This is a genomic window from Paenibacillus sp. LjRoot56 (assembly GCF_964253335.1).
Classification (GTDB): Bacteria; Bacillota; Bacilli; order Paenibacillales; family NBRC-103111; genus Paenibacillus_E; species Paenibacillus_E allorhizoplanae.
On sequence record NZ_CAXURV020000001.1, the window covers coordinates 1 to 57,671 of the forward strand.

The window sequence follows — 57,671 nt, forward strand, 5'->3', positions numbered from 1 at the left end:
AGCCAGGATCAAACTCTCCATAATAGAAAAGCTGAAATGCTCATTTGAAGCTAGCGAGATTTTGCAATCTCTTTTATAGTCGATTACTCGACTGTGCTTACTCACTCGTTGTTCAGTTTTCAAAGATCAATCACTCTTGTCCAACCCGCTCTCTCTCGAAAGCCGGAAGACCAATATACCACACTGAGTTTTTATTTGCAACTCTTAATTTCGAGTTGTTTTTCATTGTGTTTCTTATGTTTCTCGTGTTGTCCTCAGCGGCAACTTTTATAAGATACCACAGACCGCATATACTTTGCAAGTCCTAATTACAAAAAAATTAGAGGCACCAATTGGCGCCTCTAAACGAAAAAATTACTCGCCTTGGCGTTCTCGCATCAATGGGAATAATAAGACATCACGGATCGATGGCGCATTCGTCAATAGCATAACCAAACGGTCAATACCTATACCTAAGCCCCCCGTTGGCGGCATACCATACTCAAGTGCACGGATGAAATCTTCATCCATTTCATGCGCTTCATCGTTGCCCAGATCTTTTTCGCGCAACTGCGCCTCAAAACGTTCTCTTTGATCGATTGGATCATTAAGCTCTGTAAAAGCATTCGCATGCTCACGAGCCACGATAAAGAGCTCAAAGCGATCCGTAAAGCGCGGATCCTCGGGGTTCTTTTTGGCAAGCGGAGAAATCTCTAATGGATGCCCATAGATGAACGTAGGCTGAATCAAAGTTTCTTCAACAAACGTCTCGAAGAACTGGTTCACAATGTGACCAAATGTCATATGCGGCTCCACAGAAACCTTGTGCTCTTTGGCCAAACCATGCGCTTGCTCGTTAGTCATATGAACACTAAAGTCTACACCCGTGACTTCTTTGATCGCATCGACCATGGAGACACGTCTCCAACCTACAGCTAAATCTACCTCATGGTCACCATAAGGAATCGTCGTCTGGCCAAGCACCTCTTGCGCGATATGAGCAACAAGCTCTTCTGTCAGCTTCATGATATCCTTGTAGTCGGCATAAGCCTCGTACAATTCAATCATCGTGAACTCTGGATTATGACGCGTAGAAATCCCCTCATTGCGGTATACGCGACCGATTTCGTACACTTTCTCCAGTCCGCCAACAATAAGACGCTTCAAATGAAGCTCGATGGCAATACGCATATGAAGCTGCATATCCAACGCGTTGTGATGTGTGTTAAATGGACGTGCAGAAGCTCCACCCGCAATGGAATGCAATGTAGGTGTCTCCACTTCCAAATAGCCCAAAGAATCTAAATAACGGCGCATGGATTGAATGATTTTGGAACGAAGAATAAACGTCTTCTGTACATCTTGGTTCATAATCAGATCCACATAACGTTGACGATAGCGCAGTTCAACATCACTTAGGCCATGGAATTTATCCGGCAATGGAAGCAACGATTTCGTTAGTACCTCAAGCGATTTCACTTTAATAGAGGTTTCGCCTGTTTTCGTTTTGAAAACAATACCTTCTACCCCTACCATATCCCCTAGATCAAGAATATCAAAAGCTTTATAAATATTCGCTTCCAACGCATCTTCACGCACGTAGATTTGAATTTTCCCTGTGATGTCTTGCAGATGGGCGAAGCTAGCTTTACCCATACTTCTCTTCTGCATAATACGCCCTGCAATACGAACTTCAACGTTCGCTTCATCTAAATCTTCTTTGCTCATCTCTTGATAAGCCGAAAGAATATCCCCTGCTGCATGCGTTCTCACAAACTTGCCGCCGAATGGATCGACACCAAGACCGCGAAGCTCGTCCAATTTGTTGCGCCTAATAACGAGCAATTCATTTAATTCTAGTTCCTGACTCATGCTTTCATCTCCTACGAATTAGTTTAGGGCTGTGAACGGAAAAAAGCTTCCTGACGGAAGCTTTCCAAAAGGCTTGCGGCTGCACGCTACTTTTTAATATCAATAATTTGATACTGAATGACGCCAGCAGGTACTACAACATCAACGTTGGTGCCCTTTTGCTTGCCTAGAATAGCTCTACCCACAGGGCTTTCATTGGAAATCTTATTCTGCAACGGATCGGACTCAGCCGAACCTACAATGTTGTATTCTACCAAGTCACCATATTCCAAGTCTTTCAGCGTAACAATCGATCCAACACTAACCGTGTTAATATCGACATCATCGTTATTAATAATCCGCGCATTGCGCAGCATTTTTTCTAAAGTAATGATTCTTCCTTCAATAAAGGCTTGCTCATTCTTCGCATCTTCGTACTCGGAGTTCTCACTAATATCGCCATAACCGATGGCAACCTTAATTCTTTCCGCAACCTCACGGCGTTTCACGGATTTCAGATGCTCAAGCTCATCCTCTAATTTCCGTAGCCCTACTGGTGTAAGAATGACCTCTTTTTCAGCCATTGCCAACTGATCTCCCGTCATGTGAAAGATTTTCATATCGTTGAATCGATGCTTCCTGCTAGGAGTTAGGTCTTTATAGAGCTGATTCAAGTAGTATGAATTCACGTTTCATAATAAGTTGCTTACTCGTTAGTCTTTCAATATATGCAGGAACACATTAATATTGACTGATTATATTGCAACGGTTTCAAAATGTCAATGTCAACCATCCCTGCTTCTTTTTAATGCACCACAGCTGATTCTTCCGCAGTCTCTGAGACGGAACTTGTTGCAAGATGTTCAACATATGCGTCCAATGTACGAACCATTTCATCCCGCTTTTCTGTCTCCATTATGATATCTTTCACACGGGCTGCTCCTGTCATACCTTTAAGGTACCAAGCCATGTGTTTGCGCATTTCCTTCACGGCAACATGCTCACCCTTGAGGGCAATTAAACGATCCATATGCAAAATCGCGATGCGGATTTTCTCTTCTGCCGACGGTTCTGGCGGTAACTCACCATTGGCCAGGTATTGCACTGTACGGTACAACATCCATGGGTTACCTAGCGCACCACGTCCAATCATTACACCGTCTACACCCGTTTGATCCAGCATGCGTTTGGCATCCTCTGGTGTGACGACATCACCGTTACCGATAACCGGAATCGAAAGAGCTTGCTTCACCTCTCGGATGATATCCCAATCAGCTTTGCCCGTATACAGCTGCTCACGCGTACGCCCATGAACACTAACGGCGCTGCCGCCGCCTCTTTCGACAGCTTTCGCATTTTCGACAGCATATATATGTTCCGAATCCCAACCAATACGCATCTTCACTGTAACAGGTTTACTTACCGCAGCAACAACTGTTGCGATCATGGCTTCGATCTTATCTGGTTGGAGCAACCATCTAGCGCCCGCATCACATTTCGTGATTTTGGGAACAGGGCACCCCATGTTGATATCAATAATATCGGCATTCGTATGTTGATCAACAATTCTAGCCGCTTGAACCAAAGTCTCCGTGTCGCCCCCAAAAATCTGAAGACTCAATGGCTTTTCACGATCATCTACATATAACATCTCCAGCGAGCGTGCATTACCGTGTACGATCGCTTTATCACTAACCATCTCCGCACAGACTAAGCCTGTACCAAACTCTTTGGCGATTAATCGAAACGCTGGATTACAAACGCCCGCCATTGGGGCTAATACAACTTTATTGGGAGCTTCGACATTTCCTATTTTCAGCACCGAAGATTCCACTCCTCTCATTTCACAACTACTGCGACTAATTCCTCGGGTTCTATGTTAAGAACTTGCGAGATATTATGAATCATTTTATTGTCTGGCTTGCGAGTTCCACGTTCAATCGCCCCTAAAATGGCAATCGATACGCCTAATAAATCAGCCAATTCACTCTGCGTATAGCCTTTTAACTTACGAAAAGCGCGAATGCGCTGTGCTATTGAGCTTTTTTCCATAGGATGACGCCTTCCTTTCCTTCCAGTTTCTCCAAGTGTGCAGAGATAGATTCAAATAGAGCGTCCTGCCGCGCGTAGAGAACCTCAGAGAGGGGCACTAATACAAAAGCCCGCTCATGCATCCGCGGATGCGGAATGATCAAGTCGGGGGTCGTAAGCTGATGGTCACCATACAGGAGCAAATCCAAGTCAATTGTTCGGGGTCCCCAACGTAAGTCACGTGTCCGACCCAAACGGTTCTCAATGGCTAGTAAGGTAACCAATAACGCTTCAGGCGATAAGTCCGTATGAATTTGAATAACCATATTTAGAAAAGCAGATTGATCCACATAGCCCACAGGCTCGGTTTCATAGATGCTGGACTGCCCCGTCACCGTTATCCCCGATTCCTCATTCAGCGCTGCGATAGCACCCTGCAAATAATGTTCACGCTTATCAATATTGGAGCCTAATGCGACGTAAGCAATCGTCCGTTCTCGATCTTCGGCTGTCATTCCAATGCCCGCTTTCGGTTAATCTCTATGGTAACACCGTCAAAAATAACGGCGAAGGGCGGATGCGGCTTAATCACGCGAACCGTCACTTCATTGATACTAGTATAAGTATGCAGGAGCTCGGATGCAATATTTTCTGCTAATGCCTCGATTAATTTGTACGTACGCCCTTCCACAATCTCTTTGATTAGGAAAAAAGCTTCGCCATAATGAACCGTTTCCGTCAGGTCATCAGTCTTTCCAGCTTTATCTAGAGGGAGTATCAGCTCTACATCGACGTAGAATCGTTGGCCCAACGTATTCTCTTCAGGGAACACCCCGTGATTGCCGAAAAATTGCATGCGGGTAAGGATGATTTTGTCCATAAGGGAGGCCTCCAGGGTTGAAATAACGATATATAACTTAAAGTTTGCTGCGCAACATGGCATCCGTCATAACAGCTAACCGTTTGATGGCTTGAATATCGTGAACTCTAACGATTCCACACCCTTGCGCAATCCCCAGTACAACTGTTGCTGCGGTTCCTTCGAGGCGCTCCTCGGGAGGTAGCCCAAGGGTGAGTCCGATGACGCTTTTGCGCGAGGTGCCTAAAAGAACTGGATATCCAAGGTCTACGATCGGGCGTAGGTTGTTCATTAGATAGAGATTTTGCTCGTAGGATTTCGCAAATCCTATGCCGGGATCAAGAATGATGTGCTCTGGCTTAATACCGGCTTGAAGAGCTTGATCGGTATAGCTACATAGATCCCCGATCACTTCTGGAAGAAATTCGACATATTCTGAGCTTATCCGATTATGGGTGATGATAAATGGACAATCATATTGCGCCACCACATCTGCCATGTCGGCATCCGCTTGACCGCCCCATACATCATTGATGATGTGGGCTCCCGCTTCTAAAGCTTGTCTAGCTACTTCTGCTTTGTAGGTGTCAATTGAAATAGGGATGTTAATTTCACGGCGAATCGCTTCAACAACAGGGATTACACGCTGCAGTTCCTCGTCAGGTGTAACAATCGCTGCACCCGGCCGTGTAGATTCTCCGCCAATATCGATGATGTCTGCGCCTTCCGCAACCATTTGATGGGCTTTGCGAACCGCATCTTCAACTTGCCGGTAGCTGCCGCCATCTGAAAAAGAATCTGGTGTTACGTTTAATATGCCCATAATGATCGTTCGATCACCAATGGGCAATTCGTGTCCTCTACAGGATAACACATTCATTTAAGGATTCACTTCCTGTTCGTTACTGTGAGATTGCGTAGCGTTGGATGAGTTGACGAGTTATAGGACCCGGAGATCCAGTGTCTACCGTGTAGACTTGTCCACTTGGCGTGTACAATGTGGTGACAGGAACGATTTCTTGGATCGAATTTACAAGAAACACTTCTTCTGCGTCTACGAGATCTTCCCAGCGGTACAAACCGTCCTGTGTAGGAAGTTGAAGCTGCTGTGCAAGATCTATCACATGCGCTCTTGTGATGCCCGGCAAGATGCCCGTATCAAGCGACGGGGTGTAGAGGGTGTTATTTTTGGCGAAAAAGAGATTGCTGACGATCCCTTCTGCCACATAGCCATCTTCCGAAAGCATCAGCCCTTCCGCCCCAGTAGCCCATGCGTATTGCCCAAGCTCTCTTCGAGCCAAAATATTGTTCATATAATGAAAGGACTTAAACCGATACATCCCTTCCGGTGTATTGCGAGGCAGCTTGAGTAGTTGCAGCGCTTTACCATGAAGGTAGGTTCTTTCATCCCTTGGAGGTAAAGGCTTGATGTAGATGATTTCTGATGGCTTCGTATAGTCACCGATAGGAAGACCTAATGCCTCGACGCCAGCAGAGACAGTATAGCGGATATACGCTTCTTCGAGATGATTAGCTTGGAGCAATTCTTCGATGAGGCGTGTCAGGTTCTCTAGGTTAGGCTCGTAAACGATGCCAAGCTCCTGACACCCGTCCGTTAAACGACGAATATGTTCAATAAGCAGGAACGGTTTGCGGTTGTAGGTTCGAAACGTCTCGAACAAGCCGATCCCGTAAAGAAAACCGTGATCATATACGGAGACCACGGCTTGTGTTTCTTCGGTTAAGATACCATTGATGGAAATAATCATGCGTTAGACACCTGTTTTCGCTGTGCGACGAAGGAAGTTGCGCAGCATCTGATGCCCATGCTGGGTGATGATCGATTCTGGGTGGAACTGCACCCCTTCGATCGGATACTCTTTATGACGCAAAGCCATGATTTCGCCTTCAGCGGTTTGTGCGCTGATTTCTAGGCAATCTGGCAAGGTTTCTGTTTTGACAATTAAGGAATGATAGCGTGTTGCAATGAAAGGTGACGGAAGCCCTTCGAATAAGGTTTTCCCGTCGTGGAAAATCTCCGAGGTTTTACCATGCATCAAGCGCTCTGCGCGAATCACATCGCCACCAAAAGCTTGGCCAATAGATTGATGTCCTAGGCAAACGCCGAAAATCGGTATGATCCCTTTAAAATGGTCAATCAGTGATAAGCTAATTCCCGCTTCATTCGGCGTGCAAGGCCCTGGAGATATTAAGATGTGATCCGGCGCTAACGCCTCGACACCTGCCAAATCGATTTCGTCATTACGACGAACGATGACTTCCTCCCCGATCTCTCCCAAATACTGAACAAGGTTGTACGTAAACGAATCATAATTATCAATCACTAAAATCATTCTAAGCTCCCCTTTCGTCTCAGCCACTCAGGCCCTAAGCTCGGCTCATGCTCCGCTCACTATATTCGATTGCTTTCCACATCGCTTTGGCTTTGTTCAAGGATTCGATATATTCGCGCTCTGGTATGGAATCTATGACGATCCCCGCTCCTGCTTGAATATGCCCCATCCCGTCAACCGCTACTAACGTACGTATAATAATATTAAATTCCATATTGCCGTTATAGTCAATCCATCCCATTGAACCCGTGTAAGGACCACGACGTACTGGCTCTAGTTCTTCAATGATTTCCATGCAGCGAATCTTCGGTGCGCCTGTAATCGTACCACCTGGGAAGGTTGCCGCTATGACGTCGTAGGCGTCCTTACCCTCGGCCAATTCGCTGACAACTTCGGAGACGATATGCATCACATGGGAATAGTATTCGATGACCATGAAGTCTTTCACATGGACGGAACCATATCGCGAGATACGGCCCATGTCGTTGCGCTCCAGGTCCACCAGCATGACGTGCTCGGCGCGCTCTTTGTCGTTGTGGATGAGCTCGCCAGCCAGGCGCAGATCATCCTGCGCGTCCTTGCCGCGCGGGCGCGTGCCAGCGATCGGACGCGTCCGCAGGACGCCGTCCTCGAGCTGCACGAGCAGCTCCGGCGAGCCGGAGACAAGGGCGAAGCCTGCGAAGCGCAGCAAGCCCATGTAGGGAGAAGGATTTACGATGCGCAGCGCCTCGTAAATCTCCTCCGGCGTCGTGCGCAGCTGCCGGCTCTGTCTGACCGACAAGTTGACTTGGAACACGTCACCTTGGGAGATGTAGGCTTGGATGCGCTCCACCGCAGCCATGAACTCAGCTTTGTCGAAGGCAGGCTGGATGCCTGCGATGCTTTCGACGTCGATGTGCAACTGCTCGTGCGCCATGACTGGTTGGTCGGCACCGCTCAGCGGTGTACCGGACCAGTTGCCGGCGCGGATTGCGTGCCAGCGAACGAGCATGGCTTCGGCGCGAGCGTGCACCTGCGCGTAGAGCTCGCTGAGGTCTGCAGTTGGGGAGCAGGGCATGTGCACAGCGATGTACAGGCTCTTCTCCGTGTGATCTAGCGTCCACACCTGGTCATACATAGCAAAGCTATAATCAGGGATTGGCAGATCATCCTGCGCTTGCTCTGGCAGCTTCTCAATGGTGCGAATCACATCATAGCTCCAATAGCCTACACAGCCGCCGACAAATTTGGGGGCGCCTTGGACTTTCGGACTACGGTAAGCGGACATCCACTTCTTAACGATGTCGAGCGGCTTCCCCTGCAGGTGTGTGATCGTCGAGGTCGAATGACCTTTGATTTCTGCTTTCAAACCTGTACCCCGCACAGTCGAAAAGGGATGCAGCCCAAAGTGCGTATAGCGTCCACCTTTCCCACTTTCAAGTACGAAGGAATCCGGTGAAGCTTCTTTCCATGCGTCTTCCCACGAGGCAATCCGATCATCGGCTAAGCCTAATTTGATTACATACGGCAGCATGTTGTAGCTAGAAGACCACTCCTGCCATTGTTCCACTGTAGTTAAGATCATACTTGTGCTCCTTAAAATCCGTTAATTCGTTGTCCATTAGTATACTCCAACCCTATACAGAAAAAAAGCCCCAGCTGTAATAGCTGAAGGCTTGATCTTTTTGACAATGCGATTTGATCTTATTGCTCTTCGAATTGGTACAAAGGCGTAGAAAGATAACGCTCACCGTTACTCGGAATTACAGCAACAACACGTTTGCCAGCGCCTAGCTCCTTAGCAACTTTCAATGCAGCGAAAATCGCGGCACCGGAGGAAATCCCGCCAAGAATACCTTCTTCTTTGGCAACACGGCGTGAAGTTTCGAACGCATCTTCGTTCTCAACGGCAATAATTTCATCGTATACATTCGTGTTCAAAATATCCGGAACAAAGCCTGCGCCGATACCTTGAATTTTATGAGGACCTGGTTTACCACCAGAAAGAACTGGGGAAGCCGCAGGTTCAATTGCGTATATTTTGATGTTCGGGAAGTTTTCTTTCAAAACGCCACCTGCACCTGTGATTGTACCACCTGTACCAATACCGGAAATGAAAGCATCCAGTTTCCCATCATGTGCGTTGATCGCTTCCACGATTTCAGGTCCTGTCGTTTCACGGTGAACCTTCACATTCGCTTGGTTCTTAAATTGTTGTGGAATGAAGTAGGAAGGGTTCTCTGCTTGAAGTTCTTCCGCACGTTTAATTGCGCCCTTCATGCCTTCTGCTCCTGGAGTTAGAACGAGCTGTGCACCGTAAGCGCGAAGCAGGTTACGTCTCTCCAATGACATTGTTTCTGGCATAACTAGGATAGCTTTGTATCCTTTAGCTGCTGCCACCAAGGCAATCCCGATTCCTGTGTTACCACTCGTCGGTTCTACAATTGTGTCACCTGGCTTCAATTTGCCTTCTTGCTCGGCAACTTCGATCATGGAGATGGCAATACGGTCTTTCACGCTAGCACCTGGATTTTGGTACTCTAGTTTCACATAAACCTCTGCACTGCCTTCTGGTACAACACGGTTCAAACGAACTAGTGGTGTATCTCCAATCAAATCCGTAATGCTCTGTACTAATCTTGCCATAAAATTTCCCCTCCAGATTAAGTTTAATGATTTCCGAGTTAATTAGTCGGTATTAATTATACTAATCTTAACAATGCACTTACAGGTTGTCAACCAATTTCTCACAATCCCTTATCGGAGTGTTGGATCCAACACACTCACCTTCCATTTACCCCGTAGTTGCGCGACAAACTCTTTCAATGGAGGTGCTTGTTGCAACGCGAGCTCCCTACGTACATTCTCCCGAATGAACACCAGATCCGGATTCTTTTTGTCCCGTCTACTCTTGAGTAATACGACGGCAAATCCTTGTAAAACAGGGATGGGCTTGCTAACTTCGCCAACCTTCAGCAATTTCGCTGCCTCTAAGATCGGAGCTTCCACAAAAGGATCATCCCCTTCAATCCATCCCAAATCACCACCAGTGTTATTGGTGGCATCATCAATGGATCGATCTCTGGCAAGAATCCCAAAACTCTCCCCTTTGGCTAGTTCCGCAATGACTTTCGTTGCTTGTTCCTTCGTGGATACAATGATCTGCTGAATGTTGTATTCTGTCTCTTGTTCAAACTCATCTGCATGGGACTTTATGTATGTATCAACCTGAGTATCAGAGATGTGAATGGATGCCGTTGCTAGCTTCTCAAGTAGCAACTTATTCGATACATCCTCTTGGATCTCCTGCTCAGACATCCCCAATTGACTTTGCATGGAGTCATAAAATTGCTGTTCACTTTCGTACCCTTGCTGCATCCTTTTCAGCTCACGATTGATTTCCGCACTCTCTACCTTAATCCCCGACTCATTTCCCTCTAGGCGAATTACTTCACGATCCAGCATTTGACTTAGCTGCTCTGGGCCATAATGGCGTGCGAGCGCCGATTCGAGCTCATCCATAGTAATTTCACGATTTCCAATTTTGGCGATAACTCGTGTATGCTTTTTCTCACCCTGCTGTTCTGGCTCCGGTGATTGTCTTGGTTCTGACTGGTTGATGGCATGACTGATCAGCAAGGATGCGAGCACGAGAATACATATCGCCATCGCGATGATGACTCCCCACAATCGCTTTACATTGCGCATCCTATTTCCCTCTTTTACTTCCATATTGCTGCTTGCACCTGTATTCATGAGCTAATTCAAGCAGATTACCATGCTTGCAGATCAATCATCCGTTGTAAATCTTCTCCTTCATACCGGTAAGCTTCATTACAGAAATGGCAAACAACTTCGGCAACTCCCTCTTCTTCCAGCATTTCTTGAAGTTCTTTTTTGCCTAGTGAAATCAAGGTAGACTCCACTTTCTCCCGACTGCATTTGCAGCGGAACATGACGTCCATCTCGTCAAGCTTACGGAAGGAGGGGAGTACGGTTTGTAAAATTTCTTCTAAATTCAATCCTCCGCCTAACATGTGCGTGAACGTCGGGATTTGGCCTAACATCGCTTCAATCTCATCAATTTCACTATTTGTTAAACCTGGAAGCAACTGAATCACGAATCCCCCTGAAGCAAGGATCGTATGGTCCGTATTCACCAAAACGCCAAGCGCGACAGCCGAAGGTGTTTGTTCCGATTTTGCAAAATAGTAGGTAAAATCTTCTGCCAATTCACCTGAAATTAAAGGAACACTTCCTTTATAAGGCTCTTTCATGCCTAGATCTTTCGTTATGTATAAAAAACCGTCTGTGCCCACGGCAGCAGCAACATCTAATTTACCGTTCTCTTTGAGCGGCGGATCTACCAAAGGATTATCTACGTATCCACGCACTTCACCCTTCGCATTCGCATCAACCACAATTTGCCCGATCGGGCCATCTCCTTTGACTTGCACAATGAGATGTTCCTCTCCCTTGAGCATTGCAGCTATAAGAAGCGCTGCCGCGGCTGTTCTTCCTAAGGCAGCTGTCGCTGTTGGTGTCGTTTGATGCCTTTGACTAAGCTCTTCCGTTAGGTGCGTCGTCTGAACAGCGAACGCGCGTACGCGCCCATCTAGCGCTGTTCCTCGAATTAAATAATCAGTCATGTCCATGTCCTTCCTTAAACAACCTAAACATTTTTCTCATAAATCATTTGTAAACCTTGTAAGGTCAGCAATGGGTTGACGACTTGAATCGTCCGTGACTCGCTGGAAATAAGCTCAGCCAATCCACCCGTCGCGATAACTGTAGGATTTACATTAAACTCTTGAATGACCCGTCCGACGATCCCATCCACTTGGCCAACATACCCATAAATAATTCCCGCTTGCATAGCCGCAACGGTATTTCGACCGACTACACTTTTCGGCTTAACCAGCTCAATGCGGGGCAACTTCGCGGCTTTCTGATACAACGCCTCGGTGGAGATCCCAATGCCTGGCGCAATGGCGCATCCCACTAGTTGCCCTGAGGAATCAATATAATCGTAAGTTGTAGCTGTGCCGAAATCGACGATAATACACGGAGCTCCATATAGCTCCAGCGCCGCCACCGCATTCACGATGCGATCTGCGCCAACTTCCTTCGGATTGTCTACACGGACATTCAATCCTGTTTTGATCCCTGGTCCTACGATAAACGGCGCCCTTTTCAAGTAGTGTAAGCAGAGGTTTTCCATCGCATTCATCAACGGGGGCACGACAGATGAAATAATGACTCCCTCTACTTGTGCAAAGGAAATACCCGAGTGTTGGAACAAACTGTGCAGCTGCATGCCATACTCATCTACGGTAGCTGACCGATTCGTGCTTACCCGCCAATGATGCAAGAGCGTACGTTCTTGGTAGAGGCCGAGCACAATGTTGGTATTCCCGACATCGATAACGAGAATCATAGTGCCGTCTCCTTCCGCTCATTCAGATCTAATGAAATATCGAGCGCTGCCACCGAGTACGTCAGTCGTCCAACAGAAATCACGTCTACACCCGTTTCTGCCATTGCTTTAATCGTTTGCGGGGTGACCGAACCTGATCCTTCTACTACAATATGCGGCGCTTTGCTTTTAATTATCGAAACCGCTTCTTTCATTTGAGCTGGAGCCATATTGTCCAACATGATGATATCCGCACCTGCTTGGAGCGCTTCATGAAGCTGCTCAAAATTCTCAACTTCCACCTCGATCTTCATCGTGTGCGGAATGTTCTGACGAGCTGCTTGAACCGCTTGGGTAATGCCACCAGAGCCTTTGATATGATTATCTTTGATCATAACCGCATCATAGAGACCGAAACGATGATTATAACCACCACCAACGCGCACTGCATATTTCTCAAGCAATCTGTGTCCAGGCGTTGTTTTGCGTGTGTCAACCAGTCTGGTAGGCAAGCCTTCTAAAGCAACCACAAATTCATGCGTCTTCGTGGCGATCCCCGACAATCGTTGCATCAAATTCAGACTTAATCGCTCGCCCAATAGGATACTCCGTGTATTGCCTTCCACTTCAGCTAGTATGGTCCCTTTATTAACAGACGATCCTTCGACCACTTTTGTTTCAAAACGAAGAGATGCATCGATCACTGCAAAAACCTCCTGTGCGATACGAAGCCCACAGACGATTCCATCTTCTTTGACGTGGATAATCCCTTTGGATACTTGTTCCAAAGGGATTGTTGTCAGAGTCGTGACATCGCCAGTGCCAATATCTTCTTCAAGCCAAAGGCGAATTTGCTTCCGAACGATTTCCATATTTATTTCTAACATACTAGATCCACTCCTCAATCCTATCTTCCCCGCGCTGGAAAACTATATGCTTCCTCCATACCAAGTCATCCCGATCCGGGAAATCTTCTCGATAGTGACCGCCGCGACTTTCCTCACGGGTTAATGCTGCTGTCGTTGTTAAAAGGGCTACGTTAAGCAAATTAGCAAACTCATACTCTTCGCGTTTGGTCATCAACGAATCAAATATCGACAATTGTCTCGCCAATTCCTCATAACCCTTCTGCAAGCCTTTGGCCGAACGTTTGAGACCTGCGTAACGGAGCATAACTTTCTGAAGCTTCAACTTTTTCTCTACAACGGCTTGATTCGGGATCTCCGTCCGAGGGGCTTCGGAAGCCGAACGGATCTGAATATCCCCTTGTAGGGCAGGTAGCTCTTGGATACGTTCAATAATTCGACGTCCGAAAACAATGGCTTCTGATAACGAGTTGCTCGCTAAACGGTTTGCACCATGTACACCTGTAGATGAAACTTCACCACATGCAAATAGGCGACGAACTTTGGTTTCTCCGTATAGATCCGTTTTTACGCCGCCCATCATATAATGCGCTGCTGGGGCAACTGGAATCCAATCCGTGCTCATATCAAGTCCATAATTCAAGCAATATTCATATATCGTTGGGAAGCGATGTTTAATTAATTCTTCGGATTCATGCGTAATGTCAATGTAGACAAAGGTTGACTTACAGTTTTCCATCTCGTCAACAATGGCACGTGCAACAACATCCCTTGGCGCTAACTCTAATTGTGGATGATAGCGCTCCATGAAGCGCTCTCCTTTGATGTTGCGCAAATAGGCGCCTTCTCCCCGCACCGCTTCGGAGATCAGAAACCGCGGTGCGCCTGGGTAGCATAGCGCTGTTGGGTGGAATTGAATGAATTCCACATCCTGAATTTGTGCGCCAGCGCGGTGGGCAATCGCAATCCCATCACCTGTAGCGATGTCCGGGTTCGTTGTGTAACGGAACAGCTGTCCCGCGCCACCGGAGCAAAGGATCGTGGCGTTGCCACGCACAAACACTCGCTGTCCGTTTGGTTTCTGTACGAGCGCGCCGTAACATTCGCCGTCTTGGGTAATCAGGTCAATCACAAAGTGGTCGTCCCAGATGTCAATATTCGGATCTTGCTTCGTACGCTCCGAAAGAGCTCTGACGATTTCCGCACCAGTCGCATCGCCATTGGAGTGCAAAATTCGACGCTGACTATGCGCTCCTTCCTTCGTCAAAGCAAATTCCCCGTTCTCTAGATCGAACTGGGTTCCCATTCGAATCAAATCTTGAACGCCTTCTGGCCCTTCATGCACAAGAACATCAACAGCTTCTGTTGAACAGAGTCCAGCGCCAGCAATCACAGTATCCTGACGATGATATTCCGGTGAATCTTCATCTGAGATTACGGCAGCAATCCCGCCTTGTGCATAGCGCGTGTTGCTATCCAGGAGAGATTTCTTCGTAATCATGAGCACTTTTTTAGTCTCGCTGGCACGAAGCGCCGCGAATAACCCTGCTATACCTGCACCAATAACAATTACATCCGTATGTATATGAGGGATAGAATCTAAATCAACATCTACGAGATATCTAGGAATCATGACGTTTCACCTGTTCTCCACCATTAATACCTCGAAAAGCAACGTCAGTTCGTCCACAATTCGCTTCGCTTATGGATCGATCTAGCCTTGCTTCACGAGGGCACCTATTCAAAACAAGAGAGTAGCGCATGCTACTTAACTTGTAACATGCGCTCCAAGGACAATCTTGCTTTATCAGCTACGTCTTCTGGTACATAAATCTCTGGTTGCATCGTCTCAAGACACTTCACGATTTTCTTCAAATTGTTCACTTTCATATTAGGGCAAACTAAGTATTTCGTTGCAAAATGAAATTTCTTATTAGGGCTATCTAGACGCAACTGATAACCGGTTCCATCTTCTGTCCCTACAATAAACTCTTGGCAGTCGGACTCTTTGCAGTATTTAATAATCGCCGTCGTGCTGCCTACGAAGTCCCCGAGCTTCACTACTTCTGGGCGACATTCAGGATGAACAACGAATTGCGCATTCGGATATTGCGCTCTCATTTCTTCTACATCTTTAACAGTCAGCATATCATGCGTATTGCAGTAGCCTTCCCAAATGATCACTTTTTTGCTTGTGAATTTTGATACATAGTCACCCAAATTTTTATCCGGTACCCAGATGATCTCATCTGAATCGACGGAATTGATGACATTGATCGCATTCGCAGAGGTACAACAAATATCGGTTTCGGACTTTACATCAGCCGAAGTATTAATATAAGCAACGACTTTGGCATTCGGATGTTGGCGTTTAAGGGCACGTAGACCTTCAACATTCACCATATCTGCCATTGGGCAACCAGCCCGTTCGTCTGGAATAATTACAGTTTTGTTAGGTGCAAGAATCTTCGCGCTTTCCCCCATGAAATGAACACCACAGAATACGATGACATCCGCATCGGTTTGTGCCGCCTTCTGAGCAAGCAAAAAGGAATCTCCTCGAAAATCCGCTACCTCTTGAACTTCGTCACGCTGATAATAATGAGCAAGAATAATGGCATTCCGTTCTTTCTTCAATTGCAGCAGTCGTTCTTTGAGCTCGCGGTTTTGTTCCGCTTTGCGCTCTAATGCTAAGGCTTCCATGGTGCTTCCTCCCCTATCTGGGACGTAAGAATCGTCTCAATCGTCTATCTAAAAGTAGTATGATCTAAAAGCAATAAAATTAGAGATTTACAACTAATTTACACATTCTCACATCGCCTGTCAATGCGCAAATACATTGAAAAAACTCGGAATTCCGCGCACACTGGACGTGTACAACGGATTTCCGAGTTCGCATTGCAACTTACTCTTCTGTTTGATCCGGCTTAATCTCTTTAACTTCTTTATCTTTGTCAAACTCCAGCTTATTGCTTTCGCTAGCTTGGCTTTGACCTTGAATAGTAACCTTTACATCTTCCTCATCGGTGCTAGCGTTAAGCTTGCCTTTTTCCAAGAGTTCGATGATTTCGTCTTTATCCAACGTTTCTTTCTCTAGCAATGTTTTGGCAACGAGGTGAATCTGATCCGCATGCTCTGTAAGAATCGTGCGTGCACGTTCGTAGCACGTACGAATAAAGCTTTGCATTTCCTGATCAATCTCGTAAGCAATCGCATCACTATAATTCTGCTCGTGTCCGATATCGCGGCCCAAGAATACTTGACCTTGGGAGCTGCCAAACTGCATCGGTCCAAGCTTATCGCTCATTCCGTATTCCATAATCATGCGACGAACGATTCCCGTTGCTTTCTGGAAGTCACTGTATGCCCCAGTGCCAATTTCTCCGATGAACAATTCTTCGGAAACACGACCACCCAGGAGTCCAGTAACTTTATCCAGCAGCTCGTTCTTCGTTTGCATCATGCGATCTTCGCCTTCTTTAGGCAGCATCATCACATATCCGCCAGCGCGTCCACGAGGTACGATCGTAACCTTGTGAACCATGTCCGCATTCTCCGCATGATAACCGATAATCGCATGGCCCGCTTCGTGGTACGCTACGATACGTTTCTCAGTTTCGGAGATAATACGACTTTTCTTCTGTGTACCGACGATAATACGGTCAAATGCTTCTTCAACTTCCGCCATCGAAATATCTTTACGATTACGACGAGCTGCAATCAAAGCTGCTTCATTCAGTAAGTTCTCAAGATCAGCACCCGTAAAACCAGTTGTATAACGTGAAAGTGAATCTAACTTCACATCTTTAGCAAGCGGTTTGTTACGCGCATGAACTTTCAATACCGCTTCACGGCCTTTGATATCCGGACGATCTACCGTGATTTGACGGTCGAAACGGCCTGGACGCAATAAGGCAGGGTCTAGAATATCAGGGCGGTTCGTTGCTGCTACGATGATAATACCTTCGTTCGCGCCAAATCCGTCCATTTCAACAAGCAATTGGTTGAGTGTTTGCTCACGCTCATCATGTCCGCCGCCTAAACCAGCGCCACGTTGACGACCAACCGCATCGATTTCATCGATAAAGATAATACAAGGTGAATTCTTCTTCGCATTCTCGAACAAGTCACGAACACGTGATGCACCGACACCGACGAACATCTCAACGAAGTCAGAACCGGAGATACTGAAGAAAGGAACGCCTGCTTCACCAGCAACCGCACGAGCAAGTAGCGTTTTACCTGTTCCCGGAGGACCATTCAATAGAACACCCTTAGGAATTCTAGCGCCAACTGCTGCGAATTTACGAGGATCCTTGAGGAACTCAACAACCTCGATTAATTCTTGCTTCTCTTCATCCGCACCTGCCACATCTTCAAATGTGACACGTTTCTTCTCCTCGTTATATAGGCGCGCACGGCTCTTGCCGAAGTTCATCACTTTACCGCCGCCGCCTTGCGCTTGATTCAATAAGAAGAAGAACAAAATGAAGATAATGACGAATGGAATAATGGACGTAAGAAAGCTAATCCAAACGCTATCGCGTTCCATCGGCCCGTACTCTTCCGAAGGTACGCCGTTCGCTTCAATCATTTGTACAACTAACGGCTCATAAGGAGCATGTGTTTCAAAGCTCTTCTTATCCGCGCCATTAGGCGGGTTAATATACTTACCCTTAATCGAATAGGTATACCCATCGAACTTTAACACTACGGACTCTACATTTTTGTTTACAACTGCTTGTCGGAATTTATCGTAAGTGATTAACTCCTTCTGTTCATTCTGGGTACTGATGAAATGAACGATCCCCACGGTAACCAAAAATATAAGCAAATAAAAGCCGGTATTCCGGATAATTCGATTCATAACGAGCCTCCTCTCAAACGGCACACAATTATTATTTTACCACACCCCGGTAAAGCGCTACAACATTACTGCCTTAGTGCGCCTGCGGAACGTGACACTAGCTAGAATAGATCTCTGGTTTCAATATGCCGATAAATGGAAGGTTACGATACTTCTCTGCATAATCCAGACCATATCCGACAACGAACTCATCTGGTAGCACATAACCCGCATAATCAGGTTCAAGCTCTACCGTTCTGCGTGCCGGTTTATTAAACAGCGCAACAACCGAGATTGTCTTAGCATTGCGACGTTCTAGCACATCTATCAGATAACTTAGCGTTAAGCCACTATCGATAATATCTTCCACGATCAGGATATGACGTCCTTCCACAGGTACATCAAGATCTTTGATAATCTTAACAACTCCAGAGGATTTCGTGGATTGACCGTAGCTGGATACCGCCATAAAATCAATTTCCAAAGGTACTCTAATTTGCTTTACAAGATCCGCCATGAAAATAAAAGCGCCCTTCAGCACACAAATAACCAATGGATTCTTACCTTCGTAATCAGTGGAAAGCAATTCCCCTAATTCTTTGATCTTACCTTGAATTTGTTCTTCACTGTAAAGTACTTCTTGAATGTCGCTGTACAAGGATGAACCCCCTAGATTATATTATGAATCCTTATAAATTTACATTCTAGAAGAACGAAATTTACGTATGTTCCTGCAGCACTAGCTTCATATGAAGCACACGTTCTGTGTCTGGTCCGACCAAAGCGTGTTTGGACCTACGAAATCCAGCAATCCAGAGAATCCGTCCGGATGCGTCGACCAGTAGTGGGATAACCTCACGCCGAGTTGGTGGCATTTTGGCATCAATGAACATATCCTTTACCTTTTTGGACCCGTTTAAACCAAGTGGTTCCAATCGGTCTCCCGATCTGCGGCTTCTCAAACAAAGCGGCAATTCTACCTGGTCTGCATCCAAAAAAACGTCGCCATTCTGGTCTGGTGATGACGCAGCTTGCTTATACGAGCTTAAAGGCATCCATGAGTAGATCAATTTGGCGTTCATGTCCGGGAGGTCCAGCTCATTTGATGCTAACCGGATCTCATACGCATAAGGCTTAGGATCTGGTGCAAAGGTCTGAAATTGAATAGATCCATATTCTCTCACAATATAAATCTGTTCATCCACTTGAAGGACTTGATTCGACATCTGATCTTTAACCATTAACTCACGCACGCGCTCAATTCGTGTAAATACCAGCCGTTCCCTTTCCAAACAAAGACAGTTTAATATTAATTTAATCAAACGCCTTTGTAAAGCAACGTGAAGCTCGGCGAAATCACTCCGATTTAAGCGGCAGATGTTCGACTGAAATGTCACGATTCGGCGAAAAACCTTATCCGTTTCTGCATCCAAATAATCATTCTCAGCTTGCATCACATCCGTCAATCGATTGAGTGAATCTGGAAGTTGTTCATTATACTGTTTCAGCATCGGCATAAGATCTAACCGAATCCGATTGCGGAAATACTTCCGCAGCTCATTGCTGCTGTCTTTACAATAGGCAATTTCATGCTGAGCGCAATAATTCACAATATCTGATTTGTATATACGTAAAAAAGGACGAATGAGTTCCACTTTTTTTTCGCGCCTTCGTTCCGGCATGCCAACTAACCCCGATGGGCCTGTCCCACGCAAGATTCGCATCAACATCGTTTCCGCTTGGTCATCGGCATGATGGGCCAAAGCGATCCGTTGTGCACCGTACTGCTCAGCGACTTGATGTAGAAATTCATATCTTTTCTCCCGCGCTGCCGCTTGCCCATTTAAAGAAGCTTCCTCTATATAAGCAGGAACATCGATAACACCAATTTCACAAGGAAGCGCTAGCCCTGCCGCGAGCTCCGCAACGAAGTCTGCTTCCGCATCCGATTCCTTGCCCCTGAATTGATGATTTACATGGGCAACTACGATCTTCCACTGGTGGGCATCTGCAAGACGAAAAAGGACATGCAATAGCGCCACTGAATCAGGTCCCCCTGAAACCGCGACGACAATCACATCCCCTGCATCTGCAAGCTTTTCTTCCTCAATTCGTCGTTCCACTCTGGCAACAAGATCCGTTTCCATCTCGCATTCCTTTCGGCCTTTTCTTACCCTGCCCTACCAATACATATAAATCGTTGCTCCACAAATAAAAATCGATGCAGCAAAACATATTTTAAGCCACGGCATTTTCAGCGTCGACTGAGCGACCTTCTTACCTGCAATCAGTTTTTTCCATTCCACAATGGCTTCTTCCGACGTTCTAAACTCGCTGCGCAAAGCTTTATTCAGAAAAGGTGCCAATTGAGCAGCAACTGGATTTTCCCGCATGATCGATGTTAATTGATCTAACTCCCGGTTTTGAGGGAGTGTTTTGAGAAAGCCAGCGAAGCGTTTGCGGTGATCTAGTGTTTTTAATAGTAAAATAGCAAATGAAAATAGATCGTAGCTTTCCTCAGCAACCCGCTCCCCCATATTCCAAAACCCGCGATCGTAGACTTCTGTTAATTGTTTAATCGCTCGTCCCTTAGGTGATACGCCACCGAAATCAATAAGATCCACATCGCCATAGTTAGATACAATCATATTCTCGACCTTCAAGTCTCCGAATACATACCCACTCCTGTGGATTTCAGTGAGCTTCCGCAATAGGTTCGTGCCTATCACATAGATCCAGTCTTGACTGCGCTTATGTATAAATTCAGAAAGAGTCACACCCTCAATATATCGCATGACATAGAAGGAGATTCCTTTTCCTTGAACCATCATATCATCTGAATCAATCAAAAAGTTCTTAAAAGAATTCTCTTTCATCGAAATAGCAAGTAGGGAATTGATCTCTGACTGATGGTCAACCGTTTCATATCCAGCTTTAAGCGCAAATCTAGCGTTTCCCCTTCGGACAAGAGCAACAATGCCATTGGAGCCTGCACCTAATAAGCGTTCGACCACATACACATGGCCATTCCACTTTCCCTTAATTACAGCCCCTGGGCGAAAGGCCTCATCATACCACGTAGTCACTCAGCATCCCTTCCTCAGTCGTCTTTGGTGAGAAAGGCTTTTCTGTCACGAACTGCAACGTTTGCAGCAGCGCTGGACCGGTTGGTGTCGTACCCTTCATGTTTATTTTATAGAACATCTTGTCGACATTTGCAAGCTGATTCGTCCAACCATGGTCCATTTCTAGTTCCTGATCACTCGATTTGGTAGATGGAAAATGGAAAACAGCAAGCTCGCTCACACCACTTCGCGCTCTTAAACTAAGCAAAAGATCATGGATGGCTTCACGTACCGCGGCAAGCTTCGGCTTCATACTAGCACTTGCATCTATTAAAAGGGCCACACGTAGCGACGTGCTTTCACTCATATTATCAATAACTTGTACCACTTCAGCTCGCTTCTCTGGTGGCAGTTGCTCCAGTTGTGAAATCCCTAATATACTTTGCAGTTCCTTGCCCACAGCATGCTGGATGGTTGCATTGACGGTTTTCCGAGTCATCATTTGCACGGTGTGCGACAGCTGTTCGGAATTAACAATCCGACTCATGCCACCGCCTGCTGCTGCAATCTCTCGAATCTCTTCTGAGCCTAGCACGCCTAACTCCCCATGATCAATTACGCCAATGACATTCACAGCAACTCCCTCTGCTTGCGCTTGTGCCGCCGCTATCACGGGACTTACGCCAACATTGGAACAACCGTCTGTAATTAATAAGATTTGTTTCATCATAATCTTCTGCCTCCCTGGCCGATAAGATTCGCTCTCTAGTAGTTTCTTATCCTAGTTTTTCCATTATTGAGAGTGTCTAATCATCTTGCAGGTAGGGATTGCGAAAGGTATTTACTCGATTTTATCCAATACAGCCTATGATAAGAACCAAATAAGCAGGGGGCATCCCCCTGCTTATTTGTAGCGTTAGTCAATCGCGATTAAGTTAGCGTCTCCTCCGAACTTTCCTTCCTAACATTACACCAAACAGTACGAAAGTTAAGCCAGCAAGCTTAATATAGAGATGGCTAGACTCTCCCGTTACCGGCAGCGTTGCTGGCTCAGCTGTTAGAGGAACCACTACGCCAGGATCAGACGGTTTAGGTGACGGAACCGTCGCTAAAGGCGGTGTAGGCTTAGGCGCCGGCGTAATAGACGGACTCGGAGTTAGACTTGGTGGCGGTGTCGGCGGCGATGTTGGTGTCGACGATGGCGGTGGTGTTGGTGTCGACGATGGCGGTGGTGTCGGTGTTGGTGTCGTCGATGGCGGCGGTGTTGGCGATGGTGTCGACGACGGCGGTGGTGTCGGTGTAGTAGTCGGCGGCGGCGTTTTGCTATTCGTGTACGTCACCTTTTTATTCTCTGCCGCTTGTAGTGTGAATGGGTGATCACTTCCATCTAGGATATACCCACTAGGAGCTGTCACTTCCTTAATCACATAATCGCCTGCAAGCAGGCCTTGGAAAATGGCTATACCTGCTTCATTTGTCGTTGATGTTTGAATGACATTTGTCGTTTGACCGGACTTCCGACTTAGCTCATATTTAGCGCCGCTAAGCGGTAATTCTGTGTTCGTTGCATCAACCTTTTTGACTTCTAAAGAACCGCGGACACCATTCCCTGTACCTGAGCCTGTGGAAACGCCAACCACGATGTCTTTCACGGTTTCTTTCGTGATCGTTGTCACATTATTCCCGCTGAAGCTCACCGCATTGGTGACGGATTCTTGGTCGCGGGCAGCAATGACAGATTGATATTCCAACACAAAGGCTGTCGAGATGTAACTCTTGAATTTTAAGCGGAACGTCTGATTCCCCTCTGTATCCGTTTGAATATCAACTGTATAGCCGACATCCTTTACTAATTCAACATCCTTGGTCAAATCACCATTAGCGGCTACCTTCATACTGAATAAATGAAAAGAATTCGACAGCAGGACTTGATTTCTAGATGGTCTATCGAAAATTTCCGCATCCCATAGCTGCGATTGTCCCTGATTAATGGTAATTTTCCAATCGATCTTATCACCGCTTTGTGATCCGTTCTTACTCACGTATTCCCCACCATGAGGGATATTTACGCTGGCTGTAAGGTTTCTAGATACCGGGGATTGCCCATCATATACCTTAGCCGTATTAGCAACCGTACTAGGAATCAACTCTCCCTCTAAACTTGTTTTAAACACGATTATATAGGCTGTTGAAAGGGGTTCGTGGAACGTAACAACAAGCTTGTTCTGAGCATCAGTGCTTACCCCATAGCGGGAAGCGTCTACGACTGTGCCTGGCGACGGGTCGCCATCTACAGTAACATCCATGTTGTACACAACAAGCGAGCCATCAACGAACTTCTGATTCTCTTGTAAGACATCCTCGACCCTCGGTGAAGCAATCTCCTTCTCACTGTAGTTAACACCAACTGTCCAAGTTAGCTGTTTATTCACCACATTATAATTACCATATTTATAACCACTGTTAATGTATTCATCTCGCGCATAGAAAGCGGCCCCAACTGTTTGCGAATAGGTCACTTCATCCGTCGAACTCCAGTCCATCTGAGCCGTATTATGGAAAATGGCTGTACTATCTTTCGGGACAATCCAAGTCAAATCAAAATTCGTTTGATAAGTGATGATAACTGGCTGCGTCAGAGGCTTTGTAAAGTTGATTGTAAAGCCATCATATTGACTCACACTGTTATCCAAGGTGAAATCGGCGGGACTATGCAATGTCACATTACCCTGCGTTATGACTAAAGAATCCTCTATAAAGTACATACCCTTATGAGGGAACGTATCCTTCACGACAACATGATTCATAACCTGGCTGTTGCCGTTTAATTCAATTTTCCAGCCTACCTTCTTTTCGATATAGTTGACCGCTCCTACGTTTTTAATTAGACCTACTTGTGTAGTATTCTGCGATGCACTGCTATGCTCCTCCGTCCATATTGTCACCTCATTCGTGATGACGGCATCAGCGATGATTGGGCGGGTAGCTTGGGTTTGATAATCAATTCGATACGCGCCAGTAATAGCCATTTTAAATTTCAACTTAAATATGTTGCCGCTCTCACCCATCGGTGTAATAGTATACTGGTCGGCTGACAGAACAGCGCCACGAGTCTCATTGCCCCCTGCATCAAAAGTCACCGGATACACATGAAGAGATCCATCCACAAGTTGATGCGGCACACTCACAGTGTCTATGATATAAGCGTTTCCTTCACTAATCGATACCTCTCCACCGTTGTAAAGAACGCTCCAATCTATTTTCTGCTGAATAGCTTGATAATCCGTAATTTCTTTCTTGAGTATACTTCCTCGTTGCACTGCAACTGATGACGTTGCTTCAACTGCTGACGTATGACTTCCTCCAAACTTGGCAGTATTCGTGAATGACGACTTGCTGAGGTCAGTAATATTTGTTACATACTGAATCCGGTAAGCCGACGTAATCGGGTTGTTTGTGAAATGAACCGTCAAAACGCCTCCAGTTGTGCTCACTGTATACTGACTACTATCCAGTTCTGCCCCCTGTGTGACAGTGCCGTCCAGTTGCACATTCAAAGCATAAACTTTGACTCCTGTTGGCGTGGATAATCCCTCCACGTTCGGATCTGTCATGACAGCATCCTGAACCGTATCCAGTAATTTGTTCACATCCACCGTCCAATTTATCGATTTCGCATTGTAACCTTGGGGGACACCAGATTTACTAATCGTTGAATCTACGGCAGGCCTGAACTTTATGGTAAATATCTGGTCGCCGCTTCGAACAGGAATCACAATTGTTTGTTCCGTAGTCCCTGTTATTTGGCTCTTATTAAATTGCGTAAGGAAGCTCAACGTTCCCTTCAAATCATCATGACTCTCAATAAATTCGTTAAACGTAATCACCACATGATGACTATCTTTATTGGCATGGAAATTCCCTACTGTCGAACTGTTGTCTATGACGAGAGCACCGCTTACATTATTGAATAACTCAAACTCCTGCGGCAGCGTAAAAGTAAATGTATCTCCGTTGTGGTAGCCATGACCATTCGGCAAAGACCAGGTGTAGTCCAGCTTAGCTTGAGCATTCTGGTTATACACATTCCCCGTTACGACTTGCCCATTACTATCGTATACCGCTAACGTGACACTATCGAGGATGTTGCCCGATATTTCAGTTGCATTCACCTGGCTAGATAAGGTAATCCCATAAAGACATTGCATAAACATAAGAAGAGCAATTAGCAAAGCCTTTGTTTGTTTCTTCACCATCTTTGTTTAGACCTCCATTTCAGATATGTACCTTTTCATTGAAAAGAAAGAACACTTACCTTCCTTTTGATACAAATTGTATCATTTTTGACAAGCGGGTAGTACACATGTTTTGAAAATATGTAATATCCATCCTTTCTATACGTGAACTTGTAACTATTCAACTAATTTCCCTTCCACAATTAAGCGATGCGTCGGGTCTACCATGGGATCACACGTAATTAATGTAATTTCCCGATTACTATCTTTGCTCTGCAAGACCCATACATCCGTAGGTAGAACATATAACTTTTCATCTACACGGTAGACGAATTTATTGCTCCCTGTATCTACTTCTATTAAATCACCAGGAACAACTTCATCTAAGCGATTAAAATTTTTACCGTACGTCAAATTCCGATGCCCAGCAATCGCATAATTACCTATTGCACCAGCTTTTCCTGTATTCGCAATACTGGCAACTGCGATTTTCATATTATCCATGGTCGCACCGGATAGAATGGGGAGCTTCAAATCAATTTTATCAATACTCAGAACCCCCTCCATGTTCTTAGGTTTCACAGGGGGAGGCTTTGCTGTCGCCACAACCTTCACAACCGTGTCGCTCACGCTTGTGGGCTTTGCGGATTCAGACACCAATGGCTCACTAACCATTACACTCACTTCTGATGACGAGTTCACACCACCACCATTCGATGTAGTGTTCAAAACCCCTGCGACATGTACCTCCTCTTTCTCTTCTTCGGTTACCTGGTCCATCGCTTGCATATTGTCTTGCCATTGTTTCAAAATCTGATGTTGTTGATAAGTTTCATATCGATCATTTATCGTGGGGTACAGAAACAGGCATACACCCAGAAGTATGAGCAATATGGCAAACATCCTCCTGATCATTCAATTAACCGCCTTTCTTGACTCAAAAACCGCGCCGGCAAATGAGCCGGCACGGCTTATTAGAACCTTTAACTAACTGTTTTCGGACGCTCCATACGTGTAATACCCGGCCAACGGAACGTCGCCCATTCCGGCTGCCGCTTCTCAATACGTGCTACAACAACCGTCATATCATCCTGAATTTCCCCGTGATGATGGCGAAAAATACGCTCCAATAAGCAATCCGCGAAATCCTGCGGTAACGTCGTATCAATTTCCTGAATCATCCGCTTCATCCACATCTCCTTGTTCACAGCATGGCCCGGGGCATCAAAGATACCATCAGTCATCATCACAAGGATATCTCCTGATTGCAGCGGTATGGAGACCAGATCGACATCAATCTCACTCAAGATGCCTACCGGCAAATTGTTGGCCGAGATCGGAATAACCTCCGTACCGCGCTTAATAAAGCTTGGCGTAGAGCCGATCTTCATGAATGTCGTATTGGCACTGTACATATCAATCAATGCCATATCCACCGTCGCGTACATCTCATCCGATGAACGCAGCATCAACACCGAGTTCAGCGACTTGATCGCCAATTTCTCGTCCATCCCCGACTGCAGCAGCTGCTGCAGGATGCTAAGCGCCGTCTCGCTCTCCGCACGCGCTCGCTCGCCATTCCCCATGCCGTCGCTCAGCGCAACGGCATACTTGCCATTGCCCAGCTCCACCGTGGAGTAGCTGTCGCCGGAGAAGAGATCGCCTCCCTTGGCAGCGCCGGCGACTCCGGTTTCCACCTCGTATTCTTTGGCGGAGCCGAATACGACTGTGCTGTAGCCCTCGCCGCGCGTGTGCATTTCCTCACGCATGACGGCGACGTTCTCGCCGATGATTTCGCTCAGAAGCGGCGCGATGATTTTACGACATTCATCAAATCCCTTCGTATATTGATGGATGATTTCGATTTCGATGTTGCCTTCGTCTAACGAAATCACATCGATGGTATGAATAGATAAGCCCAGCTCCTCTAGGGCATTACGAATTTGCTCTTCTTGGAGGAACAACTCCTGTCCTTCCCTTTTAATTTCCTTCGCTAAGTCTTCCATGACCTGCGAAACACCTGACAATTGGTCGGCAACAAGATGCCGGCTATCGATAATCTGCTTTTTCCAATGCCTGTCATTCTTATATAAACTATATTGCTGCTTCATCACATCTAGCACTTGTTCCGTACGGATGCACACCTTCTTCCACTCAGGCGGAATCTGTTTCTTCGTCATACTCTCCTTCGTCTCGATTTGGCTCATCATATCCGTCATATACGTATAAGTTTGATAGAATTTCTGATCCCAGCACTGGCTCTTCTTCCAACAAGACTCACATGCCTTCTGGGTGACAGCATTCATGAAATGTCCGACATCTTCCTCCTTACGACTCACCTCATCTTCAGTCGTTAGCTGTTTAAAGCTGCGCGCCAACTGGCGGAATACCTCAGAGAATTGCTCTACGCGACCTGCCGTCACATCCCGCACACGCTTCGCATAATCCTGCTGCGATTTTAGATTCTCTTGGGTACCAGGCACATACTTAGCAAGCATCAGAATAACGCTGCGCGGCGTAAGAAGGAACAGGGCAACCGCCGCAAGAGATTCCCAAGCCGAATTGATCATATCCACATTAGAACCCATATAGAAAGATAGAATAACCGAGCCGATCAGCATCCCGAAGGCTACCATTAAGCGATTCCCCTCTTTAAGGAGACCAGCGAGCATACCAGAGAATGCAAGTAAACTCATCTGATAGATCGCATTGCTATTCGCAAGACTCAGGATAAGCCCTGTGACAACACCAACGGACGCTCCGAACGGCGCTCCTCCTACCAACGCAAACAGGAGTATCAAGTAACGCGATAGCACATGCTCTACCGTGACAGGACCCACAAGCCAACCAACCGTACCTGTCATGACCGATGCCAGCAAAATAATTAAACAAATAATTTCCTCATGTTTTAGATGATAGTTTTTGCGGGTAAGCGTGAATACAGGGATCGCTTGAATGAAAATGAGCGTCAGCACCAAACTTAGCAACGCTTCCACGGTAAGCATCATCAAGGAGTACCACGTCAAGTTTGAAACAACCAGCTCCGCAAAGAGCTGCACGAGGAGCGTTGAGCTAAAAACGAGTATCGGCGCTAACGAAACGTCTGAGCGTTCATATTTCTCAAGTGCCTTCTGAATCAGTAAGAAGATAACGATTTCTGTCACTAGATAACCGGTGTTCCCATTCACCGCAAGCAAGCTACCAGCAAATGCAGCAATACCCACCCAATGCAAGATATCCTTTCTTGTAAAATAGATGACTGCGACAAACGCCAAAGCAAATGGTGATAACTGTTCTAGAATCATCGCCCGACCGAGCAAGAAGCCCATAACAATGAGCAGTAACGACCACTTCTTAGCAACAAAAGCTTGTACCCATCGATTCTCCACAGCTGCACTGTGAACACCTACTTTTGCTTTCTGCCAAATTCCCGACCATCCGCTACCCATCACCGCGCCTAAGCTTCGTCTTTGCATATTCTCGAACACCATCCATTTCTTCCCTTATTTGTTACTCTAGTATAGAGACAATCTAGCAGAAAGTTTGTCAGAATGAGTTGATAGAGTCAAAGAAATTTCCGACATGTCCCGATGTCTTTGTCAACAGGCCCCAGCCCTTGCCCGCTCTAGGTTCCTCAGGTTGAAAACGTTTCCAAAAGTCTGATTACCTCGAAACTACGCGCCGCATATGAGGGAGATACCCGTAACTCCATGTCGATTGATTTTCATTGTTTTTGCTGGACTTGTCGCACATGACAAAGAAAAAACCACATTCGCCGGAGCGAATGTGGTTCATCATCTGCATCTATTAGTCTCTTCTTCCGCCTCGGCCACCGCGTTTGGACTCGGTATTCTTCTTCAAGGACGAAATCCGCTCTTCACTATCTTTTAGGAAACGAGATACTTTATCTTCGAACGAAAACGGTCTAGCTCCGCCTTGCTGCTTGTTAAAGCCGCCGCGACCACCACCGCCACCACCACGATTGAAGCCACCGCCGCCACCTGGACGACCGCCACCACCACCTGGAGCACCGCTTGGAGCACCACTACGGTCTCCACCACTGCTTGGACGACCACCTTGGTAACCGCCGCTTGGACGATCTCCACTAGGACGACCTTGATAGCTGCTGCCACCTGTACGTTCAGGACGAGCTGGTCTTTCCTCAACTGGCTTGTCAATCGTTTGCTTGATCGACAGTCCGATCTTGCCATCCTTGTCCACGTTAATTACTTTGACCGTCACCTTGTCTTCTAGCTTCAAGTGGTCATTAACGTCCTTCACATAATTGTCCGCGATCTCCGAAATGTGAACAAGACCGGTAACTCCTTCAGCAAGCTCGACGAATGCTCCAAAGTGAGTAATCCCCGTCACTCTTCCCTCTAACTTGGTGCCAACTTCAATTGCCATAAAGTAAAATGTTCCTCCCTTAAAATGTTGAAAACACTGGCTACGCCGATTATAACCGATGCAGAAACCACGGTCAACACGGCATTCGCCACTTCTTCATAACGTTTCTTATTGCGACTTCGAGACACTTAGTGGCGTCTCTCCCGTTTTACTGTAATGAAAGTCTCGGCGAATGATCTGATCCAAATATTCGTCGTTATGCAGCCGCGCGATTTCCTTCGTCGTGAGAGCATTGATCTTCTGCGCTTCGACGAGTTGTTGTTCCATATTCGCTACGACACTTTTCTTCTCGTGCAGCTTGGCGAACTGCCCCCAGATGTTAACAGCAGCCCAGCTCAGAAAACATAAGACAATGATCAAAAGGATACGCAGTCTTCGCTTCGAGCCTTCCCGACTGATGCGCTTGGTTGAAACGGTTGCTTGAGCATGCATGAATAGGAAATCCTCCTACTTCGAGAATATCCTGCGATAAAGCGCAATGATGCGTCCCTTCAGTTTCTTCAACCAGTCAGGGATCACCAAGTACTTATGCACAGGCTTAGTCATCCAGAGGAATAGTCTCCACATAGGATAGAGCAATTGTAGCACAATTCTGTAAAGGAATATAGCTACGGCTAGCAAAAAGCCTAAAATTATCACCGTTAGACGATATAAGCCAATAATCGGTTTAATGATGAGAATTTCGACAGTCCTCGTAAAGAAGCGGTAAATCGCCACAATAATTCGTATGAGAATCAGTGTTAGACGAATGACAAGCGAACTAAGAAGAGCGAAATAGAAGCAAATTCCAATCCCCATTCCAAGAAAAATAAAAATACGAACTTGTCCTTCATTACTGTAAATGAGCATCTTGAACACTAGGATTATCGCCACAATCCAATAGATACTATCTACAATGGGGATGGTCCATCGTGGCAACCGCAGCTTGCCCGAGAGCACATGAAAAATATCGAACAGAGCCCCTATGCAAATTCCACTCAGGAACATCATGAAAATCGTCTGAAATTGAACGTGAAGCGTCACTTAAATAGCTTACCAAGAAACCCTTTGGATTTCTCCTGGGTATTCCCGTCCACATAGGCTAATTCATGAATAATACCTTCAATGGCGACTAATCCTTGCTCCAAGCTCAAGTTCTTGATGTGCAAATTTTGCCCCTTAATCATTAAGTAGCCCATTTCCGTCTCTAGGAGGAATTCTTCGCTATCAAAACTTTCTACGTTCAAAACTCCTGATATTTCCAAGAGCTTGCGATTCAGCATCTTAATTTCTTGCCTTTTGTTGCTGTTCTTCACAGGTTCAATCATGGCCTGACCCCTCCTTCACCTAATCTTACGATATGGGAGGATGTCCATTTTTAGAACCAAGCCTTGTATCCTATGCCTATAAAAAAAGCAGCCTAAAATCCCCTCTGCAGGAATCCTAGGCTACTTCATCGGTATGCGTTATTCGGATTGGAAGGGTTCTTCCTTCAGCAGCGTGTACATCTGCGCAGCGTCTTCCTTACGGGTCGACTCTGTCAAAAGCTCAACGCGAATCGTCACTTTCTTTTGACCGAACTGAATGGATAACTCATCTCCAACTTTCACATGCGTACTCGCTTTAGCGTCCCTACCGTTAATCCACACGCGCCCTTGGTCGGACACATCCTTTGCAACTGTACGGCGTTTGATCAGACGAGATACTTTGAGAAATTTATCGATACGCATTATTTTACAGCGTCTTTAAGCTTGTTGCCCGCTTTGAAAGCAGGAACATTGGATTCTGCGATTTCGATTGGGTTACCCGTTTGCGGGTTGCGACCTGTACGGCCAGAACGCTTACGAGTTTCAAATGTACCGAAACCGATCAATTGTACTTTATCTCCGGATGAAAGAGCGTCTGTCACTTCACCAAGGAATCCGTTAAGGACAACTTCTACGTCTTTCTTAGTAAGTCCGCTTTTTTCAGCGATGTTGTTGATCAAGTCTGTTTTGTTCATGTGTTTTCTTTACCTCCCAAAATGTTTGAAGATCAGGTCTTCTATGTACCAATTGTGGTTACATTTCATGATTATACCTTGCAACAAGTCTAGTATTCTGCTTTTTTCGGCAAAATCCTTCTAGCGTTTATCAAGTTTTATAACTTTTTTGCTTCTTGCCAGTATTTTTCCATCTCTGATAACCCAGTTTGTTCAAAAGATATCCCCTTTAAACGTAACTGTTCCTCAATATATGAAAATCTTTGCATAAATTTCCGATTCGTTTGTGCTAACGCCTCTTCGGGGTCTACTTTGAGGAATCTAGCAACATTGACGATAGAGAAGAGAACATCCCCCAACTCGTCACGACGCTCCTGAGCCCCGTCTTCCGCCCCTAGTGCAATCGCTTCACGCAGCTCAGCGAACTCCTCTTCCACCTTAGCCAGCACATCATCTAGCTCTGTCCAGTCAAAACCGACCGCTGCCGCTTTTTTCTGCAGCTTCATCGCCTTCATCAACCCGGGCAATTCACGCGGAATGCCATCCAGTACAGACTGCTGCGTAACATCGATGCCTTTCTTCCGCTTCTCTTCGACCTTGATCGCATTCCAGTTAACCAAAGCCTCATTAGCATCCTCTGCCTTCGACTCTCCAAACACATGCGGATGACGACGAATTAGTTTCTCATTTAACGTAGCGATCACATCATACACGGAGAACGTGCCGATCTCCTCTTCCATTTGCGCATGCAGCATGACTTGTAAAAGCAAATCGCCAAGCTCCTCGCACATGTGATCCGGATCATCTTCATCAATGGTTTCCAGTACTTCGTAAGCTTCCTCTATCAGATTCTTGCGCAGACTCTCATGTGTCTGTTCACGATCCCACGGACAACCTTCTGGGCTGCGCAGGGTCTGAACGATCTCATGCAGCTTACCAAATGTCCGATTATATGGCCCCTCCTGCTCACTGCGCGGCACCCACACCAGCGACAGATTGCCATAACCTTTGACATGATCCAGCTCGTGGAGCGGTACTTCAATGATCTGCTCCTGACCTGCCACTCCCAACGAGTGACCCACAACGACCTTATACTCGTCTGGATAGGCATCCATCAGGCTGATTTTCAAGTCAGAGGCTGTGTACGTATCGTACACCTGCCCAATCACCGTATGCAGCTGTGGATTCAATGCATAACGGCTGATACTCGTCGCATCCAGCAACTGGAAGCCGTCGATCGGATCGAAGCCAAATCGTAAGAAGGCTTGGTCTAAGAAGCTCTCTCCACCGGTGATGTGGAGTTCGATACCCTCAGATGGGCATCGTTGTTTCAGTAGTTGCACCGTGTACTCTGCTACCATGGGGTGACCAGGGACAGCGTAAAGCACGTCAGTCGTATGGCTTTTCGCTGCCGAGATTAGTTCTTCTGCAATGGACTCATAAACTCCCTCGAACGTCTCATTCGACATGTAATTCGCATCAAACGTTTCGTACGGAATCTCGTTGGCATCCAACAGTTGCACCATCGGATGGTCTTTCGTCCGCAGGAATAGCTTCGCTTGTGACTTTGCCGCTAGTTGAAGCTTCTTCCATACGCCTAAGGTTAATTGATCTTCATCTCCTGTCCCGAGTCCAAGGACGGTAATTTGCGGGTTGCTCATTGCCATGGGATGACACCTCCTGATTAATGGTTATTTATAATTTGCCAAGTATGACAATTTGTAAGCGTTAGTTGGCGGGTGAAACAGCCGCTACTTGGGATTAGAACGGCCGCGCGAAGACCTCCGCGGCCGCAGCTTCGCGAGGAGCGCCGCCAGCTTCCGCTCCAACTCCGGCATCAGCCGCAGCTCCTCGCGGCTGATGCTGCCGCTGCGCAGCAGTGCAAGCGCGTAGACGGCCGCGCCGCCGGCTACACCAATGATCGCGATGGCGCTAGCGCTCCATCGCTCAGGAACGTGCCATGCCGCGCTAGCGAGCATGGCCAGCCCTTGCAGCGCTGCGAGGCCGCCGCCCATCAGCCCCACGGCAAGCAGGGGACTGACGGCGTACGGCCGCAGCGCGTATCGCACCCCGGTGCTGCGGCGCAGCTGCACCAGGTTCTGCCCCGCCGCAGCGGCGTAGGCGATCACCGCGCTGAGCGCGGCGCCGTCGATGCCCCAGCGGGGCACCAACACGATGTTGCCGAGTGCTTTCAGCACGATGGCAACGAGCAGGGCATTCGCCGGCGTGCGGATCGCGCCGGCGCCCTGGAGAACGCTGGCACTGACAGCGTTCAGTGTACTAAACAAGGCCGTGAAGGCCAGCACGGCCATCGTCCAGCTCGCCTCGGTGCTCGTATAGAGCATCAGATTGATCGGCATCGCTAAGACGGCGAGGCCAAACGAGGCGCCAAGCCCGATCAACCATGCGAGTCTGACGGACATCTCCGCCCGAAAGCGGATGAGATCCACTCGCCCGCTCATCTTAGCTTCCGCAATAGCTGGCACCAAGACAGCCGACATCGAGGACGCCACCATCACGACCAACTGAACAAGTGGAAACCCACGGTTATAAAGGCCAAACTGACGCATTGCCTCCAATTCGCTGCCAGATGATGCTTCCAGCAGTCGAGGCATCGTGAAGGTATCCACGAGCGTGAGCAGCGGCACCACAATTGCGCCAAGGCATACAGGGATCGCATATATCGTAATTCGTTTCGCCCATTGCCAAGATGAGATCACTTGCTTAGTTTCTAAGCCGGCTGCTATCGCTTTCTTAGCATTCTGCTCTGGCCCTCCACCCACTAACCCACCATACGCTGGCAAGTCTGTTTTCAACAGCTTTACACGCTCCCCACGTTGCTCTCGCCGCCAAAATACAGCCATCACCACTAGACCCGCTCCAGCGCCTGTCACGGAGCCAAACGTGGCCCCCGCCGCAATCCATGCCTCATCATAGGAAAGCGCCACCAGATACAACAATAGCGCGACCATCGTAATTACACGGATGAGCTGTTCGATGACTTGCGAGACCGCGGTAGGCACCATGTTTTGATACCCTTGAAAATACCCCCGCAGGACAGCAAGAACGGGAGATAAGAGTAGGGCAAAAGATACACTGCGGATCGCTGTCGCGGTCTGCGTAATGCCAATCCAACCAGCAATCGTCTCCGCACCAAAATACAGCAGGAGAAATAAGAGAAGCCCCGCACTCATTAATAGCGCAGATGAGACAACCACAATCCGTTTCGCGCCTGAATGATCTCCTTCCATGACGCGTTCGGCTACAAATTTAGACACTGCAACTGGAAATCCAGCCGTGGCTGCAAATAAGATCAGAATATAGAGCGGATAAACCGCATTATAAATACCAAAAGCTACATCTCCAGCTACGTTCTGCAAAGGAATCTTCTGAAGCGTCCCAAGTAGTTTAGATAGCACAGCCGCACCCCCAAGCAGCGCAGCACCCTTTAACAGTTTGTTCTGTTTACCATTACCATGCCTCTGGAGCCCTTCTTTCTGCTGATCTTGCTCCTTGAAGGTAGCCCTCATTCCGATTTACCCCTCTACACAAACATGATTCCTATGTACGTATTATAGCGAAGTCTGCCAGTTCAGACAAAAAAAAGCTTCGCTTACAGATGCATCATCTCCGTAAGGAAGCCTTCGTTTGGAATTATGTGTTCATTGCTCCATCTGCTTCGCTAGGAATCCAGCGGCAGTCTCGACCATTTTAACTTCCATATTGCCCATTTTCACATTCTCGTCTTTCGAGATCAGGATAACTGAACCAATGGGATCTCCCCCTGCAACAATCGGCGCAGCTACGAAGGAAGTGAATGTTTCAGTGGTATCTTTAATAATCTCGAATTGACCTGAACTGCTTTCAATTACAGCCTTACGATTTTCCATGCAAGACTCTATAATCGCCCCAACCGATTTCTCTAAGTAATCCTTCTTAGATCCGCCAGCCATAGCAATAATATGATCTCGATCCGAAATCAAGGCAACATGATTGGTGCTTTCAAACAGCGACTCCGCATATTCCTTCGCAAAATCACCAAGCTCACCAATCGGTGAATACTTCTTCAGAATAACTTCTCCATCACGATCCACGAAAATTTCCAAAGGGTCACCTTCACGAATGCGTAGGGTGCGCCGTATTTCCTTGGGGATTACAACTCTCCCTAAATCATCTATCCGACGGACAATTCCAGTTGCTTTCATACCTCTAGATGCCTCACTTTCCGCTTACGAATTAGATACGACACGAGCATGAAACTTGTATGCTAGATCGGGATTTGGTGGGAACTTGAAATCTATCCATAGTATTCTTCACTTCCCATTCTTCTATGCAGACGCCCCGACTAAGCAATTTACTTTATTTAGCTCTGCATCCTGCTGCGCTTATCATGTCCAAAAATGAGAAATAAAAACAGGATGTCCATTATCGGACATCCTGGTAAGTTCTTACTTTGCAGCTGGGCTAGCCGCAGGACTAGCTGCTGGACTTGCCGCTGGTGCTGGTGCTGCTTCTACTTTAGGAAGATTATTCGTTTCGATCAATTTCGGATATTCAGTTTCAGCAAATTCAGACAAGGATTTCTCTGCAAGCTGAGATTTGATTTGTGTTTTAAGTGTATCATCCAGTTGTTTCGTGCTTCTGGATTCTACTTTCATCACGTGATAACCGAAAGTGGATTCTACAGGATCACTGATTTTGTTCAATGGAAGGGTGCTTGCTGCATCTTTGAACTCTGTTACCCATTCGTTGATGTTGGCATCTTTGTACGTACCACCTGTATCCTTGGAACCTGGATCGTCAGAGAATTCTTTCGCAAGTGCTGCGAAATCGCCGCCTGCATCCAACTTCGCTTTTACTTCTTTCGCTCTCTTCAACGCATCTTCCTTCGTGCGAAGATCTGCTTGTGTAGCAGAATCCTTCAACGCGATCAGGATGTGGCTAACGGTCGCAACGTCAAACGCATGCGCAGCAGCTTGTTCTTTGTAAGCATCTTGAACCGCTTGGTCTGTGATCTTGCTTTCCATGCTGCCCATTGTGTAGAAGCTTAATTTCATCAAGGACTCGATATCTTTCAATTCGATACCGTTGTCTTTCAACTGCTTGTCCATTCCGCCTTCTTGTTTACCGAAGTAGTCAGTGATGGCTTTCATTTGCTCTGTTACTTGTTTGTCAGCATCCGCTTTCACTTTGTCGTCCGCTTTAGTGGAAAGAACACGGAAAGTAACCATTTGTTTCAACATATCTTGTTGAAAAGCTGGATCAGCCAAGTATTGAGCTAATTGCGGGGAGAACATTTTATTTACGTTGATGAAAGAATCGAATTCACCGCGTGTAATTTTCCCGCCTTCTTTGTACGTAGCAATAATATCGCTTGGATTACCTGTAGCAGCCGCTGATGCGGAAGGCGAAGCTGTTGCAGCGCCTTCCTTTTTATCTCCACACGCGCTGAGGACAGAGAATGCAAGGATAACTGTCACCAAACCTAATATCCATTTTCTCGAAGTACGTCGTTGTCTGCTAGTTTCATTTGGCAACATCCTGTAATTCCCCTTTCGTTTTCAGAACATCCTTATATTGTACCAAGAATTTCTCCAACAATTCGATGGAGGCTTCCGGCTTCATGCCTTTAAAGCGGATAACGATAAGTAGCTGCGGATCTGCGTTCAATTTGATACGACCATCAAAGCCTTTGGACAAAGCGAGCAGCTTCTGGCCATCCAGCCTGCCATTCTGGTCGACATGCACCTTGATTAGGTAATCCTCCCCTTTTTGGCTAATCGTTTCAATCCGGTAATCCGAACCGTATGCTTTCAAACGAGCCACTGTCAGTAGGTTGAACACGGCCTGCGGCAGATCACCGAAGCGATCAACGAGCTCATCATGCAGATCCGCGGCTTCTTCCAGCGTACGAATGGCGGCCACTTTTTTGTAAATTTCGATTTTTTGCATGCTGTCATAGATATAATCAGATGGCAGGTACGCATCCAATTGAATGTCGATTGACGTATGCCATTCCGGTTCTGGAATGACCGCTTCTCCATCTATCTCCAGCTTCAGCTTTGCAATTTCTTCGGCTAACATTTGGGAGTACAAATCAAAACCGACAGATGCAATAAAGCCGTGCTGTTCAGCACCCAATAAGTTTCCTGCGCCACGAATGGATAAGTCCCTCATCGCAATTTTAAAGCCTGAACCAAGTTCTGTAAACTCTTTAATCGCTTGAAGTCGTTTCTCGGCTACTTCTGTCAGCACTTTATCACGCTGATACGTGAAATACGCATATGCGACGCGATTCGACCTGCCTACACGTCCGCGCAGCTGATAGAGCTGGGAAAGCCCCATTTTATCCGCATCATGGACAATAAGTGTATTCACATTCGGGATGTCTACGCCGGTTTCGATAATGCTTGTGCTGACGAGAACATCATACTCCCCGTCCAAGAAATCGAGAATCGTTTTCTCGAGCTCCTGCTCACCCATTTGACCATGCGCTACGGTTACACGAGCATCCGGAATCATCATCGAGATTTGATCAGCGATTTGTGTAATGCCTTGTACGCGATTATATAGATAATAAACTTGCCCTTCACGCGCCAACTCACGCTCGATAGCTTCTCTAACCAGTGTCGGCCCGTATTCCACCACATAGGTCTGAACCGGGAAGCGGTTCTCTGGCGGGGTTTCAATGACCGATAAGTCACGAACGCCCAACATGGACATATGCAGGGTTCTTGGAATTGGCGTCGCCGTTAGCGTCAGCACGTCTACGTTCGTCTTCAGACGCTTGAGCTTCTCTTTGTGGGACACGCCGAAACGCTGCTCCTCATCGACGATGAGCAGGCCTAGGTCTTTGAACTGAATGTCTTGCGACAAGAGGCGATGGGTTCCAATCACGACATCAACGACGCCTTTCTTGACCCCTTTCATGACCTCCGTCTGTTCTTTCTTAGAACGGAAACGACTTAACACTTTCACATTGAACGGATAACCGGAGAAGCGTTCACGGAAGGTTTCATAATGCTGCTGCGCCAAAATCGTCGTGGGCACGAGAACAGCAACCTGCTTCCCGTCAATGGCTGCCTTAAAGGCTGCGCGAACAGCAACTTCGGTTTTACCATAGCCAACATCTCCGCATAACAATCGATCCATGGGACGTGCTTTTTCCATATCAGTTTTAATTTCTTCAATCGCACGAAGCTGATCGCGCGTTTCATCGTAAGGGAACATCGCTTCGAACTCATTCTGATACGAACTATCCTTGCTAAATCCGTAACCCGTCGCAGCTTGACGCTCGGCATACAGCTTAATCAGCTCATCTGCAATATCTTTGACAGATGCGCGTGCTTTGCTCTTCACCCGTGCCCAATCAGCGCCGCCAAGTTTATATACCTTCGGCTCCTTCTCTTCGGAACCGACATATTTCTGAATCAAATCAATCTGATCGATCGGAACAGACAGCTTATCGCCGCCGGCATACATAATATGCAAATAATCCTTATGAATCCCGCCAACCTCTAATGTTCCGATGCCAACGTATTTCCCGATCCCGTGATTGACGTGAACAACGTAGTCGCCGACCTTCAGCTCTTGATAGCTTTTGATCCGTTCTGCGTTCTCCAGCTTCTTCTCCACTTTACGTGCTTTGCGCTGCTTCTGAGTGAAAATCTCACCCTCTGTAATCACGACAAGGTGAATCGAAGGCATTTCAAAACCTGTTTGCAGATTGCCATCTACAATCTCAGGAACTTCAATCTGGTAGTCGCCAAGAACACGACGTACACGTTCTGCACGGTCATCGCCATTCGCTAGAAGAATGACCTTACTGCCATTCTTCTTCCACCGCTCCATCTCCGCCTTGAGGAGATTCATCTGCCCATGGAAGTTTTGCATGACACGGCATACGAAGTTCACGATATTCTGCGGCTGTATACCCGCTACCTGACGAAGGAAAAGGGACACATACAACGTCGGGAACGGTCTGCGGTGCAGCAGGGTTTCATAAGATTTGGACAGCACAAAAGCCGGCAAGCTCTTCCCCTCAGTCAACGCATGCATCATCCACTCGGCTTCATCACGCTCGAGCTGCTTCGCTGTTTCCAAGAGGCGAGCAGGTTCGTCGATAATGAGAATCGAGTCTGTGGGCATGTAGTCCATGAGCGTCTGTCTTTCCGTGTATAGGAGAGAAATATATTTATAAATGCCTGGGAACGTCTGACCTTCTCGCATAAGCTCGATATCGCGGCCTACGACCTCCAACAGTTTGTCTTTGGCTGAGCGCTCGGTCATCTTCGCCAATTGCGCTTGCAGCAGCTCATACGCATGCTGCGCAGCTGACTGTAACCGCTTTCTATCCGCTTGAATCTCACGGCATGGAGGGATCGTCACCGTTGTTAGTTTATCAATTGACCGCTGGTCACTTACATCGAAAGTCCGAATAGAGTCGATTTCGATATCAAAGAGCTCAATCCGAATCGCATTCTCCGACGTTAACGGAAATAAATCGAGAATGCCGCCTCGTACACTCATTTCACCTTTGGTTTCAACGCGTTCAACTCGTTCATAGCCTAGGCTGGATAAAGAAGCCAGCAGCTCGTCTAATTGAACCGTGTCACCGACATTTATCGTCACTCGGGATTCTTCGAACACCTGTTTGAGTGGCAGCAATCTTCGTACACCAGCAAATGGCGCAATAACTACGCCGCGGAATCCGCCAGCAAGTTTAGTGAGAACGTCAATACGCTGCGCCAGCATCTCTGGGCTTGAAGCCGCTTCTTCGGTAGTCAGAAGCTCTTGAGATGGATAGAGCAGCACTTCATCAGGGGATAGACACTCCAAGAGGTCTTCCGCTATTTTTTGCGCAGCGAACATATTGTGCGTAACAACGAAAAGCGGACGCTCCAGCTCACGCGCAAGTGAGGCCAGCATGATTTGCCTGGAGGAGCCAGTTAAACCGGCAATGAGCTGCTCTTTCATTTCGGACTTGAGGCCTGTCACGATCGTTTGAAAGTCGGAATCCGCAGAAAAAGCTTGAATTAAAGCTTGCAAACAAGTACACTCCCCTCACAAAAAGAAGCCTCGGCACACTTGCCTCGGCTATTAACTCTTTATCTTCATCATAAATTATTGCAACGGACTGGCTAGCAGGGATAATTCTGGGTTCGCTTCTAATGCCTCATGACAGTAGTCGCAAACGACCCTAACCGTAACATCTCCGTTCGTATTATACGATATTATATCTCTACGCTCATCAGGGGTCAAGAAATGGAAGCCTAACTGCTGCTCGGTAATCGCACGCTGATTAATTTCCCCGACAAAGGTATGACAATGCCTGCAAATATACTTGATCATATGTATGCCTCCTTCGACAATTCGATTACATCCTAGTATGACCATTCTTCGGAATAATTAGCCGAATCTGCCATTGTCATTTTCGAATGGGGAGCTTACATATCATCATACATACAGCAAGTTCATGTGTTGAGATTATTTGTTAAACTTAGCCATCGTCTTCTCGAAGGACTCGCCTAAGCTAAACTCCATTGCATCACAGGTTAAATCCAGCACGTCGTTAATGGACTTCATCTCATCTTTGGAAAAGTTAGACAGTACATAATCCGCAATGTTATAGCCTGGCGCCGGGCGATTCACACCAATCCGAATCCGATTGAAGATCTGTGTGCCTCCATGCTGAATAATGGACTTAATACCGTTATGTCCACCTGGGCTCCCTTGATAACGAAGACGAATTTGACCGAAGGATGTGTCCATATCATCATAAACAATCACGACGTCTTCCAATTTCGCTTTATAGAAATCAAGGAAGGCGCGCATGGATTCACCTGAAAGGTTCATGTACGTCATCGGTTTCAGTAAATACACCTTCGTCCCGTTCACATTACCTTCTGCGAGCAGCCCTTTTCCTTTATTCTGAAAAGAGGTAATCCCCCACTTGGCGGCAAAGCGATCAATCGCCATGAACCCGACATTGTGCCGATTCAGCTCATACTGCTTTCCCGGATTTCCCAGTCCGATAAAACATTTCATAATTTTCAAAATCCCCCCATAGATAAACGAATACGCCGTCTTTCGAGGGACGAGCGTGTTTGTCCAGGTTGACTAGAAAGTAAAAACGAAAACTTTCTATTTCAACTAGCGATAAACTAAAAAACCTTTGCGGAACCCGCTTCTAAAGGTTATTGTTTACAATATACCTGTTACCTAATGTTATCCATCCCATAAAAGCTGTAGGTGATAAAAGAAAGATGTATCTTCATGGACAACAGCTTACAGAAGATGATCATTTCCAAGATCATATCGATGCGGACGTACCCGTCCAAGTATACTATCAAAATCTGCACAAGGATATAGGCTTTGTTGAAATGTACAACCGTCATTTCGTTAAGATTAATCGTATCTTTTATAGCAGAAAGAAGCATACTTTTGTTTCGCGTCCTGGATATTAAGCGCTTTCATTGAAGGGGCAAACCCCAATTCGGTTACTTTTCCATGATCTAGCCTATGAAAAAGAACCTCTATCGGTCTCGCTCAGCCCGGACGCTTCCACGTAAACCAGGCTGAGTGGGCAGCACTTCATTTCTAGCGTACCCCGCCTCAAGAGGTTCCATTCCAATTGCTCAATTACTCCGTCGCATATGGCAATACACAGTCCATCAACGACCTTTATTTTCTTTCTTCGCCTTCATCCGCGCTTTAATTTTATCCGCATAACCCGCTTTATTCTCTTGGCGTACACGAGCGATAGACAGATCACCTTCGTTCACATTATGTGTGATCGTGGTGCCAGCAACCACATAAGCCCCATCTCCTATTTTCACAGGCGCAATCAAATTGACATTACTGCCAATAAACGCATCATTTCCGATTTCCGTTAGGTTTTTATTAAACCCATCATAATTCACCGTTATGGCACCGCAGCCGATATTCACATTCGTTCCAACCACCGCATCACCTACGTAGCTCAAATGAGAAACCTTCGTTCCTTCACCCAGCGTCGCGTTTTTGATCTCAACGAAGTCGCCAACCTTCACTTGCTTGCCAAGCTTAGCGCCAGGTCTTAAATACGCGAATGGCCCAACGGATGTTTCACTATCCACATAAGCATCTTGAAGAACGGATTGCTTAATCGTTACTTCGTCCCGAATCGTGGAATCGATGATTTCAGTTTGCGGCCCAATCGTACACAATTCACCAATCTGGGTGTTTCCGCGCAATATCGTACCTGGGAGCAGGACGGTATCAGCGCCAATCGTAACATCCTTCTCGATATACGTATTGATTGGATCGATAATCGTAACCCCATTCAACATATGCTCGCGGTTAATCCGCGCTTTGAACAGTTGCTCCGCTTCGGACAATGCCACACGATCGTTCACACCAATCGATTCAGCTGGATCTGCCATGCAATATCCTTGAACAACTTCGCCAGCGCTGGTCATAATTCCGATAACATCGGTCAAATAGTACTCATTCTGTACATTCTTGTTCGTAACCGACGCCAGCGCTTTGAACATTTTGCGATTATCAAAAATGTACGTACCCGTGTTAATCTCCTGAACAGCCGCTTCCTCTGCTGTGCAATCCTTCTGCTCAACGATCCGCGCGACGCGTCCGTCTTCTCCACGAATAATTCGTCCGTAACCTTGCGGCTCACCTAGCTTTGCCGTCAAAATCGTCGCTGCTGCGCCCGATTGTTGGTGCAGTTTGATCGTCTCTTGCAGCGTAGCTGCCGTAATAAGAGGTGTATCCCCGCAAATGACAACCGTCATTCCCTCTTCCTCACCAAGCAGATCCTTGGTCTGGAGCACGGCATGACCCGTTCCTAATTGTTGCTCTTGCAGTGCATACTGGGCACGATCGCCTAAGTAGCCTTTTACGGCTTCCGCACCAAATCCAACCACCACCACGGTTTGCGTTACTTCTATATGTTGCAGCGTATCCACAACGTGACCCACCATCGGTTTACCAACGACCGGATGAAGCACCTTGTATAGCTTTGATTTCATTCGTTTCCCTTGTCCTGCAGCTAACACAATTGCCATGAGCTTCAACGAATATCCAACTCCCTTATTATGAATTCATAATTTCTCTTTATATCTCTAATGCTTATCTCTAAAACAATGAGTTCTTCCCCCAATATAGCATCATTACCTGCCAAAAGAAAAGAGAGCCCCAAGGGCTCTCTCAATAATCTGAATTATGCGCCTTCTTCAATAACTTCCTCTTCTACAGCTGCGCGATCATATTCAGCGAGTACTGCTGCTTGAATTTTCTCACGAGTCGTGGACGAAATCGGATGAGCGATATCGCGGAATTCACCGTCAGGTGTTCGCTTGCTCGGCATAGCAACGAACATTCCGTTATTGCCATCGATGACACGAATGTCGTGTACGACGAACTCGTTATCAATGGTAATAGAAGCAATCGCCTTCATCCTCCCCTCGGAGTTTACCCGGCGGAGTCTTACATCTGTAATTTGCACTTGTGTTCACCACCTTTTTCCATCTCTGAGACTTGGGTGATATATTCAACATCTCCATGCAAATTCCTTCTTATTATTTTGAAATTTTTGATAATTTAATGTGTTCTTAATGTTTCTGTTAAATTTCGACAGGAATCACAGCAATTAGTTCAATTTCGACAAAAACATCACGAGGTAATCTTGCAACTTCTACGGTAGATCTAGCAGGTTTATGATCTCCGAAGTAGCTAGCGTAGATCTCATTCAGCTCGCCGAATTGGTTCATATCCTTCAAGAAGACAGTCGCTTTCACAACTTGCCCGAACGATGAGCCTGCTGCTTCAAGCACGCCTTTCAAATTTTCGAAAACTTGAACAGCCTGTTCCTTAATGCCGCCTTCTACGATTTGTCCATCTAAGCCTAACGGGATTTGTCCGGAAGTAAACAACAGGTTACCCAGTTTAACCGCTTGTGAGTAAGGTCCGATCGCAGCAGGTGCTGCTGATGTTGAAATGAATTCCATCTGTGTAAATCTCCTTTATTTAGAATCAAAATAGTTGCCAGGCTCTACCGTAATTTGTTTCGTCTTGGAGTCTACGCCATATAACCGAGCTAGTGACACATAGTTATCCACCAACTGCTCCTCGGCCTCGCAGGATTCCATGAATACACCAACACCTTGTACAGTTGCTTTAAACTCGGCTAGCAGGTCCATCATGCCATGAATCGTCCCGCCAACATGCATGAAGTCATCGATGATCAGTACCTTGGATTCTTCCTTCAGTGCGCGCCGTGCAAGTGACATCGTCTGGATCCTTTTGTTGGAGCCCGACACATAGTTAATGCTAACGGCTGAACCTTCCGTCACCCGGCTGTCTCTACGTACGATAACAACAGGCAAATTCATATAGGTAGCCGTTGCGTAAGCAAGCGGTATCCCTTTGGTTTCAACGGTCATAATTACGTCCACATCGCGACCAGCGAAAGCGGATGCAAAGGTTTTGCCAATTTCGTTCAAATACTGGGGTTGTCCCATAATATCTGACATATACAAATAGCCACCCGGGAGAATCCGTTCTGGTTGTTGAAGTTGCAAACATAGATTCTGGATAAACTTCAGTGATATTTCTTTGGGCACCTTCGGTGAAAACTTCACGCCTCCGGCTGCTCCGGCCAGCGTATTCAGTTCGCCCAATCCTTCTTCTTCAAAAACTTCCTTGATGATGGCAAGATCTTCGCTTATGGAAGATTTCGCGGAGTTGTAACGCTCGGCAAAAGTCGTTAAAGGGATTAACGAGTGGGGGCGAAATAACAAATATTGTGTCATTTCTACCAGCCTAGCGCTCCTTTTCAACTTTTTCATCGCACTACCCCCCAAAATCCGAATATTATAATGAAAATATACCACTTTTATACGTATTTGTTCAAGCGAACCATGAAAAATATGTTAACATAAACTTAACATGCATCTGACATCAATTAAGATTCATGATCCATCCTTACCATTATACCCCTTTAGATGAAAAAGAGCCCCATCGCGGGGCTCCAACAAGCTTCTTTAGGTCAGCATGCGCACAGCGTAAACATCCTTACAAAAGCCTCGCAGCCCGTTATAGATGCGCGGCACTTTCGCTTCCTTGGAAACAAGGCCAAAGACGGTTGGTCCGCTGCCCGACATCAATACACCGTCTGCCCCTAAGCGCTGCATGCACTCCTTCAGATGTCTGACCTCTGGATACAGATCCAGCGTCACTTCCTCCAGTACATTGCCTAGATTGTCGCACAAACGATCGAACTGCTTGTCCCGTATCGCACTTAATACACCGGACGTGGAAGGATGATGCTTGATCTCTCGCGCGTTCAGCTTTCCGTAGATCTCTGAGGTAGACACATTAATAGGCGGCTTCGCTAGGACAACCCAGCACTGAGGTGGTGCTGAGATATGCTCCAGCTTCTCGCCACGCCCTGTTGCAAGAGCAGTTCCTCCTGTCACACAGAAAGGCACATCCGAGCCAAGCTCTGCGCCTAGCACTTGAAGCTCCTCATTTGGGATATTCAAGTTCCAGAGACGGTTGAGCCCTCGCAATGTTGCAGCCGCGTCGCTGCTCCCGCCCGCTAAACCTGCAGCCACAGGTATCCGCTTGTCCAAGTGAATATAGACGCCCTGCTTGACGTCGTAGCGGTCTTTAATGAGACGTGCAGCCTGAAAGGCTAGATTCTTCTCATCGAGCGGAATATACCCTGCCTGACTCGATATGATAATCGTGTCACGCGCCATCTCCTGCATTTCGATCCGATCAGCCAAATCCACCATCGTCATAACCATCTCAACTTCATGGTAGCCGTCTGGCCTTTTATGTAAAACATCAAGAGACAAATTAATTTTAGCCGGTGCTTTCTCAAAAATCTTCATCCGATCACCTTCTTTTGCTCGTTAGCCACCCCGATATTATAACAAAAGCATAAAAAAAAAGCTAAAGCATTTGCTTTAGCTGTAATACGGACGTTGCGTGCCTTGTCCGGACTGCTGATTAGACTGCTGGTAGCCAGCCTGCGGATAATTCGTTGTGCCCATTTGTTGCTGATGATGACTGTTATATGACGGTGAATAGTTTGTATGTCCCTGTCCGTTAAATGCCGGCTGACTAGCGGTCGTCTGACGATAGTTAGACGAGGGGGTGTGCACGTTGGTCGGAGCCGAAACGTATTGTTTGGCCAAATGCTCCTGTGCAATTTGAATCGCCCGCTTCACCATATTCCCTGCATCTTTCGTGCGAATCCCTGACCAGCCTTCTCGCTGTACGACATCGTAGAAACCAAGATCCTTCGCTAACTCATATTTAAAACTCTCAGACATCACACTTCTTCTTCGACTCATACCAAATCCTCCTTATCATTTGCGCACAATGAACGCTGCAACCATCATAAGCAGTGATTGATGACGATTTCGAATAGTATGCCCTGATAGTTAGGATAGATACAAAGCAAAAACAGGCCACAAAGACCTGTTCAATATCGGAACGCTATTAAGCTAATGCTGTATGTAAGTGATGCGAACCTGACCATCGTCGTTGCATACGGTAACTTCGACGGACTCGGTGAGGATATCGGCGTAGCTGTATGACACTCGTTTGAAGGCATGGGATTCTTGATCTAATTTCACAATAAACACAGAAGGGTAGGTTTCTTCTAAAACACCGGAACGCTCGACAGTCTTACGACGGCCACCATTCGCTCTCAACATGATCTTCTGCCCAACATGGGGCTCCAAACTGCGTTTGATTTCCAATAGCGCATTTTTTGCCATTGTCAACTACCACCTCTTTCCTAGTCAATTATAACCCATTCACCCCATCATGTCAAATGAGGGCAAATATTATATCAGCACCCTATTCCCGTTGTCAACGGCATTTTTATAGGTTTTCCGATTTCTCCTCCCTTCAGGTTGTCACCAATGTTCGCAAATTATTCACACTTTTCCAGTTAAGGAGAAACTTCTTCCCTTGAACATACGAACATGGAGCAAATACCAAGGAAAAACTGTCTGATGAGGACAAAAAAAAAGAACACTTCCTGTCATCACCCACACGGAGTTCATAACAAAAAGTGTTTCTATGAATCACACGGTTCAGATAGGGCTTTCATTAGCTTAAAATGACTGCTGCCCTATTCTGTCTCCTAGAGACGCCCAATCCAGCTATACTGACTCTTCTGTGTGCTGAATACCAGGAACACCCATCCGATAGCTACCGCGCGTCTCAACCCCACCTAGCCCCTCCAGGCCTGTCACCGTTAAATCCATAATATCCAACATCGAAATCGTTTCTCTTGTTGGGGTATAGGACAGCTTAGCAGCGATGCACAACGGGTCTAAGGCGTGAATAAGTATTCGTGCAGGAGAACTTGCGAAGTTAGCCCCAGCCCGCAATAACGCTTCAAAATGCGACTGACAAGCACCCGCCACAATAATTAAGGAATCCCGATTCCTCTCAAATTGTCTAGCCACTCGCACCGCATTCACAAAGTTTTGGGAATTCTTATAGCTCGACAGATTGCTCGGGCTCACGCTTTGCCGATTTTTCAAAATACCATCATGACCCGTAATGACAACAATGTCCGGTTTATATTGAGGAAGCAATCTTTGCAGCGCTTCCGCCATTTGTGCCTCAGGAATGAAGAACCCTTCTGCCGGTACGCGCAATTCGCCGTAGAGCTGCATACTTTTTCGTAGATAGCTCGGATCGCCATCCAAGTGAAGAACTCTTCCCGGCACTTCAAAATAGCTGTTATGAGCCGGTTGTGATTTTTGTTTATGGTTGACGGCTATCTGATTCTTCTCATGCAATTGTACTTGGGACACCGCCAGTCGACGCAGTGACTCACGAAATTCAGGCGAGCTTGACCGTGGATGATCTAAGGTCTCCTTAGGATTCGTTTTCGTCAGATCCGTGAGCGGCGCATCTGCAAGTAACCGAAAATCGACACCCCTCAGAATGGCCTTGAGATGCTCAATTCGTTCAATTTTAAACACGACGTCGCCGCCATAGGAAATACGGGTAACAAAATCTCCTTGCCTCATCGCACAAATCCCCTCCTACGGGTATCCTATGGCGAGACTAGGCATTTGGTGCGGGTTATTTGCAGCCGTGCGCACGAAGCGCCGTTGACAAGCGTGCGAACTCTTCCATGCTGAGTGTTTCTCCCCGGCGTGAAGGCTCGATCTGAATGCCGTGCAGTAACGCTTCCAGCTCAGGCTTATTCTCTTTGGTAAAAAACCTCGCCGCGAGGTTGTTATAGAGGGTTTTGCGTCGCTGAACGAAGGACGCTTGGACGACAGCGAAGAAGAAGTCCACGTCTGCCACTTCAACAGGCGGCACTTGACGCACACGCAGCCGGATAACAGCGGAATCGACGTTCGGCTGCGGCACGAAGACGGTGCGAGGCACGATCGTGACGAGTTCCGGCTCACAGTAGAACTGCACGGCAATGCTAAGGCTGCCGTAATCCTTGGTGCCGGGCTTGGCGGCCATGCGGTCGGCCACTTCTTTTTGAATCATCACGACGATATTCTCCAGGGGAAGCTTCTCTTCGAGAAGCTTCATGATGATCGGCGTCGTGATGTAGTAAGGCAGGTTGGCGACAACGCTGACGCCTTCCACGCCTTCGAAATGCTGCCGGAACAGCTCCGGCAGGTTGGTCTTCAAGATATCCCCATGAACGACAGTGGCATGGGGGTAAGGAGCCAGCGTCTCGTCCAGAATGGGCAGCAGACGCTGATCGATCTCGACGGCCAGCACGCGGCCAGCGAGCTTGGCTAGCTGTTGTGTGAGCGCGCCGATGCCGGGGCCGATCTCGAGCGCAGCCTTTGTAGGCCCTAGCTCAGCAGCTAGAACAATTTTGCTCAATATATTTTGATCAATCAAAAAGTTCTGGCCTAAGCTTTTCTTCAGCACGAGACCATTTTTCTTAATAATTTGTTTTGTTTTACTTGGTGTTGCTACATCTTCTGCTGTTACAACAACCTCTTGTCCGGTTATATTCATAGTATAGACCTCGTATCTATAGGGTTCTAGTGACTCTAGGGATTCTACTGATTCAAATGTTCGAGCGCAGCCTCAAATTCCTCTCGTGAAATCTGAAACATTGCGCAGCGCTTATAAAATTGCTTGCCGTTGCAATAACCAATGCCCAGCGCATTGCCTACGGCCAAGCGGCGAGCTGCGGCATCCGGATGCACGATGAGACCGGCAGCGATCAGATCCTCCATCGTCAGCTGCGAGACCGCTGCATTATACTCTGTCCGCAGGCTCTGAAGCGCCTGACGAATCGTCTCCGGCGTTGCGTTCTCGACACCGATGTCGCCCTTATACGCCGCTTGCTCCTGCGTAATGAAGGCATGCTTGCAGCCTGGAACTTTGGCTGCCACAATTTTGCGAATCCGTTCCCCTGCGTGATCCGGATCCGTGAATATAATGACGCCTCGGCGCTGCTGAGCCAGTGCAATTCGCTTGAGTACGGCTTGTCCGATGGCGGAGCCGCCTGTTTCAATTGTATCCGCCTGCACAGCCCGTTTGATCGCAGCTGTATCGTCCTTACCTTCCACAACGATCATTTCTTTTATCATCACCGTTTTCCTTCCCCAGTACGCAGAAAAAGAAGAGGGGTCTCCTCTTCTTTCGCGCAGGCAGATGCCAAGCTACGTGTATTTAGTAGTGTTCCCGTCGAAACTACCGTTTACACGTTAGTTTTGGGACGGTTTTGTAGGGCCAACCACATACACAGTGTACCCTTGCTTCGTGCCGAATTTATTTGCATATCCGTGATCTTCATAGTATACATCGATCATTTGGCCTTTCACGGCGCTGCCAATATCCTCAGCACGACGGAAACCAATCCCTTCAATGTACACCCACCAACCAAGCGGAATAACCTTCGGATCGACGGCAATTGTACGCCCTTCCGTCACGGTAGTGCCTGTGTAGGTTTTACCATACCCAGACGAGCCCTCGGTTTTGCCTGTCGACGCAGCGTCCGCTGAATAAGCTGTAAGCTTCACGTTTTTGAGAATTTGTTTGTAACCGAAGGTCACACCATTCTTGGAAACCTCATCCACACTCGGTGAAGAGGCGGAAAGAACAACCACAGGATTTTTCGTGCCTACGGATACTACTTTCTTAACACTTTCTGTTTGTACTTCTTCACCCACAACTGCTTCCGCGACTAAAACACCGTCTTCGAAAGTCTTTTCTTTCTTCTTGACCAATACGCCTTCTTTACCTTCTTGGACCACTTGCTCTTTCCCTTTAAGTAAAGATGCGTCATTCTTTTTCTCTGTCTCGAATGCGATCGGTTCAGAGACTTCCTCCGTCTCTTTTTTCACACGGACGATCTTGATTTCATCGCCAGTGGTAAGAGCGGACGTCGGTTCGGGAGAAATACGATCGTTCTCCCCAAGTGCAATATGTAAACGTTGCAATGCACTTTCTACCGTTCTTGCAGTTGTGTAAACAGTGGTGGTCTTTCCATCAGCAGTCAATTGAATCGGTGAGGCATGCTCGATAACAATTTTGTCTCCACCCTTGAGCTTGGTCGTGAGTGAAGCTGAAATTTCATCGTGCTCACCAATCGTTATGGCTTGTTCATCCAGTAGGCGTTGCAGGACCCATTGCTTCGTGTGCACAATAGTTTCTTGTCCATTAACAACCACGGATACGCTCTTGGTAGCCGTTCCGTACAACAACACCAAAAACATGAAAGTCATTGCGATTGAGATTATAGCTAGGCTTAAAATCAAACGCAAGTTTTCATGCTTCCATCGCAATGCGAAGGACATGCTGGATGATCGTTTTACATGGGTCTCGCTAATTGAGATACTGCCCACTTCTTCGGTCCTCCTTCAAAGCCTCGCCGCCAGGTTACAGCATGATTAATTTGACGCGACTAAGGTTTTTAGTTTAACTTAACGCTCGCCATCATCAGCAAGTTACTCCGCTGAATCTGGTCGTCCCCCCCTTTTACCTATTCATCATCCTATGAATTCCGGGTTGTTTTATGTCTTATGATCTGTGTATAACCCTAAATGAGGACAAAAAGCCAGCAAGAAGAGGACTCTTCTCGCTGGCTTAGTTTGCATAGTGAAATACAAATAGCACGCACGACAATCGTTACCTCTCTTACGCTTACGAGGTTAGCTGACGGATTCGGACGTGAGAGTCGCCCTACGTAGACGCAAACTGCTTGTTTGACGTCTATGATTCACCCCTGTTACTCTCTGCTTACTTAACCGCATTGGATTGCTCATTAAGTTTGCAGTGGTTCCCCCGTTCCCACATTTGGAACTCAGCGAATGGAAAATTGGCAAATTGGATATTAAGTTATTATGAAAAGTATATTACGCTGTTAATCTCAACCTGTAAAGGGATTAACACCCGTTAAAAAGGGCTAAATCGCTTAAATTTCGATTATTTTTCATATATAACCCACTTATATCTACATGTGTCTAACTTTAACGTACGTATACGCGATTTTTCAGTGTATAATGGTCAAAACTAGGCTAAAAATGCAAATTTGTTTATAATGATTCTGGAAGTATTTGATTCAAAAATACCAAAAATTTGCTATTTAGGGAGGCAATTGAGATGGGTCCCATCTTGCAAGTAAACGCTTTATTCGGTGGTTATTTACCCAACAAACCTGTTCTCCATGACCTTACCTTCTCGATCCATCAAGGTGAAATGATGGGGCTAATCGGACTCAATGGTGCAGGGAAAAGTACCACCATCAAAAATATTCTCGGGCTGCTTCAACCACAAAAAGGGTCCATTCGCATTAACGGTTTAACACTAGCCGAAAATCCATTGCCTTACCGAGCGACATACGCATATGTACCTGAAAGTCCGGAGTTATACGAAGAGCTTACGATTCGTGAACACCTCGAGCTAACAGCGATGGCTTACGGTATTTCTAAAGCGGATTATGAAACACGTTCTCGGTCTTTATTAGAGCAGTTTCAAATGAAAGACAAGCTCAATAGCTTCGCAAGTCATTTATCTAAAGGGATGAAGCAGAAGGTCATGATCATGAATGCCTTCCTAATCGAACCCTCTTTATATATCATCGATGAACCCTTTCTCGGACTCGATCCTTTAGCGATTCGTTCCTTGCTTGATCTCATGGTTCAAATGAAGAAGAAAGGTGCATCCTTTCTCATTTCCTCACACATTTTGTCTACAATTGAAAAATATTGCGATACTTATGTCGTTCTCCACAAAGGTCACATGGTGGCTCAGGGAGATTTAGTCGAATTACGCGCCCAAACAGCGCTGCCTCAGGCGTCATTAGACGACATCTTCTACAAGCTCGTTCAAGGAGACATGGCATGAGTCACTTAACGGATAGTACACCTGCATTTAACACACATGCATTATGGAAGCAGCGTTTTCAACATTATTGGAAGGAATCCATGGGATATTGGCAGTATGCCGCACGCAGTAACTTTATCGGCTTCTTGTTGTTTCTTGTCATCGTTTCTTCCTATTATTATGCAAAAACATTACAGCGTCTTCCGACAGATTATCCGTACCTATGGATCGTGTTGCTCGTGCTCGTTCCACTCGTCGTTTCAAGCTCCATTCGAACACTGACTCGCAGTGCCGATCGGATGTTTCTATTAAGGATTGAACACGAAATGGGGGCCTATTTCCGAAGCAGCTTCTTGTATAGCTTATCACTTCAGGGTACTTGGTTATTTCTCGGTTGGGTCGCAGTAAGACCCCTATATAAGCACTGTCTAGGTACCGAAGCGCAGCCATTTCTTCTCATTTTCGCTCTATTACTTCTATTAAAAGTAGCGAACCTATTAGCAAGTTGGCAGGAAGGAAGATTTGCCGCCGAACGAACCCGATTCGTATCTGTTTGTTACCGATGGGTGGCATCCCTCGCCTTAGTCACGGTCCAATTTTACTATAGCAGTTTATGGGCAAGCCTAGGTGCCATACTTCTTGTATTCATTTGGCTCATTGCATTCCGATACGTGGGTAAATATGTGATCGGATGGGACTATCTGATCGCCAAAGAGAAACAGCAGCAAGCGAGACTCTACGCCTTCTTCAACTGGTTCGTGGATGTACCTCAATTACCAACGCGAATAACCCGCCGAGGTTGGATCAGCGGGATTACCCGAACGATTCCATTTCGACAGGATTCGGCGTTTCTCTACTTATATATGAAGACATTGCTGCGCACCGAGATGTTCGCCATTGTTCTCCGTCTGACTGTGATCGGCATCTTAGCCATAGCTGTTGCAGACTCCACGACTGCACGAAGCGTCATTCTAATCATCGCACTTGTGATCTCGATGGTTCAGCTTACTTCATTGGAGCGTGCACATCGATATACATTTTGGCTCCATATGTACCCTTTGGAGCCTCAAGCAAGAGCAGGTTCCCTAGCCTTTATCATCTGGCTAACCCTCTTGCTAGAGCTTGTTATCCTAACGATTCCATTTACGATGGGAACCCCTATCCTGTATATCGTAGTCCCCTTACTCAGTCTTGCCTTTATATCTTTCGCATGCGGCGTTATTTTACGCCGGAAGTTCAAGAAAAACGCCTTACTTGAGGCCGAGTAACCGAATCGCATTGTTTGTTGTAATTTCAGCTATCTCTTCCAACGTCATCCCTCGAATTTCCGCGGCAGTCTCGGCCACCAAGCGAACGTAACCGGTCTCGTTGCGCTTACCGCGGAAAGGATGTGGCGTTAAGTATGGCGCATCCGTTTCGATCAATAATCGATCAAGCGGAACCTGCGCCAGCACTTCTTTCGGCTGCACTGCATTTTTGAACGTCACAGGGCCTCCAAAGGAAATATGGAAATTCATATTCAGACACTGCTTCGCTGTCTCCCAACTGCCTGAGAAACAATGCATGATACCCCCGACCTCCGCCGCCTTCTCTTCTTTGAGAATCGTTAGAATGTCTTGATGTGCATCCCGATTATGAATCACAATTGGCATCCCCAACTTACGCGCAAGCCGAATTTGCTCCCGAAAGACTCGTTGCTGAACATCCTTGGGCGACTTGTCCCAGTAATAATCCAGACCAATCTCCCCGATCGCGACCACCTTCTCATGCTGACATAAGGACTCAATCCATTCCAAATCGCCAGGCATCATATCTATCGCATCTACAGGGTGCCAGCCAACCGTCGAATAAATAAATTCATATTTCTCAGCTAGCTCAATTGAGCTAGGAATCGTTTCTCGATTAAAGCCGACATTCACAATTCTCGTAACGCCGGCCTCTAACGCCCGCTGAATGACTTCATCTTGATCATCTTTGAATTGCTCAGCATTTAAATGTGTGTGTGAATCCGTTAGCATGACTGTTCTCCCTTATGTAACTGAATATGAATGATGTTCCATCATTTTGTTTATAGCTTCTTATACCTACTTATTCTTGCTCCCCCAACATCTCCCAAACATCCGGATATTCTTCAGCGTTCAACCGCTCAAGAAACTCCTCAGGATAGTACACATGATGCTTCCCCATCTGGAAGCCACTAATCGACTGTACAATTTCGGACCGATGAGTTATCTCAGTTAACGTCTCCTTATGATCTATTAAGAGGATTGGCAAATTATCATCGTTTTCACCAGCTCTGTACACGTCATAGGATTGATTCGAAGGGAAATCGATCTCCATATAGTACGTCGGATCGAAACCTACTTCTCTCATCACTTTTTCCATACGCTGAATAAGCTCCCCCTGATCTCCATCGAAGGTACTGTACTTGTACAATTTACGGTCCAAGAATCGTTTGCACATATCCGCCAGCATACCATCCTTCTCTTGACTCCAAAAGGTCAGCATCGTTTGCATGACAGACTCATCCAGTAGCAAATAATCCTCTAAGGAAATTTGATTCTGAATGAGATGAAGAATCGGCTCAACCATAAATCCAAATGTATAGCCTTCCTCATACAATTGCTTCGCACGTGCAAATACCTTGTGCAGAAGAATTTCTGCGCTTCTCGTAACTGGATGAAAATAGACCTGCCAGTACATTTGATAGCGAGACATTAGATAATCCTCCACAGCATGCATACCGCTCTCTTTGACAACAATATGCCCTTTGTACGGCCTAATCACACGTAGAATGCGCTCCAGATCGAATGTGCCATAGTTCACACCGGTAAAGTAAGCATCGCGTAGCAAATAATCCATACGGTCCGCATCCAATTGACTGGAAACCAAGCTGACGACAATCTCTTCATTATAGGATTTACAAATGACACCTGCCACCTTCTTCGGAAAATCAGGTGAGACACGACTCAGTACTTCGTTCACCTCAGTATCCCCTAACACGATGCGGCAGGACCAGTCCTCGTGCTTTGTACCAAAAGCTTTCTCAATCGAGTGTGAAAAAGGACCATGTCCCAAATCATGTAGCAATGCGGCGCATAAACATAGCAGACGCTCTTCCTTCGGCCAATCCTCATAGTGATTGCGTTCGAATTGCGAAATAATTTTTCGCGTAATTTCATAGACACCAAGCGAGTGGGAGAAGCGGCTATGCTCAGCACCATGAAAAGTTAAATAGGACGTGCCTAATTGACGAATACGGCGCAATCGTTGAAACTCACGGGTATTAATCAAATCCCAAATCGTATCGTCTTGCACATAAATGTATTTGTGAACGGGATCTTTAAACACCTTCTCTTCATTCATACAGTTTGAACCTCCCTTGATATAGTTAAATACTTTCGACATTTTCGACATGAAACCTTTTGTCATGTCGATTATTGTCGAATATCAAATTCCAATTTATTCAGTACTTAATTGCTGATTTTCCAGTACCTCTTATGAAATAAGCCTTTGAAAAGTTCGTAATATAATCCTTACAACCCCTTGTAGATAGCGCCATCAACGTTTTTTACCGCTTTACATAATAAATCAAAATAGACATGAAACTACTCGTTTTCAGTGAAAATATGGTTGACTATTTTGGGAATCGTTGGTATCATAAGTCATAAGCAAATGTCGAAACATGACGATATTGATAAAAAATTGATAAAATCGAAAGGGGTTTTATATATATGATGAAATCTACAGGAATCGTTAGAAAAGTGGACGAACTAGGACGCGTTGTTATTCCTATCGAACTGCGCCGCACGTTGGGTATTGGCGAGAAAGACGCTTTGGAAATATATGTAGACGGTGAGCGCATCATGCTGAAGAAATATGAGCCAGCTTGTATCTTCTGTGGCAATGCGGAGAATGTATCGTACTTCAAAGGAAAAATTGTTTGTCATATTTGTTTATCAGAAATGCCAACACCTGTGACAAAATAAGAAAAGTAGTATATAATAGAAGTAGCACTTATCCCATTGGTAATTCTAACCTTTTTCATATCTCCTTTCATCTCTAACTTTGTTGGCTTCGGCCACGGGTTAGAGATCTTTTTTTGTATAGACCTTAGAAGATAGAAGACTGACAAGTGACTCAACAATATTATGATCCTATTTATGGTAGATGAATCGGCCCCTTAAGGGGCCTTTTCCTTTTCTATGTTTAGCTTGGCACCTTAACGCTCCAGTAACGCATTGTATACATCACGCTTCGATAATCCGCGATCTGTTGCAACCAGCTTCAGCGCATCCTTGCGATCGATTCCGCGCTCCTCATAGTGGGCGACATGTTCGCCGAGCGACTTCGCCTCCCACCAGCCGTCAGCAGCAATCTGCACGGCCGCGTCGGATGCGCCTTCGGCGATGACGCAGTACTCGCCCTGAGGCGGGTACTGCTCCAAGTGCGCGAGGCACTCTGCGATTGTGCCGCGCAGG

At 46.5% G+C, this 57,671-nt stretch carries 55 protein-coding genes, 1 pseudogene and 1 riboswitch (1 of these 57 running past the window's edge); of the genes and pseudogenes, 4 read left to right on the forward strand and 52 right to left on the reverse strand.

All coding sequences use genetic code 11. The features are described 5' to 3' along the window. Positions 1 to 354: 354 nt before the first annotated feature. The 38 genes from lysS to pth all read right to left on the reverse strand — a co-directional run bounded on the left by lysS (position 355) and on the right by pth (position 41,895). The gene (lysS, locus tag ACSQ8O_RS00005; protein ID WP_436240008.1) at positions 355 to 1,851 is read right to left on the reverse strand and encodes a lysine--tRNA ligase; all 1,497 of its coding nucleotides are present in this window, start codon (positions 1,849 to 1,851) and stop codon (positions 355 to 357) included. A gap of 86 nt (positions 1,852 to 1,937) precedes the next feature. Then, positions 1,938 to 2,414: a transcription elongation factor GreA gene (gene greA, locus ACSQ8O_RS00010; RefSeq protein ID WP_056617876.1), complete on the reverse strand. Its 477-nt coding sequence runs from the start codon at positions 2,412 to 2,414 to the stop codon at positions 1,938 to 1,940. Positions 2,415 to 2,635: 221 nt separating this feature from the next. Beyond that, positions 2,636 to 3,652, reverse strand: coding sequence for a tRNA dihydrouridine synthase DusB (dusB, locus tag ACSQ8O_RS00015; protein ID WP_436240009.1), 1,017 nt, complete (start codon positions 3,650 to 3,652; stop codon positions 2,636 to 2,638). A gap of 17 nt (positions 3,653 to 3,669) precedes the next feature. Further along, positions 3,670 to 3,882, reverse strand: a complete 213-nt coding sequence (locus tag ACSQ8O_RS00020) for a helix-turn-helix domain-containing protein (RefSeq protein ID WP_056617884.1) — start codon at positions 3,880 to 3,882, stop codon at positions 3,670 to 3,672. After that, positions 3,864 to 4,376, reverse strand: a complete 513-nt coding sequence (gene folK, locus ACSQ8O_RS00025; RefSeq protein ID WP_171629497.1) for a 2-amino-4-hydroxy-6-hydroxymethyldihydropteridine diphosphokinase — start codon at positions 4,374 to 4,376, stop codon at positions 3,864 to 3,866. Before folK ends, ACSQ8O_RS00020 begins: the two co-directional genes overlap by 19 nt. After that, a complete protein-coding gene (folB, locus tag ACSQ8O_RS00030) occupies positions 4,373 to 4,741 on the reverse strand; it encodes a dihydroneopterin aldolase (protein ID WP_436240010.1) in 369 nt (122 codons plus the stop codon). The genes folK and folB overlap by 4 nt, the downstream gene beginning before the upstream one ends. Positions 4,742 to 4,778: 37 nt before the next feature. Then, positions 4,779 to 5,600 (reverse strand): dihydropteroate synthase, encoded by an 822-nt coding sequence (gene folP / locus ACSQ8O_RS00035; RefSeq protein ID WP_436240011.1) that lies wholly within the window; start codon positions 5,598 to 5,600, stop codon positions 4,779 to 4,781. Positions 5,601 to 5,622: 22 nt separating this feature from the next. After that, a complete protein-coding gene (pabC, locus tag ACSQ8O_RS00040; protein WP_436240012.1) occupies positions 5,623 to 6,489 on the reverse strand; it encodes an aminodeoxychorismate lyase in 867 nt (288 codons plus the stop codon). Positions 6,490 to 6,492: 3 nt separating this feature from the next. After that, positions 6,493 to 7,074, reverse strand: coding sequence for an aminodeoxychorismate/anthranilate synthase component II (pabA, locus tag ACSQ8O_RS00045; RefSeq protein ID WP_236292806.1), 582 nt, complete (start codon positions 7,072 to 7,074; stop codon positions 6,493 to 6,495). A 34-nt stretch (positions 7,075 to 7,108) separates the two neighbouring features. Continuing rightward, positions 7,109 to 8,638, reverse strand: coding sequence for an anthranilate synthase component I family protein (locus ACSQ8O_RS00050; RefSeq protein WP_436240013.1), 1,530 nt, complete (start codon positions 8,636 to 8,638; stop codon positions 7,109 to 7,111). A gap of 119 nt (positions 8,639 to 8,757) precedes the next feature. After that, positions 8,758 to 9,699, reverse strand: a complete 942-nt coding sequence (cysK, locus tag ACSQ8O_RS00055) for a cysteine synthase A (RefSeq protein WP_173120980.1) — start codon at positions 9,697 to 9,699, stop codon at positions 8,758 to 8,760. Positions 9,700 to 9,810: 111 nt separating this feature from the next. Further along, complete coding sequence (locus ACSQ8O_RS00060; protein WP_436240014.1) at positions 9,811 to 10,761, reverse strand: peptidylprolyl isomerase; 951 nt, start codon at positions 10,759 to 10,761, stop codon at positions 9,811 to 9,813. A 65-nt stretch (positions 10,762 to 10,826) separates the two neighbouring features. Further along, complete coding sequence (hslO, locus tag ACSQ8O_RS00065) at positions 10,827 to 11,702, reverse strand: Hsp33 family molecular chaperone HslO (protein WP_056617909.1); 876 nt, start codon at positions 11,700 to 11,702, stop codon at positions 10,827 to 10,829. 23 nt (positions 11,703 to 11,725) lie between these two features. After that, on the reverse strand, positions 11,726 to 12,490 hold the full coding sequence (locus tag ACSQ8O_RS00070) for a type III pantothenate kinase (RefSeq protein WP_056617913.1): 765 nt from the start codon (positions 12,488 to 12,490) through the stop codon (positions 11,726 to 11,728). Further along, positions 12,487 to 13,356 carry a carboxylating nicotinate-nucleotide diphosphorylase gene (gene nadC, locus ACSQ8O_RS00075; RefSeq protein ID WP_436240015.1) on the reverse strand — a complete coding sequence of 290 codons (870 nt, stop codon included), beginning with the start codon at positions 13,354 to 13,356 and terminating at the stop codon, positions 12,487 to 12,489. Before nadC ends, ACSQ8O_RS00070 begins: the two co-directional genes overlap by 4 nt. Before the next feature lies 1 nt (position 13,357). Further along, positions 13,358 to 14,968: an L-aspartate oxidase gene (nadB, locus tag ACSQ8O_RS00080; protein ID WP_436240016.1), complete on the reverse strand. Its 1,611-nt coding sequence runs from the start codon at positions 14,966 to 14,968 to the stop codon at positions 13,358 to 13,360. A 131-nt stretch (positions 14,969 to 15,099) separates the two neighbouring features. Next, positions 15,100 to 16,038: a quinolinate synthase NadA gene (gene nadA, locus ACSQ8O_RS00085; RefSeq protein ID WP_056617922.1), complete on the reverse strand. Its 939-nt coding sequence runs from the start codon at positions 16,036 to 16,038 to the stop codon at positions 15,100 to 15,102. A gap of 202 nt (positions 16,039 to 16,240) precedes the next feature. Further along, positions 16,241 to 18,202 (reverse strand): ATP-dependent zinc metalloprotease FtsH, encoded by a 1,962-nt coding sequence (gene ftsH / locus ACSQ8O_RS00090; RefSeq protein WP_056617926.1) that lies wholly within the window; start codon positions 18,200 to 18,202, stop codon positions 16,241 to 16,243. Positions 18,203 to 18,299: 97 nt separating this feature from the next. Next, positions 18,300 to 18,839, reverse strand: coding sequence for a hypoxanthine phosphoribosyltransferase (gene hpt / locus ACSQ8O_RS00095; RefSeq protein WP_056617930.1), 540 nt, complete (start codon positions 18,837 to 18,839; stop codon positions 18,300 to 18,302). Positions 18,840 to 18,900: 61 nt separating this feature from the next. Then, a complete protein-coding gene (tilS, locus tag ACSQ8O_RS00100) occupies positions 18,901 to 20,328 on the reverse strand; it encodes a tRNA lysidine(34) synthetase TilS (RefSeq protein ID WP_436240017.1) in 1,428 nt (475 codons plus the stop codon). A 33-nt stretch (positions 20,329 to 20,361) separates the two neighbouring features. After that, the gene (locus ACSQ8O_RS00105; protein WP_436240018.1) at positions 20,362 to 21,267 is read right to left on the reverse strand and encodes a protein kinase domain-containing protein; all 906 of its coding nucleotides are present in this window, start codon (positions 21,265 to 21,267) and stop codon (positions 20,362 to 20,364) included. Further along, complete coding sequence (locus tag ACSQ8O_RS00110) at positions 21,251 to 21,973, reverse strand: hypothetical protein (RefSeq protein WP_436241914.1); 723 nt, start codon at positions 21,971 to 21,973, stop codon at positions 21,251 to 21,253. The genes ACSQ8O_RS00105 and ACSQ8O_RS00110 overlap by 17 nt, the downstream gene beginning before the upstream one ends. A gap of 208 nt (positions 21,974 to 22,181) precedes the next feature. After that, on the reverse strand, positions 22,182 to 25,502 hold the full coding sequence (locus ACSQ8O_RS00115) for a collagen binding domain-containing protein (protein WP_436240019.1): 3,321 nt from the start codon (positions 25,500 to 25,502) through the stop codon (positions 22,182 to 22,184). 156 nt (positions 25,503 to 25,658) lie between these two features. After that, entirely contained in the window at positions 25,659 to 26,384 is a 726-nt protein-coding gene (locus ACSQ8O_RS00120; RefSeq protein WP_436240020.1) for a class D sortase, read from the reverse strand. Between the two features lie 80 nt (positions 26,385 to 26,464). After that, on the reverse strand, positions 26,465 to 28,957 hold the full coding sequence (spoIIE, locus tag ACSQ8O_RS00125; RefSeq protein WP_436240021.1) for a stage II sporulation protein E: 2,493 nt from the start codon (positions 28,955 to 28,957) through the stop codon (positions 26,465 to 26,467). Positions 28,958 to 29,288: 331 nt separating this feature from the next. Then, on the reverse strand, positions 29,289 to 29,888 hold the full coding sequence (locus tag ACSQ8O_RS00130) for a S1 domain-containing RNA-binding protein (protein ID WP_056617944.1): 600 nt from the start codon (positions 29,886 to 29,888) through the stop codon (positions 29,289 to 29,291). Positions 29,889 to 29,996: 108 nt separating this feature from the next. After that, entirely contained in the window at positions 29,997 to 30,320 is a 324-nt protein-coding gene (locus ACSQ8O_RS00135) for an FtsB family cell division protein (protein WP_056617947.1), read from the reverse strand. A 15-nt stretch (positions 30,321 to 30,335) separates the two neighbouring features. Further along, the gene (yabQ, locus tag ACSQ8O_RS00140) at positions 30,336 to 30,911 is read right to left on the reverse strand and encodes a spore cortex biosynthesis protein YabQ (RefSeq protein ID WP_056617950.1); all 576 of its coding nucleotides are present in this window, start codon (positions 30,909 to 30,911) and stop codon (positions 30,336 to 30,338) included. Beyond that, positions 30,908 to 31,195, reverse strand: coding sequence for a sporulation protein YabP (gene yabP, locus ACSQ8O_RS00145; RefSeq protein ID WP_056617955.1), 288 nt, complete (start codon positions 31,193 to 31,195; stop codon positions 30,908 to 30,910). The genes yabQ and yabP overlap by 4 nt, the downstream gene beginning before the upstream one ends. A gap of 138 nt (positions 31,196 to 31,333) precedes the next feature. Continuing rightward, complete coding sequence (locus ACSQ8O_RS00150; RefSeq protein ID WP_056617957.1) at positions 31,334 to 31,597, reverse strand: RNA-binding S4 domain-containing protein; 264 nt, start codon at positions 31,595 to 31,597, stop codon at positions 31,334 to 31,336. After that, on the reverse strand, positions 31,597 to 31,869 hold the full coding sequence (locus tag ACSQ8O_RS00155; protein WP_028557378.1) for an HU family DNA-binding protein: 273 nt from the start codon (positions 31,867 to 31,869) through the stop codon (positions 31,597 to 31,599). Before ACSQ8O_RS00155 ends, ACSQ8O_RS00150 begins: the two co-directional genes overlap by 1 nt. A 137-nt stretch (positions 31,870 to 32,006) precedes the next feature. Then, positions 32,007 to 33,515 (reverse strand): nucleoside triphosphate pyrophosphohydrolase, encoded by a 1,509-nt coding sequence (gene mazG, locus ACSQ8O_RS00160; protein ID WP_436240022.1) that lies wholly within the window; start codon positions 33,513 to 33,515, stop codon positions 32,007 to 32,009. 84 nt (positions 33,516 to 33,599) lie between these two features. Beyond that, entirely contained in the window at positions 33,600 to 35,378 is a 1,779-nt protein-coding gene (locus tag ACSQ8O_RS00165) for a putative polysaccharide biosynthesis protein (RefSeq protein ID WP_436240023.1), read from the reverse strand. Between the two features lie 132 nt (positions 35,379 to 35,510). Further along, positions 35,511 to 36,053: a stage V sporulation protein T gene (gene spoVT, locus ACSQ8O_RS00170; RefSeq protein ID WP_057313309.1), complete on the reverse strand. Its 543-nt coding sequence runs from the start codon at positions 36,051 to 36,053 to the stop codon at positions 35,511 to 35,513. A gap of 243 nt (positions 36,054 to 36,296) precedes the next feature. Beyond that, complete coding sequence (locus tag ACSQ8O_RS00175; RefSeq protein WP_436240024.1) at positions 36,297 to 37,388, reverse strand: foldase protein PrsA; 1,092 nt, start codon at positions 37,386 to 37,388, stop codon at positions 36,297 to 36,299. Continuing rightward, positions 37,375 to 40,896 (reverse strand): transcription-repair coupling factor, encoded by a 3,522-nt coding sequence (gene mfd / locus ACSQ8O_RS00180; protein WP_436240025.1) that lies wholly within the window; start codon positions 40,894 to 40,896, stop codon positions 37,375 to 37,377. The genes ACSQ8O_RS00175 and mfd overlap by 14 nt, the downstream gene beginning before the upstream one ends. A 75-nt stretch (positions 40,897 to 40,971) precedes the next feature. Next, complete coding sequence (locus ACSQ8O_RS00185; protein ID WP_056617980.1) at positions 40,972 to 41,199, reverse strand: anti-sigma-F factor Fin family protein; 228 nt, start codon at positions 41,197 to 41,199, stop codon at positions 40,972 to 40,974. A gap of 135 nt (positions 41,200 to 41,334) precedes the next feature. Then, on the reverse strand, positions 41,335 to 41,895 hold the full coding sequence (gene pth / locus ACSQ8O_RS00190; protein ID WP_056617983.1) for an aminoacyl-tRNA hydrolase: 561 nt from the start codon (positions 41,893 to 41,895) through the stop codon (positions 41,335 to 41,337). A gap of 218 nt (positions 41,896 to 42,113) precedes the next feature. Between pth and ACSQ8O_RS00195 the strand changes: the two genes are divergently transcribed. After that, positions 42,114 to 42,314 (forward strand): hypothetical protein, encoded by a 201-nt coding sequence (locus ACSQ8O_RS00195; protein ID WP_171629525.1) that lies wholly within the window; start codon positions 42,114 to 42,116, stop codon positions 42,312 to 42,314. A gap of 207 nt (positions 42,315 to 42,521) precedes the next feature. Here ACSQ8O_RS00195 and glmU read toward each other — a convergent pair whose 3' ends face one another. From glmU to ACSQ8O_RS00250, 11 genes and pseudogenes are all read right to left on the reverse strand, one after another. Then, entirely contained in the window at positions 42,522 to 43,919 is a 1,398-nt protein-coding gene (gene glmU, locus ACSQ8O_RS00200) for a bifunctional UDP-N-acetylglucosamine diphosphorylase/glucosamine-1-phosphate N-acetyltransferase GlmU (protein WP_436240026.1), read from the reverse strand. Positions 43,920 to 44,065: 146 nt separating this feature from the next. After that, the gene (spoVG, locus tag ACSQ8O_RS00205) at positions 44,066 to 44,350 is read right to left on the reverse strand and encodes a septation regulator SpoVG (RefSeq protein WP_028557369.1); all 285 of its coding nucleotides are present in this window, start codon (positions 44,348 to 44,350) and stop codon (positions 44,066 to 44,068) included. A gap of 118 nt (positions 44,351 to 44,468) precedes the next feature. Next, entirely contained in the window at positions 44,469 to 44,852 is a 384-nt protein-coding gene (locus ACSQ8O_RS00210) for a RidA family protein (protein ID WP_056617992.1), read from the reverse strand. Positions 44,853 to 44,867: 15 nt separating this feature from the next. Then, positions 44,868 to 45,692: a pur operon repressor gene (purR, locus tag ACSQ8O_RS00215; RefSeq protein ID WP_056617995.1), complete on the reverse strand. Its 825-nt coding sequence runs from the start codon at positions 45,690 to 45,692 to the stop codon at positions 44,868 to 44,870. 195 nt (positions 45,693 to 45,887) lie between these two features. After that, the gene (gene ispE, locus ACSQ8O_RS00220) at positions 45,888 to 46,742 is read right to left on the reverse strand and encodes a 4-(cytidine 5'-diphospho)-2-C-methyl-D-erythritol kinase (protein ID WP_056617998.1); all 855 of its coding nucleotides are present in this window, start codon (positions 46,740 to 46,742) and stop codon (positions 45,888 to 45,890) included. A gap of 294 nt (positions 46,743 to 47,036) precedes the next feature. Beyond that, positions 47,037 to 47,207 (reverse strand): annotated as a pseudogene (locus ACSQ8O_RS00225) (small, acid-soluble spore protein, alpha/beta type); the annotation flags it as partial. A 153-nt stretch (positions 47,208 to 47,360) separates the two neighbouring features. Continuing rightward, positions 47,361 to 47,636: a biofilm formation stimulator Veg gene (gene veg / locus ACSQ8O_RS00230; RefSeq protein ID WP_028557365.1), complete on the reverse strand. Its 276-nt coding sequence runs from the start codon at positions 47,634 to 47,636 to the stop codon at positions 47,361 to 47,363. A 390-nt stretch (positions 47,637 to 48,026) separates the two neighbouring features. After that, positions 48,027 to 48,908: a sporulation peptidase YabG gene (yabG, locus tag ACSQ8O_RS00235; RefSeq protein ID WP_436240027.1), complete on the reverse strand. Its 882-nt coding sequence runs from the start codon at positions 48,906 to 48,908 to the stop codon at positions 48,027 to 48,029. Positions 48,909 to 48,963: 55 nt separating this feature from the next. Continuing rightward, the gene (gene rsmA / locus ACSQ8O_RS00240; protein WP_436240028.1) at positions 48,964 to 49,872 is read right to left on the reverse strand and encodes a 16S rRNA (adenine(1518)-N(6)/adenine(1519)-N(6))-dimethyltransferase RsmA; all 909 of its coding nucleotides are present in this window, start codon (positions 49,870 to 49,872) and stop codon (positions 48,964 to 48,966) included. Between the two features lie 44 nt (positions 49,873 to 49,916). Continuing rightward, on the reverse strand, positions 49,917 to 50,453 hold the full coding sequence (gene rnmV, locus ACSQ8O_RS00245) for a ribonuclease M5 (RefSeq protein ID WP_436241915.1): 537 nt from the start codon (positions 50,451 to 50,453) through the stop codon (positions 49,917 to 49,919). 117 nt (positions 50,454 to 50,570) lie between these two features. After that, positions 50,571 to 51,710, reverse strand: a complete 1,140-nt coding sequence (locus ACSQ8O_RS00250; RefSeq protein WP_436240029.1) for a ubiquitin-like domain-containing protein — start codon at positions 51,708 to 51,710, stop codon at positions 50,571 to 50,573. Positions 51,711 to 51,990: 280 nt separating this feature from the next. Beyond that, a riboswitch (cyclic di-AMP (ydaO/yuaA leader) is annotated at positions 51,991 to 52,184 on the reverse strand. Positions 52,185 to 52,467: 283 nt separating this feature from the next. On the opposite strand from ACSQ8O_RS00250, the gene ACSQ8O_RS00255 reads away from it, so the two are divergent. After that, positions 52,468 to 53,211: an ABC transporter ATP-binding protein gene (locus tag ACSQ8O_RS00255; RefSeq protein ID WP_436240030.1), complete on the forward strand. Its 744-nt coding sequence runs from the start codon at positions 52,468 to 52,470 to the stop codon at positions 53,209 to 53,211. Beyond that, on the forward strand, positions 53,208 to 54,458 hold the full coding sequence (locus ACSQ8O_RS00260; RefSeq protein ID WP_436240031.1) for an ABC transporter permease: 1,251 nt from the start codon (positions 53,208 to 53,210) through the stop codon (positions 54,456 to 54,458). The genes ACSQ8O_RS00255 and ACSQ8O_RS00260 overlap by 4 nt, the downstream gene beginning before the upstream one ends. On the opposite strand, the gene ACSQ8O_RS00265 is transcribed toward ACSQ8O_RS00260, so the two are convergent. Both ACSQ8O_RS00265 and ACSQ8O_RS00270 read right to left on the reverse strand, forming a co-directional pair. Further along, positions 54,441 to 55,208, reverse strand: a complete 768-nt coding sequence (locus ACSQ8O_RS00265; RefSeq protein ID WP_436240032.1) for a TatD family hydrolase — start codon at positions 55,206 to 55,208, stop codon at positions 54,441 to 54,443. The two genes, ACSQ8O_RS00260 and ACSQ8O_RS00265, sit on opposite strands and share 18 nt — an antisense overlap. 70 nt (positions 55,209 to 55,278) lie before the next feature. Further along, positions 55,279 to 56,556 (reverse strand): HD domain-containing protein, encoded by a 1,278-nt coding sequence (locus tag ACSQ8O_RS00270; protein WP_056618019.1) that lies wholly within the window; start codon positions 56,554 to 56,556, stop codon positions 55,279 to 55,281. 368 nt (positions 56,557 to 56,924) lie between these two features. Here ACSQ8O_RS00270 and ACSQ8O_RS00275 point away from each other — a divergent pair, with 368 nt between their 5' ends. After that, positions 56,925 to 57,179 carry an AbrB/MazE/SpoVT family DNA-binding domain-containing protein gene (locus tag ACSQ8O_RS00275; protein WP_028609554.1) on the forward strand — a complete coding sequence of 85 codons (255 nt, stop codon included), beginning with the start codon at positions 56,925 to 56,927 and terminating at the stop codon, positions 57,177 to 57,179. A gap of 233 nt (positions 57,180 to 57,412) precedes the next feature. Here the strand turns inward: ACSQ8O_RS00275 and rsmI are convergent, their stop codons facing one another. Then, a protein-coding gene (gene rsmI, locus ACSQ8O_RS00280) for a 16S rRNA (cytidine(1402)-2'-O)-methyltransferase (RefSeq protein WP_436240033.1) crosses the window boundary here: on the reverse strand, positions 57,413 to 57,671 show its final stretch. 629 nt of this gene lie beyond the right edge of the window; the window shows 259 of its 888 coding nt (coding positions 630-888); its start codon lies beyond the right edge, outside the window — the gene reads right to left on this strand; the stop codon is at positions 57,413 to 57,415.

Coding starts and splice junctions, on each gene's coding strand:
- hslO (WP_056617909.1), bottom strand. CDS start 11,702: ATGACTGATTATTTAATTCGAGGAACAGCGCTAGATGGGCGCGTACGC.
- veg (WP_028557365.1), bottom strand. CDS start 47,636: ATGGCAAAAAATGCGCTATTGGAAATCAAACGCAGTTTGGAGCCCCAT.
- ACSQ8O_RS00120 (WP_436240020.1), bottom strand. CDS start 26,384: ATGTTTGCCATATTGCTCATACTTCTGGGTGTATGCCTGTTTCTGTAC.
- spoIIE (WP_436240021.1), bottom strand. CDS start 28,957: ATGCAAAGACGAAGCTTAGGCGCGGTGATGGGTAGCGGATGGTCGGGA.
- ACSQ8O_RS00110 (WP_436241914.1), bottom strand. CDS start 21,973: ATGAAACAAATCTTATTAATTACAGACGGTTGTTCCAATGTTGGCGTA.
- folB (WP_436240010.1), bottom strand. CDS start 4,741: ATGGACAAAATCATCCTTACCCGCATGCAATTTTTCGGCAATCACGGG.
- ftsH (WP_056617926.1), bottom strand. CDS start 18,202: ATGAATCGAATTATCCGGAATACCGGCTTTTATTTGCTTATATTTTTG.
- ACSQ8O_RS00165 (WP_436240023.1), bottom strand. CDS start 35,378: ATGAGGGCTACCTTCAAGGAGCAAGATCAGCAGAAAGAAGGGCTCCAG.
- yabP (WP_056617955.1), bottom strand. CDS start 31,195: ATGATTGAACCTGTGAAGAACAGCAACAAAAGGCAAGAAATTAAGATG.
- ACSQ8O_RS00265 (WP_436240032.1), bottom strand. CDS start 55,208: ATGCTAACGGATTCACACACACATTTAAATGCTGAGCAATTCAAAGAT.
- nadB (WP_436240016.1), bottom strand. CDS start 14,968: ATGATTCCTAGATATCTCGTAGATGTTGATTTAGATTCTATCCCTCAT.
- ACSQ8O_RS00260 (WP_436240031.1), top strand. CDS start 53,208: ATGAGTCACTTAACGGATAGTACACCTGCATTTAACACACATGCATTA.
- ACSQ8O_RS00150 (WP_056617957.1), bottom strand. CDS start 31,597: ATGCGTATCGATAAATTTCTCAAAGTATCTCGTCTGATCAAACGCCGT.
- nadA (WP_056617922.1), bottom strand. CDS start 16,038: ATGGAAGCCTTAGCATTAGAGCGCAAAGCGGAACAAAACCGCGAGCTC.
- lysS (WP_436240008.1), bottom strand. CDS start 1,851: ATGAGTCAGGAACTAGAATTAAATGAATTGCTCGTTATTAGGCGCAAC.
- pabA (WP_236292806.1), bottom strand. CDS start 7,074: ATGATTTTAGTGATTGATAATTATGATTCGTTTACGTACAACCTTGTT.
- ACSQ8O_RS00275 (WP_028609554.1), top strand. CDS start 56,925: ATGATGAAATCTACAGGAATCGTTAGAAAAGTGGACGAACTAGGACGC.
- ACSQ8O_RS00175 (WP_436240024.1), bottom strand. CDS start 37,388: ATGTTGCCAAATGAAACTAGCAGACAACGACGTACTTCGAGAAAATGG.
- pabC (WP_436240012.1), bottom strand. CDS start 6,489: ATGATTATTTCCATCAATGGTATCTTAACCGAAGAAACACAAGCCGTG.
- folK (WP_171629497.1), bottom strand. CDS start 4,376: ATGACAGCCGAAGATCGAGAACGGACGATTGCTTACGTCGCATTAGGC.
- yabG (WP_436240027.1), bottom strand. CDS start 48,908: ATGAGGCAAGGAGATTTTGTTACCCGTATTTCCTATGGCGGCGACGTC.
- purR (WP_056617995.1), bottom strand. CDS start 45,692: ATGAAAAAGTTGAAAAGGAGCGCTAGGCTGGTAGAAATGACACAATAT.
- ACSQ8O_RS00060 (WP_436240014.1), bottom strand. CDS start 10,761: ATGCGCAATGTAAAGCGATTGTGGGGAGTCATCATCGCGATGGCGATA.
- ACSQ8O_RS00255 (WP_436240030.1), top strand. CDS start 52,468: ATGGGTCCCATCTTGCAAGTAAACGCTTTATTCGGTGGTTATTTACCC.
- nadC (WP_436240015.1), bottom strand. CDS start 13,356: ATGTTAGAAATAAATATGGAAATCGTTCGGAAGCAAATTCGCCTTTGG.
- cysK (WP_173120980.1), bottom strand. CDS start 9,699: ATGGCAAGATTAGTACAGAGCATTACGGATTTGATTGGAGATACACCA.
- ACSQ8O_RS00070 (WP_056617913.1), bottom strand. CDS start 12,490: ATGATTCTCGTTATCGATGTCGGGAATACCAACATTGTGCTCGGCCTC.
- ACSQ8O_RS00155 (WP_028557378.1), bottom strand. CDS start 31,869: ATGAACAAAACAGACTTGATCAACAACATCGCTGAAAAAAGCGGACTT.
- rnmV (WP_436241915.1), bottom strand. CDS start 50,453: ATGATAAAAGAAATGATCGTTGTGGAAGGTAAGGACGATACAGCTGCG.
- tilS (WP_436240017.1), bottom strand. CDS start 20,328: ATGGAAACGGATCTTGTTGCCAGAGTGGAACGACGAATTGAGGAAGAA.
- ACSQ8O_RS00210 (WP_056617992.1), bottom strand. CDS start 44,852: ATGGAATTCATTTCAACATCAGCAGCACCTGCTGCGATCGGACCTTAC.
- folP (WP_436240011.1), bottom strand. CDS start 5,600: ATGAATGTGTTATCCTGTAGAGGACACGAATTGCCCATTGGTGATCGA.
- ACSQ8O_RS00185 (WP_056617980.1), bottom strand. CDS start 41,199: ATGATCAAGTATATTTGCAGGCATTGTCATACCTTTGTCGGGGAAATT.
- mazG (WP_436240022.1), bottom strand. CDS start 33,515: ATGGCAATGAGCAACCCGCAAATTACCGTCCTTGGACTCGGGACAGGA.
- ACSQ8O_RS00195 (WP_171629525.1), top strand. CDS start 42,114: ATGTATCTTCATGGACAACAGCTTACAGAAGATGATCATTTCCAAGAT.
- spoVT (WP_057313309.1), bottom strand. CDS start 36,053: ATGAAAGCAACTGGAATTGTCCGTCGGATAGATGATTTAGGGAGAGTT.
- ACSQ8O_RS00130 (WP_056617944.1), bottom strand. CDS start 29,888: ATGGCAATTGAAGTTGGCACCAAGTTAGAGGGAAGAGTGACGGGGATT.
- ACSQ8O_RS00050 (WP_436240013.1), bottom strand. CDS start 8,638: ATGATCTTAACTACAGTGGAACAATGGCAGGAGTGGTCTTCTAGCTAC.
- pth (WP_056617983.1), bottom strand. CDS start 41,895: ATGAAATGTTTTATCGGACTGGGAAATCCGGGAAAGCAGTATGAGCTG.
- ispE (WP_056617998.1), bottom strand. CDS start 46,742: ATGAAGATTTTTGAGAAAGCACCGGCTAAAATTAATTTGTCTCTTGAT.
- rsmA (WP_436240028.1), bottom strand. CDS start 49,872: ATGAATATAACCGGACAAGAGGTTGTTGTAACAGCAGAAGATGTAGCA.
- ACSQ8O_RS00270 (WP_056618019.1), bottom strand. CDS start 56,556: ATGAATGAAGAGAAGGTGTTTAAAGATCCCGTTCACAAATACATTTAT.
- ACSQ8O_RS00135 (WP_056617947.1), bottom strand. CDS start 30,320: ATGCATGCTCAAGCAACCGTTTCAACCAAGCGCATCAGTCGGGAAGGC.
- ACSQ8O_RS00020 (WP_056617884.1), bottom strand. CDS start 3,882: ATGGAAAAAAGCTCAATAGCACAGCGCATTCGCGCTTTTCGTAAGTTA.
- greA (WP_056617876.1), bottom strand. CDS start 2,414: ATGGCTGAAAAAGAGGTCATTCTTACACCAGTAGGGCTACGGAAATTA.
- ACSQ8O_RS00115 (WP_436240019.1), bottom strand. CDS start 25,502: ATGGTGAAGAAACAAACAAAGGCTTTGCTAATTGCTCTTCTTATGTTT.